The sequence below is a fragment of the Desulfosarcina alkanivorans genome, from assembly GCF_009688945.1.
GTDB lineage: Bacteria > Desulfobacterota > Desulfobacteria > Desulfobacterales > Desulfosarcinaceae > Desulfosarcina > Desulfosarcina alkanivorans.
The window spans coordinates 2,128,632-2,186,302 of record NZ_AP021874.1; the positions used below are offsets into that span (position 1 = coordinate 2,128,632).

Annotated in this window: 52 protein-coding genes, 2 pseudogenes and 1 riboswitch (2 of these 55 cut by a window edge); of the genes and pseudogenes, 23 read left to right on the top strand and 31 right to left on the bottom strand. The window is 51.3% G+C overall.

Annotation, left to right across the window (positions count from 1 at the left end):
* The 8 genes from DSCA_RS09410 to DSCA_RS09445 all read right to left on the bottom strand — a co-directional run.
* Nucleotides 1-384: the 5' portion of a hypothetical protein gene (locus DSCA_RS09410; protein WP_155316188.1), read on the bottom strand. The gene continues 6 nt to the left of window position 1, outside the view; only the first 384 of its 390 coding nucleotides appear in the window; the start codon lies at nt 382-384; the stop codon falls past the left edge of the window.
* 24 nt (nt 385-408) lie between these two features.
* Nucleotides 409-2,202: a vWA domain-containing protein gene (locus tag DSCA_RS09415; RefSeq protein ID WP_155316189.1), complete on the bottom strand. Its 1,794-nt coding sequence runs from the start codon at nt 2,200-2,202 to the stop codon at nt 409-411.
* The gene (locus DSCA_RS09420) at nt 2,168-3,016 is read right to left on the bottom strand and encodes an AAA family ATPase (RefSeq protein WP_155316190.1); all 849 of its coding nucleotides are present in this window, start codon (nt 3,014-3,016) and stop codon (nt 2,168-2,170) included. Before DSCA_RS09420 ends, DSCA_RS09415 begins: the two co-directional genes overlap by 35 nt.
* Before the next feature lie 490 nt (nt 3,017-3,506).
* On the bottom strand, nt 3,507-3,896 hold the full coding sequence (locus DSCA_RS09425) for a hypothetical protein (protein WP_155316191.1): 390 nt from the start codon (nt 3,894-3,896) through the stop codon (nt 3,507-3,509).
* A 17-nt stretch (nt 3,897-3,913) separates the two neighbouring features.
* Nucleotides 3,914-4,135 (bottom strand): hypothetical protein, encoded by a 222-nt coding sequence (locus DSCA_RS09430; RefSeq protein ID WP_155316192.1) that lies wholly within the window; start codon nt 4,133-4,135, stop codon nt 3,914-3,916.
* A 92-nt stretch (nt 4,136-4,227) separates the two neighbouring features.
* Entirely contained in the window at nt 4,228-6,720 is a 2,493-nt protein-coding gene (locus DSCA_RS09435; RefSeq protein ID WP_155316193.1) for a pyruvate formate lyase family protein, read from the bottom strand.
* A gap of 17 nt (nt 6,721-6,737) precedes the next feature.
* Nucleotides 6,738-6,902 carry a benzylsuccinate synthase gamma subunit family protein gene (locus DSCA_RS09440; RefSeq protein WP_155316194.1) on the bottom strand — a complete coding sequence of 55 codons (165 nt, stop codon included), beginning with the start codon at nt 6,900-6,902 and terminating at the stop codon, nt 6,738-6,740.
* A gap of 487 nt (nt 6,903-7,389) precedes the next feature.
* Complete coding sequence (locus tag DSCA_RS09445; RefSeq protein WP_155316195.1) at nt 7,390-8,346, bottom strand: glycyl-radical enzyme activating protein; 957 nt, start codon at nt 8,344-8,346, stop codon at nt 7,390-7,392.
* A gap of 217 nt (nt 8,347-8,563) precedes the next feature.
* On the opposite strand from DSCA_RS09445, the gene DSCA_RS09450 reads away from it, so the two are divergent.
* The 10 genes from DSCA_RS09450 to DSCA_RS33170 all read left to right on the top strand — a co-directional run bounded on the left by DSCA_RS09450 (nt 8,564) and on the right by DSCA_RS33170 (nt 18,444).
* Nucleotides 8,564-8,812 carry a hypothetical protein gene (locus DSCA_RS09450; RefSeq protein WP_155316196.1) on the top strand — a complete coding sequence of 83 codons (249 nt, stop codon included), beginning with the start codon at nt 8,564-8,566 and terminating at the stop codon, nt 8,810-8,812.
* A 200-nt stretch (nt 8,813-9,012) separates the two neighbouring features.
* Nucleotides 9,013-10,866, top strand: a complete 1,854-nt coding sequence (locus DSCA_RS09455; protein ID WP_155316197.1) for an acyl-CoA dehydrogenase — start codon at nt 9,013-9,015, stop codon at nt 10,864-10,866.
* Nucleotides 10,867-11,087: 221 nt separating this feature from the next.
* Nucleotides 11,088-12,230: an acyl-CoA dehydrogenase family protein gene (locus tag DSCA_RS09460; RefSeq protein WP_155316198.1), complete on the top strand. Its 1,143-nt coding sequence runs from the start codon at nt 11,088-11,090 to the stop codon at nt 12,228-12,230.
* A gap of 128 nt (nt 12,231-12,358) precedes the next feature.
* The gene (locus DSCA_RS09465) at nt 12,359-13,525 is read left to right on the top strand and encodes an acyl-CoA dehydrogenase family protein (RefSeq protein ID WP_155316199.1); all 1,167 of its coding nucleotides are present in this window, start codon (nt 12,359-12,361) and stop codon (nt 13,523-13,525) included.
* The gene (locus DSCA_RS09470; RefSeq protein WP_155316200.1) at nt 13,522-14,547 is read left to right on the top strand and encodes a TRAP transporter substrate-binding protein; all 1,026 of its coding nucleotides are present in this window, start codon (nt 13,522-13,524) and stop codon (nt 14,545-14,547) included. Before DSCA_RS09465 ends, DSCA_RS09470 begins: the two co-directional genes overlap by 4 nt.
* 2 nt (nt 14,548-14,549) lie before the next feature.
* Nucleotides 14,550-15,050 (top strand): TRAP transporter small permease subunit, encoded by a 501-nt coding sequence (locus DSCA_RS09475; protein ID WP_155316201.1) that lies wholly within the window; start codon nt 14,550-14,552, stop codon nt 15,048-15,050.
* Nucleotides 15,047-16,351 (top strand): TRAP transporter large permease, encoded by a 1,305-nt coding sequence (locus tag DSCA_RS09480; protein ID WP_155316202.1) that lies wholly within the window; start codon nt 15,047-15,049, stop codon nt 16,349-16,351. Before DSCA_RS09475 ends, DSCA_RS09480 begins: the two co-directional genes overlap by 4 nt.
* A gap of 253 nt (nt 16,352-16,604) precedes the next feature.
* Nucleotides 16,605-17,372 carry a 3-hydroxyacyl-CoA dehydrogenase gene (locus DSCA_RS09485; protein ID WP_155320367.1) on the top strand — a complete coding sequence of 256 codons (768 nt, stop codon included), beginning with the start codon at nt 16,605-16,607 and terminating at the stop codon, nt 17,370-17,372.
* Nucleotides 17,373-17,810: 438 nt separating this feature from the next.
* Nucleotides 17,811-18,347, top strand: coding sequence for an AMP-binding protein (locus DSCA_RS09490; protein ID WP_331457152.1), 537 nt, complete (start codon nt 17,811-17,813; stop codon nt 18,345-18,347).
* Nucleotides 18,292-18,444: an AMP-binding protein gene (locus DSCA_RS33170; protein ID WP_155316204.1), complete on the top strand. Its 153-nt coding sequence runs from the start codon at nt 18,292-18,294 to the stop codon at nt 18,442-18,444. The genes DSCA_RS09490 and DSCA_RS33170 overlap by 56 nt, the downstream gene beginning before the upstream one ends.
* Nucleotides 18,445-18,496: 52 nt before the next feature.
* On the opposite strand, the gene DSCA_RS09500 is transcribed toward DSCA_RS33170, so the two are convergent.
* From DSCA_RS09500 to DSCA_RS09555, 12 genes are all read right to left on the bottom strand, one after another.
* Nucleotides 18,497-19,942 carry an acetate--CoA ligase family protein gene (locus DSCA_RS09500; protein WP_167527685.1) on the bottom strand — a complete coding sequence of 482 codons (1,446 nt, stop codon included), beginning with the start codon at nt 19,940-19,942 and terminating at the stop codon, nt 18,497-18,499.
* A gap of 252 nt (nt 19,943-20,194) precedes the next feature.
* Complete coding sequence (locus DSCA_RS09505) at nt 20,195-20,875, bottom strand: acetate--CoA ligase family protein (protein WP_155316206.1); 681 nt, start codon at nt 20,873-20,875, stop codon at nt 20,195-20,197.
* Between the two features lie 388 nt (nt 20,876-21,263).
* Nucleotides 21,264-23,369, bottom strand: coding sequence for a methyl-accepting chemotaxis protein (locus DSCA_RS09510; RefSeq protein WP_155316207.1), 2,106 nt, complete (start codon nt 23,367-23,369; stop codon nt 21,264-21,266).
* A gap of 57 nt (nt 23,370-23,426) precedes the next feature.
* Entirely contained in the window at nt 23,427-24,881 is a 1,455-nt protein-coding gene (locus DSCA_RS09515; RefSeq protein ID WP_155316208.1) for an OmpP1/FadL family transporter, read from the bottom strand.
* Between the two features lie 82 nt (nt 24,882-24,963).
* The gene (locus DSCA_RS09520) at nt 24,964-26,178 is read right to left on the bottom strand and encodes a CaiB/BaiF CoA transferase family protein (protein WP_155316209.1); all 1,215 of its coding nucleotides are present in this window, start codon (nt 26,176-26,178) and stop codon (nt 24,964-24,966) included.
* 150 nt (nt 26,179-26,328) lie between these two features.
* Entirely contained in the window at nt 26,329-27,903 is a 1,575-nt protein-coding gene (locus DSCA_RS09525; protein ID WP_155316210.1) for an acyl-CoA carboxylase subunit beta, read from the bottom strand.
* A gap of 114 nt (nt 27,904-28,017) precedes the next feature.
* Nucleotides 28,018-28,602, bottom strand: coding sequence for a DUF4125 family protein (locus tag DSCA_RS09530; protein ID WP_155316211.1), 585 nt, complete (start codon nt 28,600-28,602; stop codon nt 28,018-28,020).
* Between the two features lie 22 nt (nt 28,603-28,624).
* Nucleotides 28,625-29,545: an NAD-dependent epimerase/dehydratase family protein gene (locus DSCA_RS09535; protein WP_155316212.1), complete on the bottom strand. Its 921-nt coding sequence runs from the start codon at nt 29,543-29,545 to the stop codon at nt 28,625-28,627.
* Between the two features lie 133 nt (nt 29,546-29,678).
* On the bottom strand, nt 29,679-30,605 hold the full coding sequence (locus tag DSCA_RS09540; protein WP_155316213.1) for a DUF4037 domain-containing protein: 927 nt from the start codon (nt 30,603-30,605) through the stop codon (nt 29,679-29,681).
* Nucleotides 30,602-31,177 (bottom strand): tetratricopeptide repeat protein, encoded by a 576-nt coding sequence (locus DSCA_RS09545; protein ID WP_155316214.1) that lies wholly within the window; start codon nt 31,175-31,177, stop codon nt 30,602-30,604. The genes DSCA_RS09540 and DSCA_RS09545 overlap by 4 nt, the downstream gene beginning before the upstream one ends.
* Nucleotides 31,178-31,217: 40 nt before the next feature.
* Nucleotides 31,218-32,015: an enoyl-CoA hydratase/isomerase family protein gene (locus DSCA_RS09550; protein WP_155316215.1), complete on the bottom strand. Its 798-nt coding sequence runs from the start codon at nt 32,013-32,015 to the stop codon at nt 31,218-31,220.
* Nucleotides 32,005-32,538, bottom strand: a complete 534-nt coding sequence (locus DSCA_RS09555; protein ID WP_155316216.1) for an FKBP-type peptidyl-prolyl cis-trans isomerase — start codon at nt 32,536-32,538, stop codon at nt 32,005-32,007. The genes DSCA_RS09550 and DSCA_RS09555 overlap by 11 nt, the downstream gene beginning before the upstream one ends.
* A gap of 485 nt (nt 32,539-33,023) precedes the next feature.
* On the opposite strand from DSCA_RS09555, the gene DSCA_RS09560 reads away from it, so the two are divergent.
* From DSCA_RS09560 to DSCA_RS09570, 3 genes are all read left to right on the top strand, one after another.
* A complete protein-coding gene (locus DSCA_RS09560) occupies nt 33,024-34,193 on the top strand; it encodes a thiolase C-terminal domain-containing protein (protein WP_155316217.1) in 1,170 nt (389 codons plus the stop codon).
* Nucleotides 34,194-34,197: 4 nt separating this feature from the next.
* Nucleotides 34,198-34,599, top strand: coding sequence for a Zn-ribbon domain-containing OB-fold protein (locus tag DSCA_RS09565; RefSeq protein ID WP_155316218.1), 402 nt, complete (start codon nt 34,198-34,200; stop codon nt 34,597-34,599).
* An 87-nt stretch (nt 34,600-34,686) separates the two neighbouring features.
* Complete coding sequence (locus tag DSCA_RS09570) at nt 34,687-35,946, top strand: MFS transporter (RefSeq protein ID WP_269434668.1); 1,260 nt, start codon at nt 34,687-34,689, stop codon at nt 35,944-35,946.
* Here DSCA_RS09570 and DSCA_RS33175 read toward each other — a convergent pair.
* Nucleotides 35,915-36,215: pseudogene (locus DSCA_RS33175) on the bottom strand (hypothetical protein); the annotation flags it as partial. The gene DSCA_RS09570 and the pseudogene DSCA_RS33175 sit on opposite strands and share 32 nt — an antisense overlap.
* Before the next feature lie 116 nt (nt 36,216-36,331).
* Between DSCA_RS33175 and DSCA_RS09575 the strand changes: the two are divergent.
* Nucleotides 36,332-37,726 carry a PAS domain-containing protein gene (locus tag DSCA_RS09575; RefSeq protein WP_155316220.1) on the top strand — a complete coding sequence of 465 codons (1,395 nt, stop codon included), beginning with the start codon at nt 36,332-36,334 and terminating at the stop codon, nt 37,724-37,726.
* Between the two features lie 126 nt (nt 37,727-37,852).
* On the opposite strand, the gene DSCA_RS09580 is transcribed toward DSCA_RS09575, so the two are convergent.
* Nucleotides 37,853-39,256, bottom strand: a complete 1,404-nt coding sequence (locus DSCA_RS09580) for an IS1380 family transposase (protein WP_155314716.1) — start codon at nt 39,254-39,256, stop codon at nt 37,853-37,855.
* A gap of 100 nt (nt 39,257-39,356) precedes the next feature.
* On the opposite strand from DSCA_RS09580, the gene DSCA_RS09585 reads away from it, so the two are divergent.
* Nucleotides 39,357-40,460, top strand: a complete 1,104-nt coding sequence (locus DSCA_RS09585) for an ATP-binding protein (RefSeq protein ID WP_231716430.1) — start codon at nt 39,357-39,359, stop codon at nt 40,458-40,460.
* Nucleotides 40,461-40,757: 297 nt separating this feature from the next.
* Nucleotides 40,758-42,413, top strand: coding sequence for an aminotransferase class V-fold PLP-dependent enzyme (locus DSCA_RS09590; RefSeq protein WP_155316221.1), 1,656 nt, complete (start codon nt 40,758-40,760; stop codon nt 42,411-42,413).
* A 366-nt stretch (nt 42,414-42,779) separates the two neighbouring features.
* Here the strand turns inward: DSCA_RS09590 and DSCA_RS09595 are convergent, their stop codons facing one another.
* The 9 genes and pseudogenes from DSCA_RS09595 to DSCA_RS09635 form a co-directional block, all read right to left on the bottom strand.
* Nucleotides 42,780-43,601: an adenine nucleotide alpha hydrolase family protein gene (locus tag DSCA_RS09595; RefSeq protein ID WP_155316222.1), complete on the bottom strand. Its 822-nt coding sequence runs from the start codon at nt 43,599-43,601 to the stop codon at nt 42,780-42,782.
* A gap of 55 nt (nt 43,602-43,656) precedes the next feature.
* Nucleotides 43,657-45,051 carry a sigma-54-dependent transcriptional regulator gene (locus tag DSCA_RS09600; protein WP_155316223.1) on the bottom strand — a complete coding sequence of 465 codons (1,395 nt, stop codon included), beginning with the start codon at nt 45,049-45,051 and terminating at the stop codon, nt 43,657-43,659.
* 15 nt (nt 45,052-45,066) lie between these two features.
* On the bottom strand, nt 45,067-47,463 hold the full coding sequence (locus tag DSCA_RS09605; protein WP_155316224.1) for a PAS domain S-box protein: 2,397 nt from the start codon (nt 47,461-47,463) through the stop codon (nt 45,067-45,069).
* Nucleotides 47,464-47,518: 55 nt separating this feature from the next.
* A complete protein-coding gene (locus tag DSCA_RS09610) occupies nt 47,519-49,084 on the bottom strand; it encodes a vWA domain-containing protein (RefSeq protein WP_155316225.1) in 1,566 nt (521 codons plus the stop codon).
* A 131-nt stretch (nt 49,085-49,215) separates the two neighbouring features.
* Nucleotides 49,216-50,109 carry an AAA family ATPase gene (locus DSCA_RS09615; RefSeq protein WP_155316226.1) on the bottom strand — a complete coding sequence of 298 codons (894 nt, stop codon included), beginning with the start codon at nt 50,107-50,109 and terminating at the stop codon, nt 49,216-49,218.
* A 65-nt stretch (nt 50,110-50,174) separates the two neighbouring features.
* Nucleotides 50,175-50,696, bottom strand: a complete 522-nt coding sequence (locus DSCA_RS09620) for a hypothetical protein (protein WP_155316227.1) — start codon at nt 50,694-50,696, stop codon at nt 50,175-50,177.
* Nucleotides 50,697-50,726: 30 nt separating this feature from the next.
* Nucleotides 50,727-50,999, bottom strand: a complete 273-nt coding sequence (locus DSCA_RS09625) for a MoaD/ThiS family protein (protein ID WP_155316228.1) — start codon at nt 50,997-50,999, stop codon at nt 50,727-50,729.
* Nucleotides 51,000-51,154: 155 nt separating this feature from the next.
* Nucleotides 51,155-51,421: pseudogene (locus DSCA_RS33180) on the bottom strand (hypothetical protein); the annotation flags it as partial.
* The gene (locus DSCA_RS09635; protein WP_155316230.1) at nt 51,409-51,570 is read right to left on the bottom strand and encodes a hypothetical protein; all 162 of its coding nucleotides are present in this window, start codon (nt 51,568-51,570) and stop codon (nt 51,409-51,411) included. The gene DSCA_RS09635 and the pseudogene DSCA_RS33180, both read right to left, overlap by 13 nt.
* Before the next feature lie 660 nt (nt 51,571-52,230).
* On the opposite strand from DSCA_RS09635, the gene DSCA_RS09640 reads away from it, so the two are divergent.
* The 7 genes from DSCA_RS09640 to DSCA_RS09670 all read left to right on the top strand — a co-directional run.
* Entirely contained in the window at nt 52,231-52,386 is a 156-nt protein-coding gene (locus tag DSCA_RS09640) for a hypothetical protein (RefSeq protein ID WP_155316231.1), read from the top strand.
* Nucleotides 52,370-52,888 (top strand): hypothetical protein, encoded by a 519-nt coding sequence (locus DSCA_RS09645; RefSeq protein ID WP_155316232.1) that lies wholly within the window; start codon nt 52,370-52,372, stop codon nt 52,886-52,888. Before DSCA_RS09640 ends, DSCA_RS09645 begins: the two co-directional genes overlap by 17 nt.
* 254 nt (nt 52,889-53,142) lie before the next feature.
* Nucleotides 53,143-53,256: riboswitch (cyclic di-GMP riboswitch) on the top strand.
* A gap of 41 nt (nt 53,257-53,297) precedes the next feature.
* Entirely contained in the window at nt 53,298-53,894 is a 597-nt protein-coding gene (locus tag DSCA_RS09650; protein ID WP_155316233.1) for a DUF6160 family protein, read from the top strand.
* Between the two features lie 125 nt (nt 53,895-54,019).
* The gene (locus tag DSCA_RS09655) at nt 54,020-54,928 is read left to right on the top strand and encodes a hypothetical protein (protein WP_155316234.1); all 909 of its coding nucleotides are present in this window, start codon (nt 54,020-54,022) and stop codon (nt 54,926-54,928) included.
* A 99-nt stretch (nt 54,929-55,027) separates the two neighbouring features.
* A complete protein-coding gene (locus tag DSCA_RS09660) occupies nt 55,028-56,554 on the top strand; it encodes a TolB-like translocation protein (protein ID WP_167527687.1) in 1,527 nt (508 codons plus the stop codon).
* Nucleotides 56,555-56,656: 102 nt separating this feature from the next.
* On the top strand, nt 56,657-57,403 hold the full coding sequence (locus tag DSCA_RS09665; protein ID WP_155316236.1) for a hypothetical protein: 747 nt from the start codon (nt 56,657-56,659) through the stop codon (nt 57,401-57,403).
* Between the two features lie 114 nt (nt 57,404-57,517).
* Nucleotides 57,518-57,671, top strand: the beginning of a protein-coding gene (locus DSCA_RS09670; RefSeq protein ID WP_155316237.1) for a C39 family peptidase. 590 nt of this gene lie beyond the right edge of the window; 154 of the gene's 744 nt are visible here — the first part of the coding sequence; the start codon lies at nt 57,518-57,520; its stop codon lies beyond the right edge, outside the window.

Here is a 57,671-nt window from a genome sequence, read left to right on the forward strand (position 1 = left end):
GACCGATCCAGCCACCTCGATGAATTTTCCCACCGCACCCAGGTTACCGGTCAGCTTGGCGAGCGACCCTTTTTTAAGCTTAAGTGCGCCCATGGTCAGCGCTGCGACGACATTTTTTTTACCGCTGAAAACGGATTCATATGTTCCGGCTTTTCCCTCCAATATGATGTCGACTTCGTCGTCCGGTTTGGTCCCGAACCACGATGGTTCCGCTGTCGGCAGCCACATGCCGAAGGCGATATCCTTTTTGAGTTTGGCCTTGCGGTCCTTCAGGACACGAAAATGAAAGTTGCTGTCGAAACCTTCGGCCTTTTTCTGGAAATCCTCATTTTTCTTCAACGCTTCGACGACGGCCTCCAGCCACTCCTCGGTAAACAGTTGCATCTGGCTCTACCCCTTTCTTTCATGTTAATGATTTTGTATGAAACGTTCCTCGATCTGGGCCTGATCCGACGATTTCGCAAGGCTAAAAGACAGAGGCACCTTCCCATACATAAACGTCCATTTGAACAGGTTTTCCACCGCATTCGGCAATTGGCCGAAACCATCGACGAACTGGATGCTTTTCCCGTATTGCCGTTTCATGGCGGCACGGTCTTTATATCCGATTCCGAGTGTTACCAGGTGAATCCGGCTCCGTTGACAATAATCGATACCGTAACGGACATGGCAGCCGAAATTGGATTCCCCGTCGGTGATGTGAATAATAATTTTCTTGTTGGCATTTGCCGGCATGAAATGGGCCGCCAAAATGATGGCCTGGCCGGAAGCGGTTTGACCGCTGGGAGGAACGGAAAGAACTCGGTTTCCGTCGATCAGCCTGGAAATCATGCAGACCCCCTCAACCTCGAAATACCCATAGCCCTGTATTCGGTTCTGGAAGCCAGAAAACGCTTTGTGGACCGCGCCAAGCGTGTTTTCCACCATGCGCCATTTACCGTATCCGGCCATGGAAGCGGTTGCGTCCACAAGGATGCATACCGTCCAGTCCACGACGGGAAGCCTCTGTTTGTCGTAAAAGCATCGTCCGCCGATAGGAGCGCGATACAACCGCCTGCGATCCACCCGTCCTGCTTCGAGTCCGCGATTGAAGACCGTTTTACGATTTGCGTAACTCTGTATAATCGACTTTAATCGGGAGACCATTTTGGTGTCGAGAACCGGGTGTGCCGAAATGTTGAAATCCCAACGTGAGGTGGGGACGACATCCGGATTGTCCGTCCCGGCAACAGAGCGAACAATGGGCGTGAGATCGTTCGAATAGGCGGAGAGCCTCTCCTCGACCGACTGCGTTATTTCAGCGGACAGCCGTTTCATCGAGGATGTCTTTTTTCTTTTTGTCGTTTTCGTCGATAAGTTCCCTTCCGGCAGCCAGATCAACCGATTATCGCGTCCCTTCCAACCCCGGACCATCCCCATGAGCCCTGCCAGCGCATCCATATAATGCGTCACTCGTTGCGTGCATCGGTTCGCGACCCGGCTTTGCGAACCGGCGATCTCCCTTAGTTGCGCGGTCAGTCCGGACAATATCCCCATCGGTTTTTCAAGCAAGGAGGCTCCTCTCTGCTCCTTGCGGTCGAACGATTGAATCCACCATCGTTGAAACAGGTCGTCAACACTCGGAGAGAAATGATCGCTGGGAACCGGTCCCAGGGCTGTCTTCCGGGCGATCTGGGTATATTTCCCTAACATTGTGGGTTCTGAAATAATATCCACGTATATAGTCTCCCCGAAGTGCACGACTTTGTGAAGTAGGATTTGATCCGAGAAGTCGAGATGTTGGGAACGTTCCGCCACCTTAGACCAGACCAGATCGACCCATTGCGTTCGTCGGAGCGCCTCGTGGACGGCAATTCCGACAAGATAGTCGAATTTCTTATACGAAACGGGATAAGGATCATCCATCACCAGCGCGGGATCGAGGACAATTGCACCGTTGTTGCTCGACATACCGGCCCATTCGACCTTTCCCGTGTTGCTGCCGACATATCCGACAACCTTGTTCAACGCCCTGAGGATATTCGCCAGTTCAACGGCTTCCAAATGAGACGTATTCTTTCGCCAGTAAGCGGAGAGACCGTTTCCGTTTTTCTCTCTTGCGTCTTCGGAGGGGTGTTCAGTTGCGATACCGGTGTCTCGGCGATGGGCGGCGCTGAACCAGTCCCAACTAGTAGGGTTTATATTCTGATCCGTTTTTGCCATTTGTCTTCCGCAGTTCTATGTGAAGCGATAAAAGAATGGACTCCAGTGCGTCATTTCCGATCTGCAGGCTGTTGACGAATGAGTCCTCTATGGTTGCCCCAACGGCGACCATTTCGGCAATCATCAGGGTATGGCGTGTGGAAACGATTATCGGTTCCTGGGCGTTTCCTCGCAACTGATTGGCCACGTTCACGATGGTCTGTGCATCAGCCCTGGAAATACCGGCTTTGTGGTGCAATACATCGGTCTCCACATCCATGGGCAGATAATCTAGCGTCGTTACATAGAACCGGTCCCTTAGCGCGGCATCGAGCATTTCGGTTCCGATAAACTCGTCGCCTTCATTCAAGGTCGCGATAAAGACCACCCGGTCGGCCACTTTCAATTGACCGATTTCATCCAGCCACACCTGCCGGTCCTCCGCGAGGACAGAAAAAAGCATGTTCAGCGCCTTAGGATGCTCCGGTCTGTTGATTTCTTCAAGGTGGATGACACAGCCCGGCGTTTGAAGGGCTTGCGGAAATAGAAACTGCTGGTAATAGGTTTCACCGTCCTTCAGCCGGTGTTCTCCGAATAGCTGGCCCGGTTCTGAAAGTATGCCGATCTGGAAGGTGGCCAGGGGGCGCTTATTGCGGGCGGCAAACTGTTTCACCAATGTGGATTTGCCACAACCTTGTTTTCCAGCCACCAGAAGGTTTACCGGATGGCGCCGGGAAAGCATGTTAATCCGATCAAGGTTATCGATGACCGCCTTCGGTAAAAAATAATGGTCTTCTTGATTGGGGATGGCGTCCGAAATCGCATTGTTCGTCATGTCAACTCAAGATCCTTCGCTTATAATGATTCCGAGAAAAAAATCGATCGTCTCTGCTTTCTTAAAAACTGATCGAGGCCAGCTATATTCCATCTTTGATTCATTTTACTCAGTAATCCGATTATATGCTTGGCTTCGCGCAATTTCTCCTTGTCAGCGCTTTCGGAGATGGAAACAAGCCGGCTGGACAGCCTTTTCATTTCCTCTTTTTCCCTATCCAAGCTTTCGGCCCTAGAAAACAGACATTTGTTCCCGCAACGCGGACACTCGCGGAGGTCGGATTCCCCGCAAGCCGCTCAGCCGGCCTGGCCCCGATATCTGAAATCGAGGTATTCGGATGTAAAACCGCAATTGCTGCATGTGAGATCCATTTGTTCCCCCTTAACAATTGTGCTTTCATGCCATACGTTGTTTGTTTTCAGAAGTGAACTACCCCGCCGCAAGCAGCGGGGCGTTAGACTCGATGCTTCGGACAGCCACATCTCAATCGCTATTTAGCGAGCCGTTCCATCTGGCGCTGGGTGCGACGGTGGTGCGGATCGGCGCACTCGGTGCCGTCCGTGTCGATGAACGCCATCTCGTCGTAATACGCGCATTTTCCGGCGTCCACATTGAAAAACGTCATCATGGCCGCTTCGCCTTCCAAGACGAAGACCGGCGGATCTGCATTCAGATCGCTGCCCGTCTTCAACACCGCGCAAAATCCTCTGCCGTCGGAACCGTATGCGCTCTCGGAAAACTTCTTGCACCTGCCGCAGGGCTTTTCCGGTACCTCCTCGCGGCCGGAAACCCCCTTCTTGTTGGAAAAATTGCCGGCCATGGTATCCCGCATCTGGGCCCATTCGCCGCCCCGTTTCCTTCTCGATTTACGTTTCGCCATCTCCGCCTCCCGTTGATTTATTGCGTTGTCTGTGCCACGTTCTCGATGCCGGCCGATTTACCCCAGGGATCCTCGCCTCCCTGCATGATCCGGGTGGCTTCGCTTTTCATCTCATCAACCACGAGCCAGGCCTGACATTTCATGCATTGCCGTAGGCTTACCGATTCGTCGATGCGTGGATTGTAAAGATAACGGAACTCCTTGATGGGAGCTTCTGTATTGCATGCGATGCATTTCATTTGTGGTCTCCTGTTTTTCTGTTTGTGTCGACATCCCGAATAAAGATGGGCTTGTCCCGGGGCCCCTTTCCCCGGGACAAGCGCGAACCCGCCTACAGTCCTACGACGGTCCGCTGAATGATGTTGTCCTGCGTCTTGCGGCTGATGTCCACGAAATGGGCGCTGTATCCGGCCACCCGGACGATCAGCTCCTGATACTTCTCGGGGTCCTTCTGGGCTGAACGCAGGGTGGAGTCGTCCACCATGTTGAACTGGACGTGGTCCAGACCCAGATCTGCCCAGCTCTTCATGTAGGACTTCCACATCGTATACCCCTTATCCCCGCTCATCTGGGTCGGCGACAGGCGCTGGTTCAACAGGAACGCGCGGCCGTCCTTGACATGATCGATCTTCCCGCAGGACTTGAGTACTGCCGTGGGGCCTTTCTTGTCCAGACCCGGTCCCGGCGAAATCCCGCCGTCGTAGCACGCGTCTCCCAAGCGCCTGCCGTTTGGCAGCGCGCCGACGAGGCTGGAGTAATGGATGTTGCCGCTCACGTTCTCGGGCAGGGCCGGCCAGTTGTTTCCGCTGGGGCACTTGATCTCGTGGGAATGGCGCGCCACCTCCTTGAGGCAGCGGACCATGATTTCGTCCACGTAGTCGTCGTCGTTGCCCCATTTGGGCGCGTTCTTGACGAAGTCCAGCCGCATCTGCTCATATCCTTCCCAGTCGGCTTCAAGGGCGGTCAGCAGCTGATCCATGGTGTATTTCTTCTCGTCGTAGACCAGTTTCTTCACGGCCGCCAGGCTGTCGGCGTTCTCCACCCAGGTGAAGAAGGTGACCCAGCAGTTGCCGCGCTCCCCTTCGGGACTAACCGCGTCGAGCCCGCTTTCGACGGCTCTCTCGGAGATGGCGGACAGGAACGGACGGCCGAAAAACTCGGGATCCTTGGCGCGTCCCAGGTTCACCGTACGCACCAGGATGTTCATCAGCCACTCCATCTGGGCGACCCAGGCCTGAAAAAGCTCCTCGAAATCCTTGAACTGCCTGGCGTCGCCGGTTTTCGGCCCCATCTGCATGTTGACCACATGGTCGTATCCGTTGGACAGGGCGTACTCCATCATCTTGGCCGTGTTGGCCGTGGCCGAGGCCATACGCATGGGCTGAAACCCGTGCTTGGTTGTGGGACAGGGGGACATGCAGGCCTGGTGCACCCAGGTCCGCGCCTCCTCGACGGGGTGGCCGTACCAGTGCACGGTGTTCTCGACCAGAATCGGATCGTTGCGCATGGACGGGTAGCCCAGGCCGTGGCGGAGGCACTCGAAACACTCGCGCATTACCTCGTCCTTGACCTCGGGATGCCACCTGAAACCGAAGGTGGGGTTGGATACACGTACCAGCCGTGCCGCCTGCAGAAAGGCCACGGTCAGGTCGTTGCAGGCGTCCGTGCCGTCCTGGTTCACGCCGCCCAGGGTCCAGACCCAGGTCCCGGTGATCCCCTGCAGACCTTCCCTGGCCCAGCGGGGTGCGAACAATCCGACCTCGTGGGCGCGTATCAAAAACTCGCCCACCAGGTCCAGGGCCTCCTCCTTGGTCAGGCGCTTGTCGATGTTCACGTCCTTGTCGTAAAACGGGCCGTGGTAGTAGTCCGGCCGGGCGGGCCAGGCGCCTTCGTATGCCTCCGTACGCGCCAGTGTCTGGATGAAGTGGTCCATTTGGAAGGACTCCTGCAGGGTCCTCGGCGGCTGGGCCGGGACCCGTTCGCAGGTCTCGGCGATCTGTAGAAGCTCTTCCCGGCGCTTGGGATCGGTCTCAAAGTTCTCGGCGATGATTCTCGCCAGGCGGGCGTAGCGGCCGGCGTAGTCGATGACCGCCTCGAGCACGATCTGCATTGCCTCCCAGTTGAGGATCCTGTCATACAGCGGCAGGATGTCCGGGCCCGGCGTGCCCTTGGTCTTCTCTTCCGCGGCCTCGATGTTCGCGTCGATCTCGTCGATGATGTCCTCGAAGCCCCGCTTTCCGGTGAGCACGTACTCGTAGTCCTTGCCTGAATAGCCGTAGGCAGAGGAGGGCGTCCCCCAGCCGATGACGCCGCTCATGAACTTGACCGTGTCCTCAGGGTCCAGCACACGGCCGAGCTTGTCGATGGCCGTCTGGCCGCCCCAGTAGTCGTTGACCTTGGCGACCAGTTCGAGAGATTCCTTTTCCGGTTCCGGGATTATACCCTGCTCGTTGTATACTTCCTCGTTGACGATGCTGGCGCCTTCCGGATACCACTCCAACGTGTTGGGCAGCGTTCCGGCGTATCCGACCAGTTGCGCCTGGTCCGTGATAAAGATGGTCTTGTTCTCTAAATAGTGGGCAATCGCCTTGGCCTTTCGCAGCATCTGCGGGTCTTGCTCGTTCTCTTGCCAGGCCTCGGTGAACAGCTTCGCCCGCTCCAGGCTGACCTTGATCCCCGGGGCGTAGTTGCCCCCTATGGCGCCCTTTTTCCAGATCGCCTTTCGAAGGTAGTCAAGCCTTGGCGAACGCTCTTTCTCGGCCACCCACCACCACTGTCTGTTTTCATCCTCTTTGTTTTTGGTTTTTGCCTTCGCGGTGTTCATTTATCCTCCAATCGCAGTTATTTTTTTGTGAAATTCGAACAATTGGATGCGTCGTCATCTGCTTCCACCGATTTGGCCTTATGATAGGCCTGACGGGGATCGACCACCCGCTGCACGCAGTCGCCGCATGAATCATCGTCCTCGAATGGGAAAAAGCTAGCGCATTCGCTACATGTCGTCATTTGTCCTCACCTCCTTTCTATAAATAATTCAGTTGATAACTCATACAGATGAAACGATATCGTTGAGTACCTCACATTATCGAATGGCAGAAGTCTGGCAGTAGTCGTTGAAATACCTCCCCATTGACATCCATTCAGGCCAGTTCAAACCGGACATGGTATGGGATTGTGTGAATTATGCGATTTTCCATGAAACGGAAGGGCTTGTACTCCACTATCCATAGGCAAAGCCGGTATAATTTGCGATAATACGCCTGCGGCAAGATACTTGCCATCCGTAACCCATATAGTTCCAATTCGGACCAATAATAGAGATGGAAGAAATTCCAACGATGACTCATCTTTCTTGCAGGAAAAGCAGTGCTTTCTTCAGGCGTTTCATCGAACAAAACCATTTTTGCCATTCTTCCGGGTTGCTAACGTTGAATTCCGCATCGCTCCCACCCGGGGCGAGTAAACCGATCATAACTGACGGATCGCACTCTTGTTAATTTTCGAATCCGGAGCCGCCGATCGTGGTATTCAGCCCTGCTTCGGCATAAATTTCCATAATCGGCTCGACATCCCAGTTGGCAAGTGCTTCATATTCGTACATGGGCCAGGTCCTTCCCAGCCATGCGTATTTGTCTTCGCACCAGTTGTGATACGGTATTAGATCGATCCGATCGACGGGACGATCAAGTCGGTTCAAATAGTCGATAACCTTGGCATGATAAGCGTAGGAATCGGTGTAATCGGGAATGACGAGTACTCTCAGCCATATTTTCGACCCATTTCTCGACAGGTTGATCAGGTTTGCAAGGATCCTTTCGTTGGGAACGCCAGTCAACTTCATATGCTCGTCGGAATCGAGATGCTTCAGGTCGTACAAGACGATATCCGCTTTGTCCGCAAGGCGCTTGAGGTCTCCCCATGGGCCGTTTCCAGAGGTGTCCAGGCATATGGAGATTTCTTTTTTTCGGGCTTCATTCATGAGCATTTCCACGAAATCGCACTGGGTCAATGGCTCGCCGCCGCTGATGGTCATTCCGCCACCGGAATTGTCGTAGAAAACACGATCACTTTCCACTTCTTCAAGGATTTCCTCAACCGTCATTGGCAGCCCCACTCGTTCGAGCGCTCCGTATGGACAAACATCGACGCATTTCATGCAGGCATCGCATCGCTCCTTTTTTATCTTGTGATAGCTTGAACCTTCCTTCCGGGCCTCTTCGGGAGGGATGGGCGGATTGATTGCGTTTTGAGGACATGCATCAAGGCACAGACCGCATTGCTCGCACTGCATCTTCTTCCAGTAGATCTCCTCGGAGGCCGATTGGGTTTCCGGATTGTGGCACCAGATGCATTTCAGCCCGCAACCTTTAATATATACGTTGGTTCTAAAACCCGGTCCGTCATTCATGGAAAACCGCTGGACCTTGGTTATCAGGATGTTTTTTTTCATCTTCCGCTCTCCTTCTAGCAGGCTGGGTATCACTTCGGAAAAGACAAGGTAGCCACTTTCTGTTTTTTTTAAGCTCTACTGCAATGCGGATGCCACATGAGATCAAACAATGAATCCTCGGCAACAGATGAATTTTATTCAGCACCTATGCCGCTAAAAATCCTATAATAGCTACAGGATAAAGATTGGCAGATATATTTTCGGGCAAAGGGAATGAATGGTTGAAACACTGATTATTGGAGAGACGCTGGCTCATCGCTTTGGAGTTTGCGGACATATCGTCCTTATCGATGGTGATTTTGTCCTTTTTTTGTTTTTACCATGTGGCGTCTACGATTCGGTTTGCAATGCCGATGGGGGTAGACATTTCGCTGTGACGATCAAAATCGGCGGAATCGTCTGCAAAATTGGACAATTTGGCCGTAAGTACGATGAAAATTTTATCAGGATTATTCCAGTTGGTTGAATCCTCACCGCATATTTCCTTCCCGTAAAATCCGGAAATACGCAAACAGAGCCTGTTTTCCAGGAAATTTACTATATGCGCGGCTGGAGCCAAAGGTTTCGACCCATGGAATGCTATTTGCAAAGTTCGTCACCACTTCCAGATCGAATATGCAACCTCGAAGAAAAATACAAAACTACAAGGGAAGGAAAGATAGGCACATGGCCCAACAACTAAGTGACCGAAGAGATTTCCAATTCGCATTGTTCGACCAACTGAAGGCCGATGAATTGACGCAAAGCCAACTATACGGGGATCTAAACCGCAAAACCTTTGACATGGTTCTCACCGAGGCCCGGTCCTTGGCAGTCAAGGAGATTTTGCCGACCGCAGTCATATGCGACCGGGAAGGCTGTGATTTCGAAGGCGGCACAGTGAAGCTTCCCCAAGAAGTACACCGCGTTTACGAGCTCATCAGGGAAGGAGAATGGATCGCTCTTTCCGATGATCTCGATGCCGGCGGTCAGGGCATGCCGCTGACCCTATGGTCGGCCGCCATGGAGCTGTTTCACGGCGCAAATACGGCGGTTGCCTCCTACCCCATGCTTGGCCACGGAGCCGGAAAATTGATAGAGGTTTTCGGGACGGAAAAACAGAAAGAGCTGTTTTTGGGAAAGATTTATTCCGGTGAATGGGGCGGGACGATGGCTCTGACCGAACCCGATGCCGGATCAGATGTCGGAGCGCTAACCACGTCCGCCGTGAAAAACGGGGACGGCAGCTACAGCATCGCCGGCAACAAAATTTTCATCAGCGGCGCCGAACATGACATCACAGAAAATATCATCCATCCTGTTTTGGCCAGAATAGAAGGTGCGCCCGCGGGAAGCGAAGGCATCTCCCTGTTCATCGTACCCAAGATATGGGTGAACGAGGACGGTACACTGGGTGATCCCAACGATGTTGTGTGCACCGGCATAGAGGAAAAGATCGGGCTTCACGGCGGGCCCACCTGCAGCCTCACGATAGGTGGAAAAGGGCAATGCCGGGGATGGCTCCTCGGAGAGGAAAACAAGGGCCTTAAGGCCATGTTTCATATGATGAATGAAGAACGGCTTTCCGTGGCCATTCAGGCGCTGGGGATTGCCAGCGCCGCAAACATGTACGCCCTTAATTATGCAAGGGAAAGAAAGCAGGGGCGGCATCTTACACGGATGGCGGACCCGGCCGCGCCCCCGGTCCCCATAATCCAACACCCGGATATCCGTCGTATACTTCTTTGGATGAAGGCACAAATCGAGGGATTGCGCAGCCTGAACTACTATACCGCTTTATGTATCGATAAAGTCAAAATTGCCGCCGATGACGAGGAGAAAAAATGGCTCGAAGACAGAATCGCAATTTTGACGCCCATCTGCAAGGCGTACACCACCGAACGGGCGTGTGAAATCTGCCTGCAGGCCATTCAGGTGTATGGCGGGTATGGCGTGTGCAAGGATTACCCGGTGGAACAGCTCTTCAGGGATGTAAAGATCAGCACCATTTATGAAGGAACCACTGGAATCCAATCGATGGACCTGCTCGGCAGAAAGCTCGGCATGAAAAAGGGGGTCGTGTTCATGGACCTTCTGAAAGACATCGGCCGGATAGCTGGCGAAGCGAAGGCGTTTCCCGAACTGAAGGACCTTGGAGAAAATATGGAGGCGGCCCTCGAAAGGTTCGGCCAAACCGCTTTGCATCTGGGACAATCGGCGGCTTCGTCAAAGGTTCTTGCGGCATTCGCCCATGCAAATCCGTTCATGGACTGTGCCGGGGATATGATGATCGCCTGGATGTTGCTCTGGAGAGCCGTGACGGCCCAGCCGAAACTGGCGAAAATTGTTGGCGACGCCGATGACGAGAAGAAAAAGAGAAAAATCGAGAAGAACAAGGACGCCGCCTTTTACGATGGCCAGGTAAAGTCGGCGCGATACTTCATCAACTCCATGCTCCCTGTCACACTCGGTCGGATGGACGCGGTGACCCGCCTGGAATCGGCAGCAGTGGACATCGCCGATTTCGCTTTCGGCGGGTAGGACCAACCTTTGGCAGAGGGATATATGGAACGGACTGAATGGTTCTTCAGGAGGCGTCGGAAATGCCGCCTGGCCGCTGCTTCTCATCCGTATCGTTGGCAGGGCGATGGAGAGGCTCGTTTCCGGTACCGCCCGGGCTCTTTCCATCCGGCATAACTTTCCGATACCCGTTCAATTGAACCAGGGCGGCAAGGGGTAGTCGAGGCACAAAGGAGTCAGGCATGGATGTTTTGCAATATACACAGGCGCATTTACAGTTCAGGGAGCGTACGCGAAACTTTTTTGCGAATGAAGTCACACCTTTCGTGGAACAGTGGGAAAAGGAAAAGATGGTCCCCCGGGATATCTGGCGGCGCATGGGAAGAGAAGGGCTCTTGTGCACGACCGTCCCCGAGCGGTATCAGGGTCCAGGTCACGATTTCCTACATGCGGTGATTGTCAACGAGGAACTTTCCCGAACCAACCACTACGGATTGATGGCGCCGCTGCACAGCGATATCATCGCACCGTACATCGCTACTTTTGGGTCCGAGGAGCAAAAGCAAAAATATCTTCCCGGCTGCGTATCCGGAGACATCGTCCTGGCCCTCGCCATGACGGAGCCGGATGTCGGCAGCGATGTGGCGGCGATGACCGCAACCGCCGTCGAGGAAGGGGACGAAATCGTCATCGATGGCGCGAAAACGTTTATATCCAATGGCATTCACTGCGATCTCGTCATCGTCGCCGCCAAGGATCCCGCCGTGGAGCCCCCCCACGCCGCCGTTTCCTTATACCTCGTCGAGGACGGCACGCCCGGATTCAATAAGGGGAACAAACTAGACAAGATGGGCATGTACAGCCAGGATACCGCCGAGCTTTTCTTTTCCGGCTGCCGAATTCCGAAAGATAATCTGCTCGGCGCCAAGGGGCAGGGCTTCAGGATGCTCATGCAGAAACTGCAACAGGAACGCCTTGTATGCTCCATCATGGCAGTGGCCACAGCGGAACAGGTCTGCCGGCAGGTGATTTCCCACTGTAAAACAAACTCCGTATCGGACAAACCCATTTCCAAATCCCAGTCGATACAGTTTAAACTGGCCGAAATCGCCACGGAAGTTCAACTCGGCAGGGCATTTCTGGACAAGCTCATCGCCGATCATATGGAAGGCAAGGAGATCAATACCCAAACCTCCATGGCGAAATATTGGACATGCGAGATGGTCAATCGGGTATTGCGGGAAAGCCTGGATATTCTTGGTATGGAGGCGGCCACCGAGCAATGCCCATTGGTAAGAACATTCCGCGATTCGCGGGTGATGTCGATTTTTGCCGGAACCAGTGAAATCATGAAGGTGATCGTGGCGAAAAACCTGGGGCTGTAAGCCCTGAAAATGGAGGGGTGCTTCTTGTCATTCAATGCGGATTGTCACGTCTCCGGGAGGCGTTGCGCGCAGCGACGAACGAATGGTTTGTGGATATCGGCGGTTTTCATCAGCTTTAGGAGGGTTTCATGGAGTTCGAACTCACAAGATCGCAAAAAGAGATACAAAAAGCGGTCAAAGAATACATAAAGGGTGAATTCAAAAGAGAAGTCATCGAAGAACTGATAGAGAAACATCAATTTCCCGAGGCGCTGTGGAAAAAAGCGGCGGATTTAGGTTTTATCGGCATCCACTATCCGGAGACCTGTTCCGGCCAAGGTCTTGGCCTCCTGGAAAACGCCCTTGTGGCCGAAACCCTCTGCGCTGGGGACGCCACTGTCGGCGCTGCCTTGACTTTATCCGGTTTTTCCTCGGGAGCGCTTTTACGGTTTGGCACCGAGGAGCAAAAAGCCACCTGGCTTCCGAGAGTGGCGGAAGGAGAGGTTCTTTCCTGCGGCGCTTTCACGGAACCCGATTGTGGCTACGATCTGACCGCCAGGGGAACCACCGCCATAAAAAATGGCGCCCACTGGGTCATCAACGGGGCAAAGGATTTCGTTGTCAACGCGGGTCCCTTGGCCGGTTTTTACATCGTGCTTTGCAGGACCGGGGACGATGCGAAACCGGAATCCAAGGGGCTGACCCTGATTCTCGTCGAAAGCGACAGGCCGGGTGTATCTATCCGTGACATTGGACCCAAAACGGGCTTCAGCCTGATGCACTGCGCGGACGTTGACCTTTCCGATGTGCGTGTACCGATCGCCAATACGGTCGGCAAAGAGAACCGCGGCTTTTTTCATGCTTCCGAAATCGTCGGCGAGAACCGTATTCTCCTCGCGGCGCAAGCCGTCGGTATCGCCCAGGGCGCATATGAACGCACCCTGGCGTATGTCAAATCCCGAGAAATGTTCGGTCGCACACTGTCTCAATTTCAGGTCACCGAGCACAAGATGGCCGACATGGCCGCAAAAATTGAAATGACCCGCCTATTGGCATACAAGGCGGCCTCTATTTACGACGCCGGCCGGATCGATACGAAAATGTGCGCAATAGCGAAAATGTGCGCGACCAAGGCGGCCGTGGAGGTGTCCAATGAGGCGATTCAGCTTCTAGGCGGCTATGGTTACATGAAGGAATATGAGGTCGAGCGATTTTATCTTGACGCCAAAATGTCAGAAATTATGGAGGGCAGTCAGATAACCCAGCGAGACACAATCGCCGGGCCTATTTTTGGGAAAAAGGGAAGGCGAGGATGAACAAAATCAAGACGCGCTTGAGAAGAGCGATCTGGTTGCTCCTGGCCATGTCGGTTTCACTCCCGTTCATTCCCGAGTGTCTCGGCGGTGAAAAACGTATTAAAATGGCCACATACATCCCCGTGGGATACCCTCTGATAGACGAGCAGCAGCGATTTTTCGTGAATCAGGTCAATGAAACCGGTAAAGGAAGCGTAAGAATCGACATGTACTGGGGGGGCAGCCTACTCAAGGGAAAGGAGATCCTCCCGGGCTTGCAAGCCGGTACCGCGGATATGGTCTTTCAGACAACCGCTTATCTTCTTGGTTCTTTTCCGGTGATCGCCATACAGAATCTCCCCATATGGGACAGTCTCGAAAAAGCCCATGTCAAATTGGAGATGGATGGTCCGTTGGCGGTTTTTCAAAACGATGTTTTACGAAAAAGAAATCTTTTTCAACTCGCCGTCGGGGGCGCCGTGCCCGAATTCCTGTGGACCCGGCGCAAACGGGTGCGCACTCCAGCTGACATGAGGGGGTTGAAGATACGCGTAGCCGGAAAGCTGGAAGCAGTGGCCATGGAGACACTCGGCGCGGTGCCCGTAACCATGTCTTCCGCCGAACTGCCCCAAGCGCTTCAAAGGGGCGTCGTCGATGGTGCTCTCATGAATCCCTGGACTGCCCGTGGGCGTGGAGTGGAGGAGTACTGCAGGTACATGTTGGTGTATGCCCTTTCAAGCCAGTCCACCCCCATTTACGTAATGCGGAATAAATGGGAGAGCTGGCCGGCGGAGGCCAGGTCCGTTATGAAAAACGCGGCGGCAAAATGGGAAAAAAACTATCTCACGCTGATAACCAAAACATACCCCCTGAAGGAGACGATAATTCCAATCTATGAAAAAGCCGGAATGGAAGCAGTCTATCCCACAACCGTGGAAAAGGCGGAATTTGCAAGGGCATTGAAGCCGTTGATCGATTGGTGGGTATCCCAAGTGGGCCAGGAAACAGGGAACAGGATCCTGATGCTTGCAGGGGTGAAATAGCAATGGCCGCCAGCGATACTCTTGATGGCGTGTTCCAGAAAATCTCATCAGCATTCACATGGCTATCGAGATGGGTGTTGCTTTTCATGGCATTGATCATTTTCTATGATGTGGGCATGCGCTATCTTTTCAACAGGCCGACCTTCTGGGCGATGGAGGTCAGCGAATACCTGCTTGTTTATCTCGCCTTTGCAGCCGCGGCAGGTATCCAAGACAGAAAGTCCCACATTAAAATGGACTATTTTCACAATAAAATGTCCGAAACGGCCCGCGGATATATTGATATCATCATTTATCTGGGCATGGTCGGGTTTGCTTCCGCCATCATTTGGACCTCGGCTCGTATGACGATAATCGCTTACCAATACGAATCGTCATCCAATTCAACTCTTGAGGTGCCACTCTGGTTGCCCTACGGACTGGTGCCTCTTTGCATGACACTCCTGGTGCTGCAGGGAGCCATTGACATGGCCAAGGCCTTTAAAAAGGGTTTTTTTCAATGAGCCTTCTGGCCATCATCGCTATTACCATCGCTTTGATGCTTGGGTTTTTACTATTCGGTTTCCCCATATTTCTGTCCATGGGGGGGGCGGGAATCATCGGGATCATGATGCATAGTGGGATCGACGGGTTGTCCCTGCTTCAGACCACGGTTTACGGGGCCGTCTCACGGTTCACGCTGGTTGCGGCACCGTTGTTCATTTTGATGGGTGAGGTGATTTTCCGCAGCGGCATTGGCGCCGATCTGTACAAAATTCTTAGTTGGCTGCTTCGTCGGATTCCGGGAGGGTTGGCGATGGCCACCGTGCTCGCCTGTGCCGTATTCGGCGCTATGTGTGGCATCAGTATCGCCGCAGTGGCCACCATCGGGGTGATCGCCATTCCGGAAATGCTCAAAAACGGTTACGATAAAGGGTTTGCGGCTGGGGCGGTTTGTGCTCCCGGCGCGCTGGCCATGCTGATCCCGCCGAGCCTGCTATTCATTCTGTATGGAGAAGTCGCGGGTGTATCCGTTGGGAAATTGTTTGTGGCCGGTATCCTGCCGGGGGTCCTTCTGGTTGTTCTGATGTCAGCGTACATCATCCTCCGGTCACTGACAGTTCCCGGAATGCACCAATCGGACGCTGCAACGCCAACATTTCATCGAGAGACGGTGAACGCCTTCAAAAGAGTCTGGGCGCCACTTCTTCTTATCTTAGCTGTTTTGGGCTCCATCTATTTCGGCATCGCGACACCTACTGAATCCGCCGCAATCGGCGTTGCCGGAGCATATCTATCCGCTTGCTTCGTTTACCGCAGTCTCGATCGCAAGCGTTTTGGGGAAACGCTGGAGGAAGCTGCCCTGATTACCGGCAAGATTTTGATTGTCTACGTCGGTGCCGTTATTTTTACTCAATTTCTGAATCTTTCGCGGGTCCCGGAAACGATTGCCGGCTTTATTGCCGCCATGGACACGCCACCATGGGCGACAATGATCATCATTCAATCGATGCTTGTATTGTTGGGCATGTTCATTGACGGCGCATCCATGATCCTGATCACGACCCCAATTTTATTGCCCATCGTGAAGGTCATGCAATGGGATCCGGTCTGGTTCGGCGTTCTGATGATCGCCAACATCGAGATCGCGGTGATCACTCCGCCCCTTGGGCTGAACCTTTATACGCTATCGGCCGTCAGCAAGGAAATAGACTCGGAAGCGATCCTTCTGGGTACATTCCCATATGTCGCCGTCATGATTATCGGGCTGATATTGCTCATCGTATTTCCCCAGATCAGTCTATGGCTCCCGAGCATGATGTAGACAAACCGCCAATTGGCACCGCAGGACGTGGTCGCATCGCGTTTTCCCAAAAGGTAAGCGTGCGGCCCCTTCCATCTCCACCGGATGCCAATACTACAACCTTTTAGAAGGTGGGAACGCGGAGCACGCATTTGATTTATTTGGCGATTCCAACCGCGGAACAACCCAACGTGGGTCATAAGACGATGTGTAACCGCCATCGTGTTGAAGGGAAATATCAAATTAACTTTTAATGTATGAAAGGTTGCAAAGCATGGACGTAAAGAATTGTATCGCCGCCGTTACCGGGGGGGCATCGGGTCTGGGGGAAGCCACCGTGATGGATTTGTTGCAGCGCGGAGCGAAGGTAGCAATTTTTGACTTCGATGCGGAAAAGGGCGAGGCCCTGGCGGAGCGACTAGGTACGAACACGGTATTTTGCAAAACAGACGTTTCCGACGAAAACAGTGTTCAGGAAGCTGTGCAACACACGGTATCCAGCTTCGGCGGCATAAATGTGGTCGTCAATTGCGCGGGGATTGGAACGGCGGTGAAGGTGATCGGAAAAAAAGGGCCATTGCCCATCGGCCAATTCGAGTCTGTTTTGAAGGTTAATCTCGTAGGTACGATGAACACCATTCGTCTGGCCGCGGAAAAGATGTTGGACAATGCTCAAGATGATGACGGTGAGCGCGGTGTGATCATCAACACCGCCTCGGTGGCGGCCTTTGACGGCCAGATCGGTCAGGCAGCTTACAGTGCCTCCAAGGCCGGCGTGGTGGGCATGACGCTTCCCATCGCAAGGGAATTCGCCGATTACGGCATCCGCGTCAACACCATCGCTCCCGGCCTGTTTCTCACACCGATGCTTTCCCAGCTGCCGGAAAAGGTACAACAGTCGCTGGGGCAAATGGTGCCGTTTCCCAAACGCCTGGGACACCCGGCCGAGTTTGCGCTGCTGGTCAGGCAGATCATCGAAAATAAAATGCTCAACGGCGAAACAATACGCTTGGACGGAAGCATTCGGATGGCTCCGAAATAAGACAATGGCGGCCCCTCAAGGAAGATATTTGCGAGGAGGGGCCCCAATGAAAAACCTTGGGAGAGAATTGATGAGCAAATGCGAATCCTGTACCTTTCGTCGTAAATTCGATCAAAACCCCAACTCCTTTTGGGGTAGACTCTGGAAATGGCATATCGGATGGTGTCCGGGATGGAAACTCTATTTGAAATCGCTTGACGAAGCGAAAAGATCGCAGATAAGGGACAAGTACGCCTGAATATGACAGAATAGCTAAGCGAGGCGAGATGATAATGACCTCCGAAATCCTCAAAGGATGCCCGTCGACTTCAAGGGACGATTCATCTTTATCGGAGAATCGTTGACACCCCTGTTGGAGGTGGTCGCGCCAATGATCGAGACCGTCGAAGGCTATATCATCCTGTCGACAGTTCAGAGGAAAGAATCGATACCTCGTTCGTGTCGATAGGCGGTTACGAAGAGTTGCTTTCTTCGGAAAGACCGGAGTTTGACTGGCCCATGATTGACGAGACGTCCGCCTACTGCGCCTGCTATTCGTCGGTAACCACCGGCAAACCAAAGGGGGTTTATTATTCTGATCGTTGCATCTATCTGCATACGTTGTCAATCGCCATGAGTACGCAGCTCAGTTTGAATGATGTCGTCATGCAAACCGTTCCCATGTTTCATTCCCAGGGATGGGGCGAGTGGCCCGCCGCACCCATGGTCGGCGCCAAGCTGGTATTTCCCGGCAACTATACCATCGAGACAACCGGCATTATCGTGGATCTTATGATATCGGAAGGCGTCACGTTCAATTGCGGTGCTCCCGCGATTTTCATGCCGATGCTTGATTACATCGGGTCTTTGCCGGAGAAACCGGACTTTTCCGGCCTACGCCTGATCTCCGGCGCAACCGAGCCTCCGCTTTCAATGATGCATGAGTCGGGGTCCGGTTTCGCAAACATCGGAAAGGCTGGCTGTAAGTGCCGATGATATTTTTTCTATCTGCTGGACTTCCGGTACCGAGGCCGTTCCCAAAGGTTGTCCGCTCAGCCACAACAACACATCAGTCAGATGCGCCCTCCAATAAGGGAAGCAATCACAAGTCAACGGTTCTTCATTCAACCCGATGAAATGAGGAACTATCGCCGCTGGGAAACCATCGAATGGTAGCGGTGCATGGCGGACAGTGCCTTGACAGCCCTTTCTGAAGACCGAAATACCGGGATGCGCGCTGATTCGAGTCTTTGGATAAGTTGCATCTCGTCGTGTCCCGATGATGTACACCACAGCGCCAAAGGCTTGCCTGCTTTTCTCATCTGTACCATTCGTTGCACATAAAGATCTTTAATCGAATCGGCCTTCCCCGTCAACTTTTCCGGGATTTCCTCTGATTCGCTAAGCGTCCATGGGAACAGCTGCATTATCGTACAGTCTACGTTTTTGTCTTCGGGGATGGCCATCAAGGCATCGAAAAATACCGTGAGGTCTGACAGATGGAATTCCATGCAGACCCCTGCATCGAAAGGGTTCAAGGGGATTTCCCAATCGGGGGAAATCCTGCTCAGTATCTGACGGGTACGATTTTCGAAGCCTGCCTGAGTGAGGCCGTATGTTTGGCTTGAATCCGTGGCCATGACACCCTCCCCGCCTGACATGGTGATGATCGAAAGACGGTTTCCTTGTGGAATCGATAGAAATTGAAAGGCCTTGACAAGATCGAAAAACTCTTCCAGATTTCGGGCCCGGATGGCACCTGCCTGCCTGAGCGCTCCGTCAAATACGGCATCGTTCTCGATGGCCATGGTTCCGGTGTGTGAAGCGGCGGCTCGCGAACCGGCGGGCGTTTTACCCACCTTCAGGACAATAACAGGTTTTTTTCTCGTAACGTCTTTCATTAAACGCAAGAATTTTCTGGCATTGCAATGAAGGCTTTCGATATGCATGGCAATTATCCCGGTGCCCGGGTCGCGCGAATAATATTCAAGGGCGTCCATTTCGTGGATATCGATTTTGTTTCCCATATCGAGCATTTTATTGATACCGAGATAGGAAAAAATCCAGTTTATCATGGGCTCGTAAAAACCTGACTGAAAGGCAAATGACACTTTTCCTCGATTCAACTTCCGAATCGGATGGAAACTGATTGCCAGCTGATTCGCCGTGTTGACGGGGCTCAGGGTGTTGGGTCCGAGAACCCTTATGCAATTTTTCGAGATCAATGTTTTGATCTCCTCTTGGAGCGCCATCCCCTTTTCACCACCTTCTGAAAAACCGCCTGTGATAATAACAGCGTTTCTGATTTTAGCGTCGACACAGTCTTTTATGATACCGGGCACCTTTTGCGCCGTCACGGCGATTACGGCGAGATCCACAAGGTCGGGGATATCCTGTAAGCGTGGAAACGTTTTAATTCCAAGTGTCTTGCCTCCTTTGTGATTGACGGGGTATATCTTCCCATCGAATTCTAGGTTCAATAGATTCTGCAGCAAACGATAGTTCATTTTCAATGGGTTGTTGGTCGCACCCACAACTGCAACGACGTTGGGATGGAAGAACCAATCAAGGCAGTGATTGGAGGGTGTCATGGTAATTCTTTCGTTAGAATTGAATGCCTTATTCGCAGGGCATTTCATGATAGTTTACGAATCCACCGCGAGCGATTTATGCGGTCGAAGACAAAGCGCCCCGGGTTTACCCGGGGGAATCTATTCTATGATATCACGAATGGTTCGATTTTCATGGATGGAGGCAGACATCCGTGTCTCCCCATGCTATCGGTATCTCAATGGTAACCGAAAAATCGTGAATCGGCTCGTTCATTGTCTCATTATCCTATCTCAATCACCGGGAGACTCCAGCACCATGAGAGCATCCACAGCGACTGGTTTGCCCGCAGAGATGATCAGCGGATTGATGTCGATTTCGATGATCTTCTCGTTTTCCATGCCGATTCTTCCTATCGCCATCAGAATATCTCCCAATCTGTCCATATCAACCGCCGCCATTCCCCGAATTGCATCGAGTATTCGATGGCCCTTTATTTCTCGAGTCATTTCAAGTGCGTCGCTTTTTTCAAGCGGTGCCACCCGAAAAACGACATCATTGAGAACTTCCGTGAATATCCCGCCGAGGCCGAACATGACACATGGACCGAATTGCGGGTCCCGCGTCAACCCGGCCACAAGTTCCCTTTTTCCGGAAACCATCTCCTGCACCAAAACGGTCGCGTCGGTATTTTCGGTTTCAATGATATTTTTGGTTATTTCGTCATACGCCGCCAATACCTGGTCTTCGTTTTTGAGGTCCAGGTGAACCAGGCCAGTTTCCGTTTTGTGTGCAATATTCGGGGAGCAGCCTTTCAGAACCACAGGATAACCGATTGCCTCGACGGCTTCCATCAGCCGGTGTCGATCTTCCACCAGTACTTCTCTCGTAATTGGGATGTCGTAATGGGCAAGCAGCCGTTTTGATTCATATTCAGAAAGCACGGTACGCACCGTTATGGATTCATCTTCCATTGGTCTCATGTCCTTCATCTTTACGTCTTAACGCTGATTGTCTGATATACGGAATACCCCATCGGTTTCCGCCTACTGACTTTGGTTCTCTGTGTTAAAAGCCGGATGTAAAAATAGCGGCCGGCGATTTCCCTGAACGCGACTTATATTTTCCGCTACAGCGCTTACTTTTCCCTCCATGGAAGGGTCAGTAACGCCTCCGATATGAGGTGTCGCAAGGACATTAAAGGAAAAAATCGGATCTTTCGGGTCAGGCGGTTCATCCCAGTATACATGCGCCCTATGCATTTTCCGGTGCGGCAAACAGAATATTCATTGACTTTTTTCTCAATCATCGTTTCTCATTATTAAGCGTTGGATATTTTCCAGAACCTTCGATATCCGGATTCTATATTTTAAATTTGGCGGTCTGGCTGAAGAGCTCATTGGAAATATGACTGATATCGTTGGCGCCGTTCTCCACCTGGGTGACGTCTTCGGCCGTCTCATCGGTTTTTTTCCTTACGTCCTCCAGTTGATTGGCGATGTTATTCGATATGGACGCACTCTCAGCGACTTTTTTGTTGATGCCGTCAATATTAGATGAAACCTGGGCGATGTTTTTTGCGATTTCAGCGGTGACTGTGGACTGCTCTTCCACCGCGCCCGCAATCATATAGACGATCTCTTCAACCGAACCGTTCACACTCACGATTTCCTCCATGGACAGGATAGCTTCTTCGGTTGATCGCTGGATATCCTCGATCTGCTGCCTGATCTCCGTGGTGGCTTTGGCGGTTTGCCTGGACAAGTCCTTTATTTCTCCGGCAACGACATTAAAGCCCTTACCGGCCTCGCCGGCGCGGGCCGCTTCGATGGTGGCGTTCAGAGCGAGAAGGTTGGTCTGTTCCGAAATTTCGGTAATCACCTCCGTGATCGTGTCGATCTTTTTGGACGATTCCCCCAAACTTGAAATTTTGGCGGATGCATCCTTGGCGGTGCCCACGGCCTGTTGTGTGATACCGCGGGCCTTGTCGGCATTTTCAGCAACCTCCTTTACGCTTATGGACATCTCCTCGGCGGCGGCCGCGACCTGGTTCGCCGCGTTGGCGGCGAGGTCGCAATCACTGGAAACCGCTTCCAGATCGCCGCTAGACCGCGATGCCTGGTCGGCCGAAAGCGCGGTGGTGTGCCGGAGTACTCCGACCGACTCTTTGATATTTTTGGAAATATCGGTGAAGTGGTTGGACGTTTTTTCAAGGATTTTCGAATTCTCCACGATTTCAGACAAGATGGCATTTAATTTAACACTGAATTGATTGAAACCGGAAGCAAGCTCCCCCACTTCGTCATAACTGGAAACGGCAAGACGGCCCGTCAAGTCCCCCTCGCCTTCGGACAGATCCTGCAGTGCCGTGGAGGCCTTTTGAACGGATTGCGCAACTGCCAGGGCATTGGTGATCCCCATTGAAACACCGACGAAGAGCCCTACGAAAAGAAAGAGGGCACTTCCCAGAAAAAAACCGGAAAACCGAGAATACCGATCCGACAGGTGGGAGAATACCCCGACGATTCGGTTGTCGGCCACCGGTGACCAGGCGATAACCCGCTCGTTGACGTTTTCATAAAGGGCTCCCGCCCGCCCGGTTTGAAAATCCGTGCGCATTGATTCCGAAAAAGCGGACCATCTTTTCGTGTCGATGGATTCGCCGCGGGAGCTGTGGAGCAACCGCCCGGATTTATCGGATATGAAGAAAGAGGCGTCCTTCAAAACGCCCTCCAGTTCCATTTTCAACCGCTCGTCGCCTTCGATTCCTTCAAGTGATTTCGTATGGCGAACCGCGGCGTCAACAAGGCGCTGTTCACTCAACTTCATCTCTCCGATGGTCAGATTGACGCCGGAATAATAGGCGGAAAACCCTAACCAGATCGATAGACCCACGGCGATCGACACAAAGCAGATCATCAGTCTGGGAAAAATGCCAACCCGAAATATTCTCGGGTTCAGTCCGCGTCTCACCACATGGTCTGAAATCATCGTCGTGCTTGGCGAAACGAGCAAGCTGGCGGCGCCAAAAACAATCATGGGGCAGGTCAAGCCGCCCGCAATTCCCCCTCCCCAAAGAGAGAAAGCGGATGCCGGTCCGGTATCCATGTGCAGGAAAAACAGGTATTGCCCCAACGTCGCCGCCGCAAAAAAGAAGCAGTATGCTACGGTGACCTGGATTGGCAATCTGCTGTTCCGTTCGGGAAGGGACAGCAACTCGCTGTCGGGAAGATCGCCTTCCGTTTCAAGCTTGTCGCGGTCCGTTTCAAATGACCTCAGCAGAAACTTCGTAGTTGCTACCATACAGACGAGGCAAATGAACCAGATGACAACCGACCCGGTCATAAGTGTGGTCTGCTGTTCCGGTGTCGCCAGAATGCAATAGAATAGGGATACGATCGGTGCGGCCAGTTGGATGGCAAACAGCCCGCTGGTGGTCAATAGTAACTGAAATTGCAATCTTTTCATGGGACATCCTAATCTAAGTGGATAAGACCCAATCGGTCTTCGGTATGGTCAATTCAGTTAGAATCGATAGCTTATTGCAATCATGAAATTGTGAACGGTGGTCTCCACCTCTACTTCGTCGCCGGCATAGGGAGAATAGAGAATCCGGTCGGCTGTCAGGTTTCTGCTTTCACCGTTTTTCACATCCCAATCGTCTCCCAGAAGCAGGCTGTAAGCGAAGTCCACGGTAAATCTGTCTTCAAATACCATCCCGCTGCCAAGACTGAAGATGTGATAATCGATGATGGGCCACATGTTGTCCCATGTATCCTTGTCAATGTTGCTGGGACGGTAGTGGTAGCCGAAACGAAGAGCCAGCCAGTCCAGGGTCTGATACTCGATGCCGATATGGGGCTCCCAGGTATCGTTCCAGTCCCTTTTGATGACCAGGCGGTCGGTCGGCTCACCCGATCCCAGGGCGGCAGTGAGTAACAGAAAGGTCGGATCCCCGTCGTAGGCGTAGATCTCTTCCGTTCTCGAAGACCAATCGGTCCAGACAAGGTCGAACATCAGCCGGAATCGCTCCGTGATGTCGATTTTCGTACCGAAGGAAAGGGACTGGGGGTGCCGGAAATCCATGGTGGTGTCGAGCGTTTCCACCGCTTGCGGAGGCGGAAATCCGAGACTTTCGATCAACTGCCGGGTCGTCTGGCTATAGGTGAACGTCGTCGTGCCCTCCATCTCCGATTTGGACTCGCTGCGGTAGGCAATGCCAAGGGAGAGCCAGTCCTTGGGATTCCAAAGAACGCCGAGGTTGGCAGAGAGGTTGAATGTATCGTCAATGTCGATATCCATGCTGCCCAGAGTCGTGGCATAGCCTGTCCCGGATGGCAGTGTCGCGGCCGGACCGTATAGTCCCTCCAGAATCGGGTTCAGGCGGTCCTCGATGCCGGGAATCCGCAGTTGGGCCAATCCGCCCTGATCGCTGTACCCCATACCGACGGAAAGGCCGAGGGAGAGCGTGTCCTTGATCCTGTATGCGAACGTGGGGGCGGCGTATATGATCCGGTTGTTGTAGACTTCCGCCGCGCTGTAGCGAAAGTTGGACGAATTCTCATCGGACCATGAATGCAGCCCGAATGGCGCGTAGGCGCCAAGGCCAAAGGCGTATCTTTTCCCTGCGGGGCTGTAAACGAGACCGATTTGCGGCACGTAAAGAAGATCGCTGTTATTCGTAGACAAGGTGCCGTCCAGCGGATCGGCGCCATACTTGAAATCCGTCTGGTTTACGGTCTGCTCGTAATCGATATCGGTCACCTGGAGCCCCACCGTAAGATTCAATCCCTTCATCTGTGTCAAGCCCGCCGGGTTGTAGTGCATGGCCGAAAAATCATCCGCGTATGCGGTGTACGCCTGTCCCAGCGCCGTGGCTTTGGGGCCGATCCCGAAAGAATCGTTCACGCCCGCCAGACCGTTGGAAGTCCCCATCAACATGATCAATGCAATGAGTAAGATAGTCTTCTTCAAACGCATGTCCAACCCTCCCGTTAGGTAGATTGTAAGAATAAAACAAGTGAAATACCCGTATAACCGGGACCCACCACGTTAAAAGGAATCAAATCGTATCGGCGGGCGAGATTATCTTCTCTTGTGCCAATCTTGATATTTCTTCCGGGGTAAAGCCCAGTGTTTCGAGGATTTCTTGGTTGTGTTCGCCCAGTCTCGGTGCCGCCGTTCTGACGGACGGCGCGGTCTTGGAAAACTTCCCCGGAAAATTCAGCTGGCGGACTTTACCTTCCGTGGGATGTTCAACTTCGACGACCATTTTCCGATGCATCACCTGGGGATGTGAAAACGCCTCGTCCAGGTCGTTAACCGGTTCACAACAACAATCCACATCTTCGAGCAAAGCCATCCATTCGCTTCTTTTTCGTTGATAAAAGATTTCCCGCACCTCGTCCACCAATGCGTCGGCCTCTTTTCCATCGGCAAACTGCCTTTGGATCAGGTCTTCTCTGCCGATCGCATTGCAGAAGGCGGACCAGAACTGGGGTTCAAGGGCACCGAGTGCTATATGCCTGCCATCTTTGGTGGCATAAACATTGTAGCATGCAAACCGTCCGCTCAGCATCTCCCTCGAAGGTCTGGGGATGGTGCCGTCGGCGAAATATCTCCCGGCGGTCAGGGCCTGCCAGGCCAATGCACCGTCCGTCATGGCAACATCGATGTACTGCCCCTCGCCGGTTTTCTGCCTGGCGATCAAGGCCGAAAGGATACATACGGCCGCCAGCATGGCGCCCCCGCCCACGTCGGCGATCTGGATTCCGGGAATCACCGGCATGCCGTCCTTGGTTCCGGTGGCCCCCAGAACACCTGCGATGGACAGATAGTTGATGTCATGTCCGGCTTTGTTCGCATACGGTCCGTCCTGACCATAGCCCGAGATGGAGCAGGCGATAATTGAAGGATTGACGCTTTTCAATTCGTCATATCCCAAACCTATCTTGTCCATGACACCAGGTCGAAAACCGTCCAATACGACATCGGCGCTTTTTACAAGCTCCATAAAAATCGCTTTTCCCTTTTCACAGGTCAAATTCAGCGCCAGGCTTCTCTTGTTGCGGTTCACACTCAGGAAATATGCGCCCTCCCTTTTGATCTTGGGAGAATAATGGCGGGTCAGATCACCCACTCCCGGCTTTTCGATCTTAATCACATCGGCGCCAAGATCGGCGAGCATCATGGTGCTGTAAGGACCGGGGAGCAGGGATGTAAGATCCAGGACGGTTATGCCGGTCAATGGGCCTGAGCGAAAGGTGTCTTTTTGCATTTTATATGACTCCAAGGGGAGAGTTCTTACTCTCTATTAGGGTTTGATGCACTGTAGCGTGCCGTAATAAAATGGATATCAAGCCACGGGGATCCGATACCCCGTGGCTTGCCAAAGGACAATTCATTTCCTCGCCACAAATGATATGTTCTACAGGGGAATATTTCCATGTCGCTTCCCATGCCTTGTACGACGCTTGTCCGCCATGGTGGCAAGGGCACGGATCAAGTAATTTCTTGTTTCCGCTGGGGTTATGACATCCTGGACGTTGATATTGGACGATATGTCGTAGATGGGGTTGGCGTAGGTTTCCCGATACTCGGTAAGTTTTTCGGCAATGTATTCTTTTGTCGCGCCAGGTTTTCTTCCGTACAAAAGCATGACGGATTGTTGCGCGCCGAGTATTCCCGTTTCTACTATTGGCCAGTATAGCACCATGTCATTTCCGAGTCCGGGAAGAACACCCATGCCGAGATTACCACCTCCGTAAGCCTTGCGCAAAACCAAGGAAATTCGTGGAACCGTCGCTTCGCAAAGGGCATAAAGCACCTTAGCCCCGTGCCGGATGATACCGGAGTGCTCCTGATGGGATCCCGGCATATAGGCGGGCGTGTCGACCAGAAGGACAAGAGGGATTCCGAAGCAATCGCAGAATCGAATGAATCTGGCCTGTTTGTCCGAACTGTCAGTGGTCATCGAACCGGCCAGGACCTGAGGCTGATTGGCGACAATTCCAACGGTTTTCCCATCAAGGCGTCCAAAGCCCACGATGACTTCTCTGGCGAAGTCCCTTTTGACCTCTAGAAAATCCTTGTTGTCAACGATCGTCAGAATCACCTGGCGCATATCGTAAGGCTTGTTGGGCGATGACGGAACGATGTCGTTCAGTTCAGGGCAAGATCGTTGCGGGTCGTCGCCGGGCTGGTAAACAGGCGGCGGTGAGTCGCAATTCGGCGGAAGGAAACCGAGCAGTCTTCTTATATCCAGCAGACATGATTTTTCCTTTGTGTGCAGGAAATCGCATGATCCTGTCTTTTCGGCGTGAACGCAGGCACCGCCGAGATCGTCCTTAGAGATATTCTCACCTGTCACCATCCTTATTACATCGGGCCCGGTGATAAACATGTGGCTGTTTTTTTCGATCATGTATATGAAATCGGTAAGGGCAGGCGAGTATACGGATATTCCGCCACATGTCCCCATTATAGCCGAGATCTGCGGAATTTTCCCCGAAGCGATGGTGTTCGGATAAAATATGGAGCCACCGTGTTTTTCCGAAAGACTCGAAAAAAAAGAACGTTTTCCTTTGCCCAAAATCTCTAGTTCTTTTTCGTTTGGCAGTCTCGCGCCAGGGGAGTCGTGAAGACCGATAAACGGTACTTTCAACTCAAGTGCCTTTTCCACGGTACGATACATCTTTATCCCATGTTCGAGTCCGATCGATCCACCGCGAACCGTCGGATCCTGTGAATAGGCGAAAACGGTGCGCCCATCGATGGTCCCACTTCCGCAAACGACGGCGTCACCCGGCAATCCAAGGGCGTGGCCGGTCAGCATGTTCATTTCCATCAGGCTGCCCGGATCGAGAAGGATTTCCAACCTCTCGCGCGCCGACAACTTGCCCATGGCATGCTGCTTTTCAATTTTCTCTTCTCCGCCTCCCATCTTCACCATTGCCTTAATGGCGTCAAGCTCATCCAGGCGTTTTTTCAGTAATTCGTCCATATTTCTGTCTCCGTGAAAATATTGATTGGCCAATTTAAAAAAGTTGGCGAAAATGCGCCGCATGCACTCGATCAGGCAACGATGCAAATTAGGGGCCTGCCCTTAGATAGGATGTCAACGGCAGGAGATCTCTTCTTCGGCGGCCACAAGGGATTCGTATCCCAAGTTCTTGACCATGGTTTCGTAAATCATTGCAGACATGTTGTTCCCAGTGCTGTAACAGTTCATAATGTCTCGGAAAAGATGGGTAAGCGTCATTTGTGAATACGTTTCCAGTTCACAGGAAAGATATTTTTTAAAGGACGTCATTGCGGCAGTATTCGACAACTCATCAATCGGACGGCCACGGGCCATGACGGAGGGATACTTTTGGATCATCTCCTTTTGCCAGCCGGCCTGGATGGCTACCATCTCCCCAATCATCTGTATAACCTGTGGATTTTCGTGGATCGAAGGTATCTTTCTCTCCATTCGAGCGTATTTCATTGTCATCAGGTTCAAGCCTTCCGATTCAGCCTTTTCCAGGTCATTGAGATAGCTTACCAGTGTCCCTTCCGACCACGCCTGGAACTGGGCGGACCTAAAGACCTTGAAACCGTCGGCATCGTCCTGGCACGATACCGGCTGGTCGGCTTTTACGCTGGTGAACATCTTCAGTTCCTTATCGACTACCCGATCGATGATTTCGCTTTTTCCCATTTCAATTCTCCTATGAGAGCCCTCACGTGTTTGATTGCCGATACCATTCCCACGTTCGTTGCATCCCTTCCATAAACGACATATATGAGAATACAAGGGATCGCTGAATCCGGGAGCCGTTATAGATGAGGTGACCGTTCAAAGGAAATGGAAGGGGCACCCGCATATCATCGATAGCGGTTGCACTCATATACCGGGTCTTTGTCTCCAAACCGGTCACCGATTCAATTACCTCGACGAGTCTTCCGTAGGAAACGAGATCCGGACCGGAGAGGTTAAAGGCCCGGCCGAATGTCTCCGGGTTTCCGATACACAATCGTAAAATCCTGACGGCGTCCCATACGGAAACGAATTGAAAGAGGGGAAGATCGATTTCAGGCAGTATTATGGTTTTATTACTGGCAATTAAATCGAAAAAACATCTTTCACGAGGTGCATAATTGTACTTCCCATATATAATTGCAGGCCTTAGAATTGTGTAAGGAATCTGATGTTGTCGGCAATGGGACGCCACGAATTGTTCCGTCAGTAGCTTGTCATACCCGTACCTGGCAGCCGGACCGAGTTCCGGCTGCGGCCCGGTCAATTTCGCGCTGTCTTCATCGATGGGCAGGTCACGGGTGTTGCCGTATATCGACACCGTGCTGATCAATACATACTGCCTGATTTGCTTCTTGCTCAACGCCGATAGCAGGCATTGGGCATCCAGGGGCGTATACGCACAAAAATCAACCACCGCATCCCACTTCAATTGCGGCAGTCGTTTTTTCAAACCGGACAGGTCCTTCCGGTCACATACAATTTCCTTGACATCCCCGATGTTCAGGGGGTTGTTGCCGCGATTTACAATGCAGATACGATATCCGCCGTTACGAGCCATCGTTTCCGTGAATAGCCTTCCATAGAAGTAACTGCCGCCGATGATCAGGATGTTCTTTTTCATAGTAACGTTCAGTGATCTTATGTAAAATAGAACAATAAAAGATAAGAAGCGGAGTTAACTTTCCCCCGTTAGCGCTTCGATGGACATGACCAAAAAAAAAGCGTTTTGCCCGAAAAAGCAAAAGACCCGACTTCTATCCGACCCATACATTCCTCCGCCTCAGTGTATGATCCAGGATCCCGTCTTGTACGCATGGCCCGTGATCCGTGATGAAGGCGCTAGTCCCGTCGCTCAATTCCTGTCGGATGAGTTCCTCGATCAACATGCCGCTGATCGTTTCGATATACGCTTTTTTTTTCTCAAGGTCATGTTCCATCACAAGAAATGAGATTTGTTGATGAATTGACGCTCCGAGTATCGGTAGCGATTTCATCGCTTTGTGCATCCATTTGTAAAATGGTGTGTAGTGTCGGTTAAGAAGAAAAACCAATGAGATCGCATCGGCCACGAACTTAACCAAGGCATAATTGGCGGCGTAAAATTCCTTACGGTCTAGTAGACGAGGGAGGTTGTATTGTCCCGATTGACCGATCGTCATGCAACGGGAAGCGATTTTCTTGCGCCTGACGTCATCCGGATAAAATGACAGCAACTTGTTCCGAAAATCGGTGAATTCTCCTGGACCATCAATAAATACCTTGCCATTCGTACATGCCGCCAGGGAATTTTCGGGGATCATCAGCCAAACGTCCAATTCACCAGGAACATGATCAAAGCCGATAAACGTTTGATAAAATTCGGTGATTTCGAAAACCCCGACCCGCTTTCCACCCCATTGACTTGTTTTTCTGGGGCCGTACCCTTCATAGCTTCCCGGCAGCCTATTGTATGCATTTTGGAGACGTTTGCCATACTTCTCAAAATCTTCCATCAGAAGCCAGATACAAAATCCGGGTCCCCAGTCGTGGTCACGAGAAATGTTATCATCAAAACCGTAGCATTCCGAACCATCCCCAACGAGTCCTGCGGCGACTCGATCCAACAAGGGGCCCATCTCGCGTTCGAGCATCGGCCGCCCCACGGCATCAAAATATTTTTCAGCCAGTGAAAGACCGTTCATCTCGCCTCTCTGGATAAGGACAGAATTGTATCGATATTTTTTCTCACCATATCGGCTTTATTTTTTTCTTTATTCTCTATGTAAAGAATTTTCGCTTTTCTATAGGAAAGAATCGCATCGTCCGACTTTCCGGTCAAAGTTTGAATGTAAGCGAGGTTACCGTATTGGTCGGCAAGGTCGACAGGATGGTCTTCGTTTTCCAAAACGGCAATGGCCTGTTGGTAACTGACCAGCGCCTCCTTATAGTTTTTCTGATCGCGATACACCGAACCGACATTTCCCAGTTGTCGCGATTGCTCGATGGGGCTCCCAGTTTTCTTATATATACGTGCGGATTCAGCGAAGCTGAGAATGGCTTCATCGTACCAACCAAGAACAACCTGAATATGACCGATGTTGTTCATAAGACCGGCTCTTACGGAGCATGCGTCGGGGATGAGGATTAAGGCGGCTGACAACTTTTCCAGAGCGGACCTGTAATCGCCAGCGGACCTGTATTGTTCCGCGATTTTGGCAAAGGAAATGATCGTCTCCAGGCAACCCTTTTGTGTACCATGCGTATCAGCGACCATTCTTGTGCACCATCACAATCAATCGTACGGCATGATTTCTTTATCTGCCGGTAAAAACGGGTTTGCGCTTTTCCATGAAAGCCAGTTGCCCTTCCTTCAGGTCATCACTCAAGAAACCTTTTGCGATCAGTTTTTCCGCCGCCGTCAAGTCATCTGGTGAAAGTGAAAGACCGTTGGCAAGCGTATTCAAAATCTGTTTTGTTCCTTTAAGGGATAGCGGTGAGTTGCGTGAAATTCTTTCGGCCATTTCGTAGGAAAAGATCGGTAACTTTGACCGAGGTACCACGTAATCGATTAGCCCCATCTCTTTGGCTTGGTTCGCATCGTATGTATCTGCCGTAAAAAAAAGTTCCCTGGTTCTGCTGAAGCCGATAACCTCGGTAAATTGTCGCAACCCTTCGGGATGGTATATCAAGCCGAGTTTTGCCGGAGGCATGCCAACACGTACGTCGTCTGCCGCGATGCGGATGTCGCAACACAAGGCAAGGTTCAGACCCGCTCCAAAAGCGTAGCCGTTGAGCATACCGATGGTCGGATACGGATATTCCCGTACACTTGCTAAGGCCATTTCTAATGGATTATGGTTTTTTGCCAACTCTGCCATTTCTGGTGTCAGCTTCGAGGGGATGGAGGATACATCATAACCAGAGGAAAAGGACTGGTTCCCCGTACCCGTTATGATGACCGTTCGTATGTTCTCATCCTGAGACCATTCCTCAAGAACTATATGTATTTCGATCAACAGATCATGCGACAGAGCGTTTTTTTTATCCGGACGATTGAGAATGAGCTTTCCGACATGGCCCTTTATCTCTTTAACTAAGACATCATTTCCCATTGTCCTGCCCCCTCCTAACGAAAGGTTTGAAGATATTTAACAGGTTTTTCATTTCGAAAGGCGAACTTTTCGAAGGCCCCTGTTCAACTGCGACGATAAAAACTTCATATAACAAATCCATGCCGGCCAATGGATGATTTTTGTCTAGAAATACCCAATCTCCAACATAACCTGTTATGGTATATACTTCACTTTCCAAGTTGGCGTTCAGTCGTCTCAGCAAACCGCCCACGACTATATCCGTTTGCGGTACTTCAATTCTGTTTATTTTCAGCGTATTTTCCGCCTTTCGCTCTCCATATCCAAGTGCAGCGGGAATTATGACACTTTTTCTCTGACCTGGTTGCATTCCTTGGATTTGCCTTTCGAATTCCGGGGGAAATTGTCCATCATCTATCGTGAATTTTAAGGGCGATAGGGTGTGGGAGTCGTCAAGCACTTTCCCTGATGAATCTCTGACAAGGTATTGCATTGTGACGATGGTGTTTTCGCCAACGGATATATTTTTGCCTGGGTTACGCATTGTTTTATGTTTTCCCCAGCTGAGTGATACTGGATCCGTTTAGTTAGTTGACAAGTATCCAAAACGTCCGAAGCTTCGTTTTGCGCTTGGTCGCCCACCATTGCAGTTACTGCAAATTGCACACCAGCTAAAAATTAATTCTTTAACGGATTTTCCTGTCTCATGGTTGAGGTGATTCTATCGAGACAACCGAACAAGACCCTTAAAAGGGAATAGTTGTGCAAGGCATAGAACGGCCAATATGGCATATAAAAAGGACATATTGGCTCATTAAAAGTGCGCGTTTAACAACGCCCACATAGCTCTGGCAGCATGTGCTCACTAACTGGAATCCGGACAATGTTTGATCGTTTGCTGTCTATGATAGGCAGCGCCATATAGCAGTTTATAAAGCTACCTTAAATTAATTCCTGATAATCTGGTAAGGGAATTGCTTCGTTACAAAATAAACGCTCGCCATGCCAACAAAAAAGAAGGAAAACGCAATGAGAGAGGTAGCGGTCGCAGGTGTGGGAATGACAAAATTCGGAGTTTCCGAAATGACGAATGTTGAAATGTTTACGGATGCGGGGCTCGAAGCCATTCGAAATTCGAACATAGAGCCCGGTGATATTGATGCTTTATTTTTCGGGAATTGCCTTGGCGACTTTGAGGAAGGACAGATTCATATGGCGCCATTCGCGCACTCTGCTTTAGGTCTTCCCATGTCAGCACCGGCGACACGATTTGAAGGGGCTTGCGCCACGGCCACTGTAGCCATACGACATGCCGCACTTCTCGTAGCCGCAGGTGTGTACGATGTAGTCCTGGCAGGCGGGACCGAGAGGACGACAATTATGGAAACGCCCATGGCTACAAGGACATTCGCCATGGGCTGCCACGCACAGTATGAATCGCCCACGGGACTGACGTTTCCTGGTGTTTTCGGAATGGCCGCCCACATGTACAGCCACAAATATGACATTCCGCTGGATGAACTGAAAAGACATATGGCGGAAGTAAGCGTGAAGAACCATTTCCACGGATCGATGAATCCAAAAGCCCATTTTCCAAAAAAAATTACCGTGGAAAAGGTCCTGTCCGGACCGATGATAGCAGATCCGCTGCAACTTTTGGATTGCTGTCCATTTTCGGATGGGAGTGCGGCGGTGGTAATCGCATCTGCCGACAAAGTGAAAAGCATGACCGACAAACCTGTATTCATCGTCGGCACCGGTCAGGCATCGGCCGGCCCGCTTTTTCTCCAGCAGGACCTGACTGTTGTCAAAACCAGAATGACATCGATAAAACGAGCATACCAGGAAGCCTCAATCGGTCCTGATGACATAGATGTGTGTGAGCTGCATGACTGTTTCACCATAGCCGAGATTCTCGCGATCGAGGCCCTCGGATTCTACGAATTCGGGAAAGGGTATGCCGCGGCAACCGAGGGCGAAACAAAACTCGGAGGTTGCGGGGTAACCATCAACCCGTCGGGAGGACTTAAATCCAAGGGACATCCAATTGGCGCCACTGGTGCTGCCCAGGTTGTCGAAATTGTCGAACAACTCAGAGGTGAAGCCGGCGAACGGCAAGTTGAAGGTGCAAAAATCGGCATCGTAGATACACTAGGGGGCGATTTTGGGACGATTTGCAACATCATACTAAGGAGGTGAAAACATGCCAGCGGATTTCAATTTTAAAAACTATCAGGAATCTCTTGCCGAAGGCAGGCTGACGGCAATGATCTGCGGGAAATGCGGGGCATACACGACTCCTCCCCAGGGAGTATGCCGCCTTTGTGGTGGAACCGACACAAGATTGGCGGAGATCGATAATAAAGGGACGCTTCGGACGTTCACCATAGTTCGTGTCGGTCCCGAGGGTACAAAACCACCATACATCGTCGCCCTGGTGGAAACTAAAAACGGACCGTGGGTAATGGGGAACCTGCTGAATATCGATCCAGAAAGAACAGGCCCTGAAATTATTGGCAAAAGCGTTGATATCAGTAGCCGGGTGGCCCAAGGGGACATCTACGCCATCGAGAATATACAATCATTAACATTTACACTCGCCTAACCCTGATCCAATAAACTTGAGTCGATGCATAGAAGGCGGATTCGGCCGGACATCCGCTCATCGACAAGAAATGAGTCAATGCGTAGAATGCTACGATACGGTAATCCGCCACTCGAAACATCGAGCTCAGTCGACAATTACAAATGGATTATCCTCCTTCTTCTAAGTAGTTCCCATTTTTTAATGGCCATGTGCCATTTCTCATGGGGGCCATTGGGCCCGATATTGAAAGCGGAGTTTGATATCAACAACCGTCAGCTTGGATATGTTATTTCGCTGATGTATTTATCCATGGTGGTCGTATCCATTCCCGCAGGCATCCTCGTGGACAGACATGGCGTCAAATGGTTCCTGTTTCTTTCAAGTCTAATGGTCGGTTTGGGCATCTTCATCATTCCCTTTTGTTCGTCGTACAGCTACACTGCCATAGCCGCCGTTATGATCGGTGTCGGATATGGAATGATCAACCAAATTACAACAAAAGGTATCATCTCATGGTTTGAACCGCTTGAGCGTGGCACAATCATGGGGATAAAACAGATGGGTGTGACCATTGGCGGGGGTCTGATTGGAATTTACATCCCCTTATTGGGGTTTTATATCGTCTGGAAAAACGCAATTTTCTTATTGGGTGGGCTTGTCATCGTCATTGCCATCGTGTCCCCTTTCCTTTACAAGGAAAATCCGGGTAAGAACCCTGATTTGGCTGATGAAATCGGCACCTCGAAGGTAAAAAAAAATCAATCCCCCAAGGGAAGTCTCAAAGATGTACTACTTGGACGCAGACTTCTTGTCGTAACGCTTCTTTCTTCATTGCTTGCATTTTGCCAGGCGAGTTCAGCATCTTTCCTTGTCGTTTTTGCCAAGGAGACGTTCACGATTACACAGCTTTTCGCCGGAAGCCTGCTGACGGTTGCAATGGCAGGCGGAACGTTTGGACGAATAGTTTTCGGAATCATAAGCGATAGAACAATGAAAGGCGATCGAATTCTTCCCCTTGCGCTGATCAGCCTGATCGGTTCGATCGCGAGTTGGCTCCTGGCGTTATGCGGGAGTGGTACGCCAATTTTCGCAATCATTGCAATTTCCGGTGCCCTTGGTGTCTCCTTCATGGGATGGAATTCCCTCGGGATGGTGTTGTTGGCGGAGATGGCTGGCAGTAAACACGTCGGCTCCGCACTCGGTGTGGTGTTTACGGCTGCATGGGGCGCGATGGTATTGGGTCCCAGTATATTTGGGTTTTTGGCGGATCGTTCCGGATATTCCGCAGGGTGGGGAATGCTGGCCGTACTGTCATTTCTAACCTTTAGCGGATTCATGTGCCTCCACAGAAAGCCAAATTTCTGAGCGGGCTGGCTGCGACAATCAACGACCAAATATAGGGTTTAAACGAGTCCCCTCCCTCCCTTCCAGCGACTGCGGGTCAAACCAAGACAAAGACTGTGCTTTAGCCAGAAAATGCCGATTTCGATCCCCGCTCGGAATCGGCGCCGGCGGCGATACACATATTGACTGCGACACATGCCGCTTTCCGGCAGACCGCGTTTTTCGACAAGACAAACATCTTTGATTTTTCGTGACTTGGCCCGTTTCAGATTCACTTTTGACGCAGATCCGATTATTAAGCTTGTTATTTTTCTGGATTGCTATGATACTAAAAAGGGAGCCATAGCAGATAGAGTCATCTGAGGGCATCCAATATCTTGTGGATTGACGCGGGGGACGGGACCCAATGGGAAAAGAAAAAACGCCAAACGGTTTACAGTTGCCGGTAAACGATGCTTTCGTTGAATCGGCTGGGAAACAAGGTTTTTTGGAGGCCACGATCCGTCTCGTTCATGATGCCGTTATCGTCAGCGACAAGAATGGTATCGTCCGAAAAATGAATACGACGGCAGAGACCTATACCGGCGTGTCTTTTGCGGATGCCGTGGGAGAACCTGCGGACTCGATCGTGCGTTTGGTTTGCGCGGATACTTACAGGAAAATCGAAAGCCCAATTCGGCGGGCATTGAATTCGGACGAAACCATCAGATCTATGCATGATGCGTTGATAGTCTCCCGAGACGGTACCCAACGCCGGATTACTTTCTCCGCCGCGGCGATCCTAAACAACCGGAACATCTTCGAGGGCGCGGTTTTCGTTGCCAGCGGGGTTTGTGATGCACTTAAATCATCACGGATATCGGATCAAATTTCGGAGAATGCCAACAATATTTACCAGGAGATCGCTACGGAAGTCGATGAAATTTTATGGCGATATGAGGTTGACGATTATGGGCGGATCGAAAATGTTTTTATCTCGTCGGCGGCGGATCGCATTCTGAAGTTGCCTGTTGGCGAAATTGGCAACAGCCTGGAAAGATTTTTTTCATACGTGGATCAGAATGATCGGCATAACATTTTCAATGCTATGGAAACATTTGAAAAAGGTCTTTCCACATCGAATCATGTGGAATATCGACTCCATGGTGCCGATGGGGAAACCGTTTGGATCCGATCAAGCGGCACCGTTCGTTCCTTACCCAACGGGAACAAGGCTGTTTGCGGTATCGCCGTTGACATCACCGACATGAAAAAGATTGATGATGAACTTATATCGCAACGAAATTTCATCAGCCGGACACTGGAAACCTTGCCGGGAATATTTTACTTTTTTACACAGGAGGGAAAATTCCTGAGATGGAACGACAACGTCGAGTCGCTGTCCGGATATTCAGGGTCGGAGATCAGGAAGATGCGTCCGGAAGATTTCTTCCCCCCTGAGGATCAGCCCGGAATTACCACGGCGATTTCCGATGCGATTAACAAGGGGGTGGCCATTGTCCAAGGCAATTTTCTTTTAAAGGATGGATCCACCATTCCCCATGTATTCACACTCGCGCGTGTGGAAATGGATGGCGAGACGTGTCTGACCGGGACGGCGATCGACATTTCGGAGTCCATACGGATGGAGCGTGATCGGAAAAGGCTGCACGGTCAATTGCTTCAAGCACAAAAAATGGAAGCGGTAGGGCGTCTGGCGGGAGGTGTGGCCCATGACTTCAACAATATCCTAAACGAGGCGATTTTGGTTTTGAACAGAAGTATTCTGGTAAAACATGGTAGAGAAATCGGGTTCTGCTGAGAATTTGATACTATTTCTGCAGACAAGCTATCCTGACCGAATTTGTTGTGGTCATATGCGCATTTTAGCCTGTTTTAGCGCACACCTCTCCACCGGTTTTACTCCAAATTTTATTTTCCCTGCGGGTTATTCGATAACCGGCGCTTTGCGGCACCGTTCAAACAACTCCGGCAAGCGTAGGTTTTCCAGGCAGGTCCTAGTCACCTTTAAGACCGTTTGCTCACTGTGGAAAACGATTTTACCGGCGATATCGATCAGCCGTCTACGCACCGTGGAGGCATAGGAACCAATCGATAATACCGGCGCACTGACATCTTCTTTAAACGACTCGAGCAGAAAATGACCGACCAGCATCATATAATACCAGGCTGCATTGGGGGCGAATCGTTTGAAAGGCAGTTGTTCGTGACCGAAATCCTTCAACGCCCGGTTGGCCAATTCGTCGCTGCCGCGTTCATGATAGCAGGCGACGAGCCCATTGGTGGTCAGATATTCCACCGCTCCGGCGTTTTCCAGCATACCGTCGATCGCCTGACCTTGACCGATGTTGGTGACGATGATGGTGTCAGGCCGAAATCCCGGAAGGTAAAGCTGTTTGCTGTTATCGTGCATCAACCGACAAAAAATCGCGCGGCGGAATTGTTTCCAGTTGCCTTGCCGGATACCGAACTCGGCGTATTTCCAGGCTTTCTTCTTTCCGGATTCGAACCGTTTCCATTTGGACGCATCCCAGTTGTCCGCCATTTGCTTGATGTCTTTATACACTTTGCCGCCGCAGACATAACCGACATGAAGCCTTTCGCAAAGCTCGAAGATTTTCTGGTCGAAAAACCCGCTGTCCATGCGGATGATAATCGGCACATCCCCACGGTAGTCGCATCTGATTTTAAGAACCATGTGCCGGATCATATTCAGGACCGTATCGCCATGATTGGAATGTTTGTCCCCACTGCGAAACACCGCATCGACAATCAAACGTCCCCAATTCATTTGCAGGGGTTGAAAGCCCTTTTTCTTCTTGTAGGTGGGCTTCACGCCGTGCCGGCATTTTGCATCGTCATTGTCCATGACCATCGTATCGATACCCAATTCGATCACATCGGGTTGCGTAATCCGCAGACGCCAGATGAAAAGGGCCTGCAAAAGGCGCCGGAACAAAAACACGCGAGTCCAGGCGAATGCTTTGAAAAAACGTTTGATTTGATGAGAAGAGGCCATGTCTTCAGTTGGCGTCTCTATGCTGCCGGCATAGCCCTCATCGCGAGAAATCTGGTCGAAATATGCCAGGCGCCGACTGGTCCCATCGGCGAAAAAGCAGAGCACTTGTTTGAAAAGTTCTGTAATGGCAAGGCCTTTTCGGTTCTTGCGGATGGATCCAAACCAGCGGTCGAACCAGCCAAAAACCTGAATGCCGTGCATATACGCCACGAACAGGGCCAGCCCGGCTCTTCCGGTCAACCGGTCGGACGTCGTTTCGATGCGTTGGATTTTGAGTTCACTTTGTCGGTAGTTTTTGCTATGCTTACTCATAGAGTCCTTTACCTATTGGGTGTGTTTACGCTTGTTGTAAACATGGTGGTTTTTAACAAGTATTATAACACATTATCCAATTTTAGAGGACTCTTTTTTTGTGAAAATCGCGTATTTTAGGAATATGTTAGGCGTGATTTTGGGCCGGGCGGAATTGGCCATGCACGGAATGGATCAGGACCACGCGTTTTACGAAACCCTTGAGGAAATTCAAAACGCGGCCAAACGCTCGGCGGATATCACGCGGCAACTTCTGGCCTTCGCCCGCAAGCAGACGATCGCACCCCGGAAGATCGACCTGAACGCGATCATCGAGGAGATGTTCTCGATGATGCAGCGATTGATCGGGGAGAATATTAACATGTCATGGGTGCCGGGGGAGAACCTTTGGCCGGTAAAGATCGATCCTGCTCAGGTCCACCAGGTTTTGGCCAATCTATGTGTGAATGCCCGCGATGCCATCGATGGAGTCGGTAGGGTTGCAATCGAAACAAAAAACATCATTCTTGACGATACGTACTGCGCCATGAACGAGGGTTTCCGTCCTGGCGAGTATGCCCAGCTGTCCATAAGCGACGACGGCTGCGGGATGGATAGGAAAACCCAGTCCAGAATCTTCGAGCCCTTTTTCACGACCAAGCAACTTGGAAAAGGCACCGGATTGGGCCTGTCCACAATCTACGGTATCGTCAAGCAGAACGGTGGCTTCATCAACGTATACAGCGAGCCGGGCCGTGGCACCACGTTCAGGATTTACCTGGCCAGGTACCTGGGGCCGGAGGAGGAGAAAGGTGGTGAACAAGACATCCATATGCCGATTTCAGACGGGCAGGAAACGATCCTTGTGGTTGAAGACGAAGTGTCCCTTTTGGATGTGGTTAGTTCGGTCCTTATCAATAAAGGCTACGCTGTTCTTTCCGCCTCATCTCCGAAGGATGCGATCAGGTTGTGCGATGAACATGCCGGCAAGATCGACATGCTCATTACCGACCTGATCATGCCTGAAATGAATGGACGCGAATTGTCTGACGAATTATTATCCCGATGGCCCGGAATTAAAGTTTTATACCTGTCTGGTTATACAACGAATATTATCTCCAACCATGGTATTTTGAAAGAAGGTGTCAATTTTATCCAGAAACCGTTTTCACTGAATGCATTGTTAGTAGCAGTCAGGAAAGCTCTGAATGAGGTGGCGATCTGACCCTACGTTCTCGAAGATCGGCAAGATGGGTTAAGTCCGTAAATAGTCCTTTCCGCCCACATAACCGGTTTAAATTGTTACACCCTTCCAAAATTTCTCACAAAAAGATAGTGCCACAGAATTGATGCCTATTTCTCTCCTTGGGTTTGACAACCGAATAACATCCAGAGTATTCATAAAACAATTGAGCTTAACACTGCGATACTATTTTCATGTGGTAGGTTTTGTGAACCTGGCGGTATTTTGAAGATGGAATCTTAGAAAATTACCTTCCATCTTTCAAGCGAGGCCTTTTTAATGAAAGAGCAAAAACTTCGGCCTCAACTGGTCGCTGATCATAACTCGCTGGAGCGCATTTTCCATCGCCCGGAAAACGAGCAGTCACGAAACGTGCTCACCAAGTACATGGAGCAGATCCTGTTTGGCCTCCACGATTTTCTACAAAAGCACGTAGGAATCACCGAAGAGATCCCCTTGAAAGTTCTCGCCGCCCAGTTTACCTCATCGAAAATCGCACGAACCCCGGTTAAAAAGCTGGCGGACATTATCACCGAAATCATCGAGGAGATCGCTCCGCAGGCCGTCAATGTCTCCTCTCCCTATTTTATCGGCCACATGACTTCAGCCATCCCCTTTTTCATGGTGCACCTGAGTACCATCGTGACTGCGCTGAATCAAAATCCGGTCAAGATAGAAACCTCTAAAGTGGTGAGTGTATACGAACGCCAGGTCCTGGCCAAGGTTCACCGGCTATTGTTCGATCTTGACGAAACCTTTTACAATATCCACATACAGAAGCCGGAAAGCACGCTGGGTTCTTTCGTGGAAGACGGCACCCTGGCCAATCTTACCGCCCTCTGGGTGGCTCGAAACCGCTTGCTGCCTTCCAAATCGGGTTGTGCCGGGGCCGAACGCGATGGAATCGCCGCCGCCCTGAAGGACCGTGGCCTCCACAGACTGACTATCTTGGTATCTGAATTAGGGCACTACTCCATACGCAAAGCGGCCGGTGTGTTGGGTATAGGCTACGATGCAGTGACGCCGATTCCCGTGGACAGTGCCAACCGTATGGATTTGAAAGTGCTCGAACGCACCCTCAAGGAGCACCACCGTGATCCGGAAACATCTGTCATGGCCGTTATCGGTATTGCCGGTACAACGGAAACAGGTGCCGTTGACCCTTTACCGTCCATTGCCAGTCTGTGCCGTGAGTTCGGCGTCCACTTCCATGTGGATGCGGCCTGGGGCGGCCCAGTGCGGCTGTCCGAACGGTATCGTGGCTTGCTCAAAGGCATCGAGGTAGCCGATTCGGTTACGATTGACGGCCACAAACAATTCTACCTGCCCATGAGCAATGGCATGGTTTTCTTCAGGGATCCCAAGGCTATGGATGCCGTGGCTTATCATGCCGCCTACATCAACCGCCCAGGCTCTGTCGATCTTGGCATTCGCTCTTTGGTAGGCTCACGCTCTGCCACATCCCTGGTACTGGGAAGCGCTTTGGATATCATGGGGGCTGGGGGCTATGCGCTGCTCATTGATCACGGTATCGAAACCGCACGCCTTTTTGCCGAAGAAATCATACGTCGGCCCATGTTCGAATTGATCACTGCTCCCGAGCTCAACATTTTGACCTACCGCCTTGTACCGGGAGAACTGCGTGGATCAGAAGACCCAAAAGAACCGGCGAACGAAGAAGTCCGCTTGCGATTGTTGAATAAAATCAATATCAAAGTTCAGCGAATGCAGCGCGAGGCCGGCAACAGTTTTGTTTCCCGGACTACTTTGCGGCGATCCGGTCGTCCTGACACCGTTGTCCTGCGCGCGGTGCTTATGAACCAACGGACAAACCATAAAATACTCAACGCTATTCTGGACGAACAGGAAGCTATTTACCGGAACCGCATTGCACCAACGTTACGTCTGAATAAAGCAATGGGCCTTACCCCTTGACTCTCCGCTGAAAAACCCCAACGACATTGGGACGGATCCCAAACTACACCAGCGGCGTTCTGTTGTTAGTGAAATTTCTATGTGATTCTATGTGGTTACCTCGGATGGCAGGCAAACTGCCGTTTAAGTCGTCAAGATCTATACTACACACGGTCATTTTGAAGGATTCTCTCACTAATGCGGCGTATTCAGCAATGACTTAGTTGCCGTTAGCGACGTCGCGAGGCGATTTTACCTCCCCGGTTCTTGTGGATTGCGTCAAAACCTGTTTCCAAAAGCGCTTCACGATCTCACCAGGATTTAAGCCCAGAGGTGACTATCCCGCGAATGTATACCTTTAACGAGAAACCTGGACATCCCTCTTCTTTACGCCAGCCCTAATACTTTCAACCCGGTTTCCATTTTTTCCTTAAAATAATCACAGGACAATCGAATATATTCATTGCAAGAATCACCATCATACACAAGCCATGGGAAAATACAGGTTGTCCACAAGACCGACGCGGGGATGGTACACTGAATTTGCCTGGATGGAATCTGATGCGTTTTTTCAAGGCGTTTGTGGTCGATGTGGTCGGTAATTCCAGCCTCAAAAAGCACTTTGCACCGCTGTTCAGCGGGGACATGAAATACAGGAAAGAAATAGGAAATACCGAAACGTTTAAAGATCCGTTGGGCAATCCGCTTTACATCCTCAAGCTGCGACCCATCGTCAAGTTGCTCAGTGTTGCTGCCATCGCAGATCAAGGTAATGCGGTGGTCCAAGCAGAATGCAATAGCGGCTAAGTCCATGGCAATCTTGCACTGCAGGCATTCGTTGGCCTGAAACAACCGTCGCCTGTCGGCCGCGTAATTTCTCATTCCATGTTTACGGCTTGGGGATTTGTCCCACAACGGTTCAATTTCCTGTTTGAGTACTGCCAGTTGAGCATCTAGTTTTTCCCTTCGTGGCGTGACCTTGCGATAAATTTCTTCGAAATCCACTTCGTGATGTCGAATCTCTTTATTGGGACTTGCCCTTTTCAACCGGTAAATTGCTTCCTGAATATTATCCGATTTTCGCAACCCCTGCCGATAAAATGTTACCAGATGGATTTGATCGTAGTTGGGAATCTGGGACCAGGCTGCAAAGGTTGAGTCGGTGCCTCCGGAAAACATCACGGCAATGGTCTTTTTCTTGTCAGCCATTTTCATCCTCTTTTGAAGCGGTTTGTCGGAGAACTGCAGGCAAGAAGGCGAGACACTATTTAAAATCCCCTTTATTCAGATTATAGCGTTTCATTTTGCGGTTCAATGTCCGAGGGTTTAAGCCCGAACGCTTTACCACCGATAGTATTCTGCCGTGATATCGACGCAGTGCCGTCTCGAGGTAGGTTCTTTCCAGCATGGCTACTTGTTCCGGCAGGGAGGGGGTGAGGCTTACCGGTTTTTCATGGTCGGATTCAGCAATGTTGATATTGTCATCAAGAAAGAACTGTTCAATGGTATCTCCCGGAGTCATGATGATCGATCGTTCTATTACATAGAACAGCTCTCTCACGTTTCCCGGCCATGAATGGGTCTCCAGTTGACGACACGCAGAGGGTGATATCTTAATTGGTTTTCTATCAAGCACTTTCGCATGGTGATTAAGCATGTATCTTGCCAGAAGAAGTATGTCTTCACCTCTCTGCCTCAAAGGCGGCAAGACGATATTGACAACGTTCAACCGATAATAGAGATCCTGTCTGAATTGGTTATTTCTAACCAAATCGAGCAGCGGCTTGTTGCTAGCAGCAATGATCCGTGTGTCCGATTTGATGGATTCGCGCCCTCCCACGCGTTGAAAGGACTTTTCTTGAATAAGCCGTAACAGTTTTTGTTGTACCATCTGTGACGCGTTCGATACTTCATCTAGAAATATGGTTCCACCATGTGCCTGCTCGAAAAGGCCCTGTTTTCGAGCCTGGGCTCCGGTGAACGCTCCTTTTTCAAAACCGAACAACTCTGCTTCAAGAAGAGTTTCCGAAAGGGTGCCGCAGTCAACAGTGACCATTGGTCCGGATTTTCGTTTGCTGTTGTGATGGATCGCCCTCGCCGTCAATTCCTTGCCCGTTCCGGTCTCCCCATAAATCAAAACCGTCGTTTCCAGGGGAGCCACGGTTTCGATTTGGCTAAAGACGGCTTTCATCCTTTTGCTTTTACCGATCAGATTGTCGTACCGGTACCTTTCGGAGGCATCCTGGCTCAATGCCTGTACGCGATTGATCAGTGTTAGGTTTTCTTCCTGTAGGCGTGTTTGCTCCTCGACCCTATTTAGGGTCATGCGTACTTGTTCGAAATTAAGTGGTTTGACGATGAAATCATAAGCACCCGATTTCATGACCTCTACAGTGGTTTCAACGGTGGCATATCCGGTAATCGCAACGACTTTAACGTTCGGGTAATCCGTAACAATCCTTTTAATGACCTCCTGGCCAGACATTCCCGGCATTCTTAAATCCGACAAGACCACTTGGATATTCGCTTTGGAAAGAATTTCCAACCCCGAGGGACCGTCGGACGCAAGAAAAACCTCATACCCCCATTCGGACAAACGCAATCTGAATGTCCGTAGAACCGTCTGCTCGTCATCAATAACCAATACGCTGAGTTTCATCAGACAAAATACCCTTTAATTTCTTTTCGAGATTTTCTTGTGGAATCGATTAAACAGGTTAAAAATATCGTTTTTACCGAAAGGTTTGCGCAACATTTGTAGGTTATATGTAAAATAGGCGCTATCGGCAGAATCTGAAGGAGAATCGTACATAAAAACCAATCGGTCTATCTGTCCAGGTCTCCGGGCCTTTATTTGTTCATATAAAGAGAAACCGCTCATTATCGGCAGGTTAGTGGCGACCAGCAGCATTTCGTAATCATTCTTTAAAACCAAATCGAGTGCCGCACGACCGTTGGACGCCGTTTGCACATGGCACCCCAGCCGAGTGAGATATTTTGATAATGAATACCGAAGATTGCGCTCGCCATCAGCCAGCAGCAAGGATGTCGGTTTCCATAACAGGTCAACGGATGCCGGCTCCTCGAATGAAGATGACTCCGGGGTGACAGGCAACCGGATAACGAATCGTGCCCCGGAATTAAAACGCTCGTCATAGGAAACTGTTCCTCCGTGCCTTTGAATGATTCCGTAGACTACGGAAAGCCCCAAACCTGTACCCTTGCCCACCTTTTTTGTCGTGAAAAACGGATCGAAGATTTTGTGGAGGTTCTCCTTGACGACGCCTGGCCCGTTATCCTCAAAGGTTATGACGATCCAATTGTCCTGCATCCGGGTTCGTATTACGATTCGATCACCAACGCCGGATTCAACGATGGCGTCTACCGCGTTGCGGATCAAATTGTCGACTACCTGCTGTATTTGGGTGGGGTCCGCAAGTACGGGGTTGATATCCCGAGACAATCTTAATACTGGTCGAACGCCGGAATGTTTCAGTTCGTGAAAGCGAATGCCGATCATCTCATCGATAGCTTCGTTCACATTCACTATCCTTTCTTCCATGTGATTCTTGTACGAAGCGGCAAGAAGGTCTTTCACGATCCGGCTTGCCCGTATTGCATCCTTCATAATGATTTGCGCCGCCTCGCCGACTCCGCTATCCAGGTTTTCTTTAGTTGCCAAATATTCAGCACACCCGATGATGCTGGTAAGCGGATTGTTCAATTCATGAGCGACGCCGGAAATAAGAAGTCCCATGGAACTCATTTTTTCTGCCTGAATCCGAGTAGTTAAAAGCTCGCTCTCCAAGCTCACACGTTTTGTGACGTCGTTTATGGTAAGCACGGATCCCTCGATGGTTCGATCCGGTGTGACCAGGGGACCGGACCGGACTTCGAAACAGAAATGCGCTTCTTTCTCCTTGAGCAATACCATTTTTCTCTGGCCGTAAATTTGCTCGTCTTGATCTTGGGCTTTATCGATTTTCCAAAAATTATTGGCCGATCTCAAGCCTAATTCCTCGATTGTTTTTCCAGTTATTTCTCCTTTGGAAATGCCGCTTGTATGGAATTGATGCTTCATTGTCGGATTCGCATAAACGACCCTTTTGCTATGGTCCAGGTAAAGAACACCAATTGGAACGGACTCAACTAGATTTCTGCTAAATTGTTCGGTCTTCACCAGGTGTCTTTTAATAATCGCGACCTCCTGTTCCAACCGCAGAGCATATCGTTTTTCCCTGTCCAGGACTTGTTCTCTAAGCTGAACCTGATCGGATATGTCCGTAATTTCCAGTGCCAGGAAAGAAATTCGTCCGTTTGGATCCTTGATGGGACTGGCATTGAACAGAAAATAACCAGCTGGTTGTGATCCGTTATTAAGCTTGAGCATGACCTCGAGACTGGATTTTCTACCACCCTTGGCACCCATGATAGCATTTTTCAATAAATTTGTCTGATCACCGGTGTTTTCTATCTGGGCAAGGTCGCAAATATAGGAGCCTTGATCCTCTTCGAAACAAGTATTAAAAGCTCTCATGAAGGCTTTATTGCAACTGAGGATCTTACCGTTTGGGTCGCTTTTAGCGATGTAAGCACTCATGGAGTCGATCCATTGCTGAATTTCTTTCTTCTCTTTCTTTATCTTTCCTTCCAGATTTTTGATATCCGATATTACCTTGCCCTCCGGAAGAAAGCCGACGATATTGTCCTGGTTGTCAAAAATTGGTGATATGGAAAACAGGACAGGAATCTCGGAACCGTCCGCTCCAATGATGGAATCTTCCACCAACGAAGTTTCACCTTTCCGCGCCTTTTCCATCAACAAACCTGAGACCTTCTTGGCCTTATCGGATTGACTTCGCCAAGGAGAATCTTTAAAAGGCACCCCCCGTACCTTTTCCATCGTCGCCCCGACATGCTTTAACGCAGACTGGTTGGCGAATATTATCTTGCCTTCAAGGTCGGTAATGCCGGCCATCGTGTCCAACTGATCGAGAGCATAGCCTAGCAGATTCAAATACTCTATTGAATGCCGGTTAGGTCCAAAGGATAGCTGATCTTTTTTTTTCATGGTATTACCACAGCGTGACTTCGTTCTGCCACCCAAAGCATAGAGGTCAAACGCTTCATGAAGCGAGAAACGATCGTTTGGAAAGCATTCGGAGCCGGAGTTGCCCTTCGATAGCAGTCGGTAGGCTGACGATATCGTCTATAAAGCACAATTGACCTGACGCAAAATACCCCTGCAGAAAATCCTTGGTCTGGATGTTACAACCGCAACCGATGGCGAAGAGGTCGACATCCGTCGATCTGCAGTAGTCGATAGCGAGACCCATGTTGATCCCGCAATTGGCAGCGCCATCGGAAATGTGGACAAGCATTCGGTTGCGGTACCTGCTGTCAAGGGACATGGCAGCAGCAACGATCGCCTGGCCGGAGGGAGTCCTCCCCTTGGGTATGGCGGTATACAAGGTGTTGTCGTAAAACAGTCGCGTCATTACACAGACACCCCCGTCTTCACAATAGGCGTAAATATCAATCCGGTTTTCAAACTTAAGGCCTGCGGAAATCAGGGAGGCGAACGTTTTTTCCGCAATCTGCCACGGTCGACCGCCGTTAGTCTTCTTTCCCATCGAGGCCGATGCATCGGCTACGATACAAATGTGCCATGATCCGTCAAAATCGGCCCTTTCTTTCTTTTTGAAGATCCGGCCATCCAACAACGCGTGATGAAGACGGCGCGCGTCGATCTTCCCTTCTGCCAGCCTTTTCCGGGTTATCTTTTTTTGCAGCCCCCGCAACTGATGACGATGGGTAGAAAACAGGTTTTGAAACCGCAGCATCTGTACCGTATCGGGTTGAACATCGCTTATGGAAAGGCCGTGCTTGATGACCGTCTCCATCTCGGCCGCTTCCGGATCTTCGATGGCCAATGCTATCGCACGGGTCAGATCGCTGGGCTGGTGGTGGTCAACGGCTTCCTTGATCCGGTCCATGAAATCATCGTCCCTCTTACAAGCACTCTGTTCCGCTTGCTTCGAATCGTCATCTTGCTGATCGGCTTCTTCGCAGCTATCGCCCTGCAGGGCGGACTCGTCGAAGAACTCGACTGCGTCGGGAAAGTCTTGAAATGTCTCCCACTCGGCAAAGGCCTCGGCGAGTTGGCGCCAGATCTTCGCATATAGCTCGCTGCGTCTTATCCGTCTTTGTGAAAGGGCTGACAAGTTGACAACTGCTCGAAGCCCGTCCGTGTGCTGCCGCAGTATTTTTAAGGGATGATGGTAATAATGGTGCATCCGTTTTGTTCGGATACCAAATATCGCTTCGAATCGCCACGCGTTTGCAAGGCTCGTAGGACTGGGCGGCAGGTTCGGGTCCCGGCTGTTTCTCTCAAGCATGGATCGCCAGTATCTCGATAAATAAAGTGACCAGATGGAAGACCGAAACAATTGGTGAAGATAGATGTCCTCGGCTGCCACCACAATGCTTGTCATGTACTTCGTAACAAGTTGCTCTTTGCAAAAGGCTTGCGCCATCGTTTTATCGATCACCCAATCTCTCCATTCGCTTGTGGCCAAGGATTCAAAGGCCACCTTTCCGACCAGTATATCGAAAACGTCGCTGGATACGGGGTATTCTCCCCTGATTTCCTCCACGTCAAGTAATATGGATCGGTTATCGTTTTCAACCATTCCTTTCCAGTAAACCGGCTTGTTATTTCGACTGATGGTTGCGGCAACCTTTCGCAAAGCGCGCAGACACAGTACGTGCTCGGCGAGCTCTTCGGTCGACCTACACTTCCGCCAGAACGAAGAATAAGTGCTCATGAGGCACCTTTTGCCATTTCTTTTCCCGATTCCACCTGCTCCGGAACATAGGGAATATACACTCCGGGTCTGGATTTGAATTCCCCTGTTTCCACATGGACCGAAAGCAGGAGAGATTCGACGGTGTCCTGTGATACTTGCAGCCCGTATACCAGTGAATCTTTGATCGATGCACCTAAAGAGACAAGTTCGGCGATCATCAGACTGTGCCGAACTGAAATCTTGATTGGGGCCTGTGAATTGTTTCTGACCCGGTCCACGACATTCAGGATATCATCCACCCTGGTGTCGTCAAGCCCCGTTTTCCTGATCAATACCGTCTTCTCGATATCCTTGGGCAGATTGTTGAGGTAGATCCGGTAGAAACGATCCCGCAAAGCCGCGTCCAAGTTGTCGGTTCCGGTGAACTCACTACCTTCGTTCATGGTTGCGCAGAAGATGACGCCGGGCGCTACCTCAACGAAACCGAGTTCGTCAATCCATATGCAGCGATCCTCGGACAATACGGAAAAAAGCTCGTTGAGTGCATGGGGGGCTTCGGTCCGGTTGATCTCTTCCAAGTGGATCACACAACCCGGTGTCTGAATGGCCTTGGGGAATAGAAATTCCTGATAATATGTTTCCCCGTTTTTAAGCCGTTGCTGTCCGAACAACTCCCCGGATTCGGATAGGAGACCCATTTGAAAGGTTACCAGAGGCCTTTTGCAGACTCCGGCGAATTGCCTTACCAGCGAGGACTTGCCACAGCCCTGGTCCCCGGTAATCAGGAGATTGACGGGGTGTTTTTCGGACATGCGCTCAAATTTTTCGAGTATGGCCTTGTCTTCGTCCAAAACGAAAAAATCCGGATCGATTGCAGGCGTCCTCAACTGTTTGTCTGTGTTGGCCATGATAAACTCCCTTTATGCGAATGAAAAGACGCATGGAAACAAACCGCAAGGTGGATTTATTATCATTATTGCTCCCATGGTACGAAATCTTCTTCTGGATGATCGAAGACATACCCAAGTCTGGATTGGGCATCACTCCTGGCTGTTTCGCTATCAATTTCATCCAAGTTTTTCGATCGTATCCAGCGTTCTAACAGCCGACCACCTGGAAGCCACATTTCCATGGTCTCTTTTTCAGACACCCACGCCTTGAGCTTTACGCCGAATCGACTAAGAATGCACCAGACATCATCCCGGTCTCGATGGTCGCAGTACACCATCATGACGCACTCCTCAATGCCAAGGTTAGTGGAAGGGATACGGTCGTATTTAATGATCGGTATTTTTTCATCTTCAACATAGGGATTGAGAGTCAATGCCAGATCGTCGAGCCAAGAGCGTTCCCCTAGCACAATCCACTTTCCCCAATATTGAAGTACTTCGCCGTTGGTCATCGCCTTTCCGTTCCGAACCGTGTACGATTTGTCCATTAACAGCTTCGGATGAAAGATAAAAATAAATTTAGATGTAGGATAATCTTGAATCATTGAACTATCCTTTCAATTGTAGCGAATTGTTTATCCGCCGGCGGCAAGTGGTATTATTGTTATTTCATCACCATCGCTGACGGTTGTTTGCATCCCTTCCAGATTTCTAATGTTGTCACCATTAAGAAACATCAGTATGCTTGACGGGTTGCCCGCCCCGTCGTAAATATTCGATTTGATACCGGGGAAATGTTCGTTTAGCTTATCGATGCAATCAAATACATTTCGCCCCTGACATGAGAATTCAGTCTTTCCATTTAACCAATGCCTAAGTGATGATGGAATCCTAATGATGACCGCCATGTTTTCCTCGCAATCATGGAATTGTGGTTGTATTCTTGTGGACAGCAAATTTGAGGCCACAAACGTACTCGGTGATGGAAAAGCCGTTAGGCGGCAAGTCCCACCACGCCCCTTGATCTTTTATAAAAAGCAACCCAGAAATAAATCTGGCGCAACCCGATGCCAGGTTCAACCGCCGCCCGGCGTTTCATACAACGCCACAGGCTCTTGGCTGTTCGACCCCGTCTGCGTTTGTCAACAAGAACGTTAACACCTATCCTCTTGTCCTTGCGCTTTTGATGAAAAATGCGTGTGGCGATCTCCAACAAAGACCGTAGCTCTGCATTCGGATGCTTACAAGTTCTTTCGATGTCACAAGTGAACCATCCCAATTAGAAATTCAGTTTCCGGGTGCACCGTCTGGCTTGCTTTATCTGGCGGGCACACTCAAATTGTTTTTAGCCTTGATGTTATGGACGCGGTTCTTCATTCGCACGGCATCTCTGACCAGTTTGCAGTTGGATTCGATGACCACCAGGGTATCGTCGTCTAGGCTTGGGAAATAATCGAGAATCGTTGGCTTATCCTGCAAAGAATAGGCCTTCCTCACGATCCTGCCATATAGATCAACCGCCGTGACAAAAGATGTTTTCCGGTGCAAATCGATTCCTGAATAATACATGTCGCTAACTTCTTTTGGGCTGTGATTTCTCTTACACCCCAATCTTAGCAAACGCGCTCAGAGGAGTAGCTTTTTCATACGATCACACGATATTGCAAGGTCCAGGATGTAAGCCTTTCCAGGCTCCACCAGCAACCCCTTTTTTCAGCCACTTTGGCTGAAAAAAAATTATTTATGTCTAGTTCCAGCTTCGCTGTCGTGTTAAGGAGCGTTGGCTTTTCGACCCATGCGCGCTTTTAATCTCAGACGCCCCTCAAGAGGCATTTGAACAGGAAAGTCCGTCAGGCCCTCATATCGGCCATTGTGTGTTTTTTCATTTAATTCGGCCCTTTCTGTATAGATGGTTTTGCCGCCGGTATTGTTTTCTCAGTCGAACGATCGTGGTTCTGAAAAGCAGTCTCTCGTTATTAAATATCATAATTTTGAAGTTGATCTTCGAAAAACCTACCATGGGAATTCAATTTGGCATAATTATTGCTAAAGCATTGATTACACTCATCATTAAATTCTTTATTTTCCATTTTTTTTGAATACGATTCATTTCTTTCTCCCCGAATAACGGGAGCCCTGATGGAAGTATATCTTGGAAAGGATTCAGACTCAGATGAAAATGACGCCTTTACAATGGAAGAAGCGAATAGGGTTGCCAACGTTCTGCTTGGTGGGTCTGCTGGCATGCCTGTCTACGGCTACACCGGTTCGCTCGGAGATGACGATCTTAGGTGACAGGGCGCTGTCCAGCATCACCGGCCACGGTTTTTCCGCCGTGTCGCTCTCCCGTGAAAACGGCCAGGATATAGCCCGGGTCGCCCTGGACATCCAATCCGACACGTGGACAGAAATCGACTCCTTGAAAATGGGACACTGGGACAACGGACTGGGACCCGGATGGGACCAGAACTGGGTGGGCGTGTCCATGGGTTCTGCGAGCGCGGAACTTGCCCTGGCCGATTTCGTCTTCCAGGCCTGCTTCGTAAACATCGGTGATGACCAGGCCCGCGAACTGAAAGGCATTACGGTGGGGTTTGAACGGGTAAACGGTACGCTTTCCGGCGTTTTTCCGAGCATCAGCCTCGTTTCCGGCGTGGATCCTGTCTCCCCACGGGAAGACATCGGGCCGGCGACCTATGTTTTCGATGGAGATCCGTTTCTTCTGCACATTAACGCCGATGGGGACACTCCCGGTGTCTGGTTCGATTTCGGCGCGGCCGAACGGCAACAGCAATAGGTTCGCGGCAGGAAGTCGTTCTCCGCGGAAACCGAGGAACATGCAGGCGACGGCCTGAGAACGGCCTTCCCCGGCGGCCTACAGAGACGCCGGACCGGCACGAACCAAAACCACTTAAGCGCCTGCTGAAAGGAGGTGATGATACAACCGAGAAAAGACAGATGGTCCCGAAGCGTGACGCCAATACGGCGGTGCTGCGGGAAGAACGAATGTTTCCGATCAAAGCTTAGGAGTATTGAGGAAGACGTTCAAAGCCATTGAAAAGCCAAACTCCGGGTAACCGGAGGACGGAAAGTCACGAGTCCGGAAAGAAAATATGCTGACGATGGAAACGATCGGCATCCATTTCGGATTGTCGGACCGCCTGTGGTAAAACTTAAATCTCAGATATCACGGGAGAACGAAAAAAATGAAAAAAATTTTAACTATCGCCGCAGTTCTGATGCTGGTCCCCTTTTCCGCATTCGCCCTCCAAATGATTGACGATACCGACCTAGACGGCATCACCGCCCAGGCCGGTGTAAGCATTTACATCGACAATGTTCAACTGGATTTTTCCATGGACTACCTCTCCTGGGGCGACGGTGACGGTATCAACGGAAGCGCGGCCGGTTACGTGAATATCACCACGCTGCGGATGTCCAACGTCGTGATCGACGCCTACGGCATCGGCAGCTCCGGAATCGCGCCGTTGAATCCAAACCATATCGTGGGGGGCGCGGTCGTTGCCATGGACCTCGATCTTACCGACGGCACCAGCGATCTTCATGCGCTGACCATCGACACGGGCGATTACACCGTTGTGGATCCGGGCGGAAATGTGATTGCCGACACCTGCGTGGCCATCGGCGTCCCCACCCTGAGCGTGTATATCGATCAGATCGACCCCTTTGACATTACTCTTGACAACGTTGCCGGAAACGGTGGGACCGCTCTGGGTTCAGTGGCTCTGGGCGGCATGCAGATAGACACCAAGGGCGGTACCGTCTTTATTTACGCGCACTAACAGAACAGGCATCAGTTGGCCCGTTCCGGCAAGGGCACGTCCGGCCGGCTCCGTCCACCCCCTGGGCCGGCCGGACCATATCCGTTTATCCTCATTTTACTAAAAGTAAACCGGAAATGGATCCAATGACCCAGATAGACAATCGAAACCCGCTGACAGAAAAGATACAGCGTACCTGTGCCTGGCTCCTGTTCATTTTGGTGGCCGCAACTGCGACGGCATCGGGCCGCATGGAGGCGCTGACAGAAAATCAGATGGACGACGTAATCGCCCAGAGCGGCATCGGCATGGTCATCGACGGCTATCAGTTTGACTGGACTGCAGACTGGGTGACGATCTACGACACCGATTCGGAAAGATCTGCGAACCCCGACGCCGGCACCATCTCCTTCTGTCCGCTCCGCCTGATCAACGGACGAATCGAAACCGACCGTTCGATAAGCTGGGATGCCTATACCATCGTCGACGCCTCCCACCCCATGGATGGCCGCACCTTCACAACGCTTCTGGCGCCTGACCTCGACCAGGACCTGAGCCTTCTCGCCGATAATGTTTATGTCTGCGGGCAGCGCATCGGAGAGGCGGGCGTTGTGAATTTCCAGACGCCGGAATGGTACTGGACCCTGGGTGCCCACGGATCCGGCGTGGACTTCCAGTATGATGTCAACCTGCGCATGGATCGATTGTTGCTGGCCTACAATCCTTCCGGCGCCGCAGGTCTTTTTGCGGTGGAAGGCATATCCATTACGGGCGGTTTTGCCGACATGAACGATTTCGACATCCATGACAGCGCGACCTGGGATATCCCCACGGACCCGTCCCAATGGCAACGCATTGGCCGCTTTTCCATCGGCGACCTTGACGGCGGCCGGCCAGCTCGTCTGGATGTCGGCGCCTCGGCCATTGAGATGGAGCTGCCCATCAACGGAAGCATCCGCGCGGAAAATCTTCATTTTGGCGCGCAGGATTTCGGTCCCCTCGCCATTGACAACATCCGCGTTCATCACCTTACCCTTCTGATACCCGGAAACTGAAAGAGCCGCGGATGGGATCGGAGATCAGACCACTTCCATCAGATGCAACGGGATACGAATGCCCTAACTCATGTTGACACGACAAAGAAGAGAATTCACTTGAACCAGCCATCCGTTTACTTCATATCCGCTGCGCATCGCCTATTGTCGGTGGCCCTCTTCCTGTCCGTCTGGCTTCTGGCCAATGCCCACGCCTTCGTCCTGCGGGAAACAGTCACCCCATTTCCCGATCCGCCACCCGAATGGAAAATCTTCTCCGACTCCCTGACCGTATCCCCAGACAGCTCATCCCTGGCCTGCGTGGCACGAAACGGAGAGCGAATGACCGTCATGCGGGACGGGAAGCCCATGTCGGTTTTTTCCAAAATCGGTCGCGCCACGCCGGTGTACAGCGCCGATTCAAAGTCCATGGCCTTCACCGGCTACCGGGACAACCGGTGGCACATGGCCATCGACGATGCCGTCCACCCAGGATACGCGGCCGTGTCCGATCCACGATTCGCCCCCAGAGGCGACCGAATGGCCTACATTATCCGGGATGTATCCGGGCAGGCGGTCGTCGTCCAGGGACAACGACAAGGGCCGTATTTCGAGGGCATCGCCTTCAAGCCGGAGCATTTCGTTTTCAGCCCCGACGCTGCGCGACTCGCTTACGTCGGAGGCGATGCAGAAGGCTATAAGCCCGTGGTCGACAGTCGGCCCGCCGACGCCTGCGATGAAGTCGCCACTCCCGTTTTCAGCCCCGATAGCCGTCGCCTGGTCTGGAAGGTTAAAAGAAGCGGGAAATGGCACGTAATGGAGGACGGTGATTTGGGGCCCGGATTCGATGCCGTGGGCACCATGGTGTTCAGCCCGGATTCGCGGCACCTTGCCTATCTGGCCACCCGCGAAAAAAAAATGTGCGTCGTACGAGGCGGACTCATCGGAGCATGCTTCGACGCGGCCGCGCATCCCGTTTTCAGTCCCGATTCATCGCGATTTGCCCATATCGCCGTAGAAAAGCACCGATGGACGGTCATCATCGACGGAAAGGCCGGCAAATCCTTTGATCAAATCGGCGCCTTCCGCTTCAGTCCGGATTCGAAACGCACGGCCTACACGGTTCGGCAGGACGACCGGTGGTTGATGGTCGTGGACGATAGCTACGGGCCGCCCTTCGAAGTGGTCTCCATTCCGGTTTTCAGCCCGGACTCACGGACCATCGCCTACGCGGCGAAAACCACCATCGCGGATTCGGTCCAATGGATCGCCGTATTCGACGACAGGCTCGGGCCGGCATTCGACCGCATCACCCTTCCCTTTTTCAGCCCTGACGGGAAAAGGATGGCCTACATGGCCGTAAAGGACGGCGGATGGAGAATGGTCGTCGACGGTGTGAATGGGCCGGTTTACGACGGTTTGGCAATGCCGGTCTTCAGCCCCGACGCGAAACGCCTCGCCTACCTGGTCAAGCAGAATTCGACGTGGTCAGTGGCCGTCGACGGGGTGCAGGGAAAAATTCGGTTCCTGGGCGCGGTCAAGGGCGCGCGTCTTATCTTCGACACCGGTTCCCGGCTTCACACGCTGGTGATGGGCGCAGCAAACGAGGCGTTCGCGCGACTGGATGTCATCATCGCCGATGAGTGAGAACACCACGCAGGCGTCTTATTCGCCGCCGTACCGTGTGTTCGCGCGTAGGCGGAAAAATCGACAATGACTTATTCAACGACTAACAGATGGAGGAAACCGATGTACAAGATCATATGTATTGGGCTGACCGCGTTTGCGCTGCACCTGCTTGCCCCACCTACCGCGACGGCCGGATCCATCGCCGAGGCGGATGCCCTCTTCGAGCTTGGGGGCATTCAGAACTACGCGAAGGCCATTGAAATCTATGAAGGCTTGCTGGCCGACGATCCGGCATGCTTTGACTGTGCCTGGAAGTGCGCCCGTGCCCATCGAGAGTATGGAGAGAACGCAAAAAGGGCCAAGCTCGACGATTGGAAAAAAAACTGTGCGGAATACGGCAAGAAAGGCATGGAATACGCCGAAACGGCTCGTGCACTCCAGCCCGAGGATCCTGCCGGGCACTACTACTACGGCCTGTGCGTGGGAATTTATTCCGATGGCAAAAGCATCCTTACCGCACTAAAGGAGGGGTTGAAGGACAAGACCCAGAATAGCTTCGAACGCGCCTATGCGTTGGACAGAATGTACGACGACGGAGGGCCGATCCTCTACCTCGGCCGGTTTTGGGCGATCCTGCCCTGGCCCCTGAAGGACAAGAAAAAGTCCCTGGCGTACTACCGGGAATATCAGCAGACACCGTTTTTCGAAAACCGGGACGAGGCCAAAGTCTTCATGGTGGAGCTGCTTATCGACAAAGGCGGCAAGGCAAACAAGATTGAAGCGAGGCAGATCCTGGATCAGGCGGTAAACACCGAAGATCCATATTACAGGGATTGGGCCGCCCGTCTGCTGGGTGAGCTGAAATAAGCCCCTTTCCCATTGAAAACGGCATGGGCGGCAACCCCTCAAACAGCGGGTTGAAATAACGGCCCCTGTCGATGTGCGGCAAAACGATTCTGGCGGAAAGGCGAAAACGGGTTCATGCACGTTCTGGCGGCATTTCTCATCTTCATCGGACTCTATACGGGGTTTCGCACCATTCGTGAGATCCCTGAAAACGAACTGGTCATCACCACCGATGCCGCCGGTCGGGTCAAGGTGCGCGATGCGGTCACCTCCATCGAGGCCATGAACA

Coding starts and splice junctions, on each gene's coding strand:
- DSCA_RS09420 (WP_155316190.1), bottom strand. CDS start 3,016: ATGACGAACAATGCGATTTCGGACGCCATCCCCAATCAAGAAGACCAT.
- DSCA_RS09560 (WP_155316217.1), top strand. CDS start 33,024: ATGAGAGAGGTAGCGGTCGCAGGTGTGGGAATGACAAAATTCGGAGTT.
- DSCA_RS09555 (WP_155316216.1), bottom strand. CDS start 32,538: ATGCGTAACCCAGGCAAAAATATATCCGTTGGCGAAAACACCATCGTC.
- DSCA_RS09475 (WP_155316201.1), top strand. CDS start 14,550: ATGGCCGCCAGCGATACTCTTGATGGCGTGTTCCAGAAAATCTCATCA.
- DSCA_RS09655 (WP_155316234.1), top strand. CDS start 54,020: ATGACCCAGATAGACAATCGAAACCCGCTGACAGAAAAGATACAGCGT.
- DSCA_RS09510 (WP_155316207.1), bottom strand. CDS start 23,369: ATGAAAAGATTGCAATTTCAGTTACTATTGACCACCAGCGGGCTGTTT.
- DSCA_RS09535 (WP_155316212.1), bottom strand. CDS start 29,545: ATGAAAAAGAACATCCTGATCATCGGCGGCAGTTACTTCTATGGAAGG.
- DSCA_RS09470 (WP_155316200.1), top strand. CDS start 13,522: ATGAACAAAATCAAGACGCGCTTGAGAAGAGCGATCTGGTTGCTCCTG.
- DSCA_RS09640 (WP_155316231.1), top strand. CDS start 52,231: ATGGAAGTATATCTTGGAAAGGATTCAGACTCAGATGAAAATGACGCC.
- DSCA_RS09465 (WP_155316199.1), top strand. CDS start 12,359: ATGGAGTTCGAACTCACAAGATCGCAAAAAGAGATACAAAAAGCGGTC.
- DSCA_RS09645 (WP_155316232.1), top strand. CDS start 52,370: ATGACGATCTTAGGTGACAGGGCGCTGTCCAGCATCACCGGCCACGGT.
- DSCA_RS09540 (WP_155316213.1), bottom strand. CDS start 30,605: ATGAACGGTCTTTCACTGGCTGAAAAATATTTTGATGCCGTGGGGCGG.
- DSCA_RS09530 (WP_155316211.1), bottom strand. CDS start 28,602: ATGGGAAAAAGCGAAATCATCGATCGGGTAGTCGATAAGGAACTGAAG.
- DSCA_RS09600 (WP_155316223.1), bottom strand. CDS start 45,051: ATGAAACTCAGCGTATTGGTTATTGATGACGAGCAGACGGTTCTACGG.
- DSCA_RS09625 (WP_155316228.1), bottom strand. CDS start 50,999: ATGGCGGTCATCATTAGGATTCCATCATCACTTAGGCATTGGTTAAAT.
- DSCA_RS09665 (WP_155316236.1), top strand. CDS start 56,657: ATGTACAAGATCATATGTATTGGGCTGACCGCGTTTGCGCTGCACCTG.
- DSCA_RS09435 (WP_155316193.1), bottom strand. CDS start 6,720: ATGAACACCGCGAAGGCAAAAACCAAAAACAAAGAGGATGAAAACAGA.
- DSCA_RS09440 (WP_155316194.1), bottom strand. CDS start 6,902: ATGACGACATGTAGCGAATGCGCTAGCTTTTTCCCATTCGAGGACGAT.
- DSCA_RS09505 (WP_155316206.1), bottom strand. CDS start 20,875: ATGGAAGATGAATCCATAACGGTGCGTACCGTGCTTTCTGAATATGAA.
- DSCA_RS09500 (WP_167527685.1), bottom strand. CDS start 19,942: ATGACACCCTCCAATCACTGCCTTGATTGGTTCTTCCATCCCAACGTC.
- DSCA_RS09485 (WP_155320367.1), top strand. CDS start 16,605: ATGGACGTAAAGAATTGTATCGCCGCCGTTACCGGGGGGGCATCGGGT.
- DSCA_RS09575 (WP_155316220.1), top strand. CDS start 36,332: ATGGGAAAAGAAAAAACGCCAAACGGTTTACAGTTGCCGGTAAACGAT.
- DSCA_RS09415 (WP_155316189.1), bottom strand. CDS start 2,202: ATGGCAAAAACGGATCAGAATATAAACCCTACTAGTTGGGACTGGTTC.
- DSCA_RS09520 (WP_155316209.1), bottom strand. CDS start 26,178: ATGCAAAAAGACACCTTTCGCTCAGGCCCATTGACCGGCATAACCGTC.
- DSCA_RS09425 (WP_155316191.1), bottom strand. CDS start 3,896: ATGGCGAAACGTAAATCGAGAAGGAAACGGGGCGGCGAATGGGCCCAG.
- DSCA_RS09460 (WP_155316198.1), top strand. CDS start 11,088: ATGGATGTTTTGCAATATACACAGGCGCATTTACAGTTCAGGGAGCGT.
- DSCA_RS09590 (WP_155316221.1), top strand. CDS start 40,758: ATGAAAGAGCAAAAACTTCGGCCTCAACTGGTCGCTGATCATAACTCG.
- DSCA_RS09480 (WP_155316202.1), top strand. CDS start 15,047: ATGAGCCTTCTGGCCATCATCGCTATTACCATCGCTTTGATGCTTGGG.
- DSCA_RS09570 (WP_269434668.1), top strand. CDS start 34,687: ATGCTACGATACGGTAATCCGCCACTCGAAACATCGAGCTCAGTCGAC.
- DSCA_RS09615 (WP_155316226.1), bottom strand. CDS start 50,109: ATGGCCAACACAGACAAACAGTTGAGGACGCCTGCAATCGATCCGGAT.
- DSCA_RS33170 (WP_155316204.1), top strand. CDS start 18,292: ATGAGTCGGGGTCCGGTTTCGCAAACATCGGAAAGGCTGGCTGTAAGT.
- DSCA_RS09605 (WP_155316224.1), bottom strand. CDS start 47,463: ATGAAAAAAAAAGATCAGCTATCCTTTGGACCTAACCGGCATTCAATA.
- DSCA_RS09430 (WP_155316192.1), bottom strand. CDS start 4,135: ATGAAATGCATCGCATGCAATACAGAAGCTCCCATCAAGGAGTTCCGT.
- DSCA_RS09580 (WP_155314716.1), bottom strand. CDS start 39,256: ATGAGTAAGCATAGCAAAAACTACCGACAAAGTGAACTCAAAATCCAA.
- DSCA_RS09565 (WP_155316218.1), top strand. CDS start 34,198: ATGCCAGCGGATTTCAATTTTAAAAACTATCAGGAATCTCTTGCCGAA.
- DSCA_RS09610 (WP_155316225.1), bottom strand. CDS start 49,084: ATGGTTGAAAACGATAACCGATCCATATTACTTGACGTGGAGGAAATC.
- DSCA_RS09450 (WP_155316196.1), top strand. CDS start 8,564: ATGGTTGAAACACTGATTATTGGAGAGACGCTGGCTCATCGCTTTGGA.
- DSCA_RS09455 (WP_155316197.1), top strand. CDS start 9,013: ATGGCCCAACAACTAAGTGACCGAAGAGATTTCCAATTCGCATTGTTC.
- DSCA_RS09550 (WP_155316215.1), bottom strand. CDS start 32,015: ATGGGAAATGATGTCTTAGTTAAAGAGATAAAGGGCCATGTCGGAAAG.
- DSCA_RS09620 (WP_155316227.1), bottom strand. CDS start 50,696: ATGATTCAAGATTATCCTACATCTAAATTTATTTTTATCTTTCATCCG.
- DSCA_RS09515 (WP_155316208.1), bottom strand. CDS start 24,881: ATGCGTTTGAAGAAGACTATCTTACTCATTGCATTGATCATGTTGATG.
- DSCA_RS09595 (WP_155316222.1), bottom strand. CDS start 43,601: ATGGCTGACAAGAAAAAGACCATTGCCGTGATGTTTTCCGGAGGCACC.
- DSCA_RS09545 (WP_155316214.1), bottom strand. CDS start 31,177: ATGGTCGCTGATACGCATGGTACACAAAAGGGTTGCCTGGAGACGATC.
- DSCA_RS09525 (WP_155316210.1), bottom strand. CDS start 27,903: ATGGACGAATTACTGAAAAAACGCCTGGATGAGCTTGACGCCATTAAG.
- DSCA_RS09650 (WP_155316233.1), top strand. CDS start 53,298: ATGAAAAAAATTTTAACTATCGCCGCAGTTCTGATGCTGGTCCCCTTT.
- DSCA_RS09445 (WP_155316195.1), bottom strand. CDS start 8,346: ATGAAAAAAAACATCCTGATAACCAAGGTCCAGCGGTTTTCCATGAAT.